This window comes from Stenotrophomonas chelatiphaga (assembly GCF_001431535.1).
Classification (GTDB): Bacteria; Pseudomonadota; Gammaproteobacteria; order Xanthomonadales; family Xanthomonadaceae; genus Stenotrophomonas; species Stenotrophomonas chelatiphaga.
In genome coordinates, this window is the sequence record NZ_LDJK01000062.1 from 1 (window position 1) to 50,156 (window position 50,156).

50 protein-coding genes, 2 tRNA genes and 1 pseudogene are annotated in these 50,156 nt (G+C 66.8%); 29 read left to right on the top strand and 24 right to left on the bottom strand.

Annotation, left to right across the window (positions count from 1 at the left end; translation table 11 throughout):
* Positions 1–146: 146 nt before the first annotated feature.
* Both ABB28_RS13275 and ABB28_RS13280 read right to left on the bottom strand, forming a co-directional pair.
* Positions 147–2,249, bottom strand: coding sequence for a phosphoglycerol transferase I (locus ABB28_RS13275; protein ID WP_057509075.1), 2,103 nt, complete (start codon positions 2,247–2,249; stop codon positions 147–149).
* A 210-nt stretch (positions 2,250–2,459) separates the two neighbouring features.
* Positions 2,460–4,109, bottom strand: a pseudogene (locus tag ABB28_RS13280) (ABC1 kinase family protein); the annotation flags it as partial.
* Positions 4,110–4,287: 178 nt separating this feature from the next.
* Between ABB28_RS13280 and ABB28_RS13285 the strand changes: the two are divergent.
* Positions 4,288–5,229: a DUF808 domain-containing protein gene (locus ABB28_RS13285; RefSeq protein ID WP_057509076.1), complete on the top strand. Its 942-nt coding sequence runs from the start codon at positions 4,288–4,290 to the stop codon at positions 5,227–5,229.
* A 285-nt stretch (positions 5,230–5,514) separates the two neighbouring features.
* Here the strand turns inward: ABB28_RS13285 and ABB28_RS13290 are convergent, their stop codons facing one another.
* Entirely contained in the window at positions 5,515–7,053 is a 1,539-nt protein-coding gene (locus ABB28_RS13290; protein ID WP_057509077.1) for a GGDEF domain-containing protein, read from the bottom strand.
* A 111-nt stretch (positions 7,054–7,164) separates the two neighbouring features.
* On the opposite strand from ABB28_RS13290, the gene ABB28_RS13295 reads away from it, so the two are divergent.
* Genes ABB28_RS13295 through ABB28_RS13305 form a run of 3 tightly spaced genes read left to right on the top strand, consistent with a single transcriptional unit; the run spans position 7,165 to position 8,962 of the window.
* Positions 7,165–7,797, top strand: coding sequence for a Rossmann-fold NAD(P)-binding domain-containing protein (locus ABB28_RS13295; RefSeq protein WP_057509078.1), 633 nt, complete (start codon positions 7,165–7,167; stop codon positions 7,795–7,797).
* 10 nt (positions 7,798–7,807) lie between these two features.
* On the top strand, positions 7,808–8,515 hold the full coding sequence (locus ABB28_RS13300; RefSeq protein WP_057509079.1) for a helix-turn-helix transcriptional regulator: 708 nt from the start codon (positions 7,808–7,810) through the stop codon (positions 8,513–8,515).
* Positions 8,516–8,572: 57 nt separating this feature from the next.
* Positions 8,573–8,962 (top strand): VOC family protein, encoded by a 390-nt coding sequence (locus ABB28_RS13305; protein WP_057509080.1) that lies wholly within the window; start codon positions 8,573–8,575, stop codon positions 8,960–8,962.
* Positions 8,963–9,066: 104 nt separating this feature from the next.
* On the opposite strand, the gene ABB28_RS13310 is transcribed toward ABB28_RS13305, so the two are convergent.
* The 4 genes from ABB28_RS13310 to pdhA form a co-directional block, all read right to left on the bottom strand.
* Positions 9,067–10,461, bottom strand: coding sequence for a dihydrolipoamide acetyltransferase family protein (locus ABB28_RS13310; RefSeq protein ID WP_057509081.1), 1,395 nt, complete (start codon positions 10,459–10,461; stop codon positions 9,067–9,069).
* Positions 10,458–10,811 carry an SH3 domain-containing protein gene (locus tag ABB28_RS13315; RefSeq protein ID WP_057509082.1) on the bottom strand — a complete coding sequence of 118 codons (354 nt, stop codon included), beginning with the start codon at positions 10,809–10,811 and terminating at the stop codon, positions 10,458–10,460. Before ABB28_RS13315 ends, ABB28_RS13310 begins: the two co-directional genes overlap by 4 nt.
* Position 10,812: 1 nt before the next feature.
* Positions 10,813–11,799 carry an alpha-ketoacid dehydrogenase subunit beta gene (locus ABB28_RS13320; protein WP_425479550.1) on the bottom strand — a complete coding sequence of 329 codons (987 nt, stop codon included), beginning with the start codon at positions 11,797–11,799 and terminating at the stop codon, positions 10,813–10,815.
* A gap of 73 nt (positions 11,800–11,872) precedes the next feature.
* A complete protein-coding gene (gene pdhA / locus ABB28_RS13325) occupies positions 11,873–12,955 on the bottom strand; it encodes a pyruvate dehydrogenase (acetyl-transferring) E1 component subunit alpha (protein ID WP_057509084.1) in 1,083 nt (360 codons plus the stop codon).
* Positions 12,956–13,326: 371 nt separating this feature from the next.
* Here pdhA and ABB28_RS13330 point away from each other — a divergent pair, with 371 nt between their 5' ends.
* The 4 genes from ABB28_RS13330 (at position 13,327) to ABB28_RS13345 (ending at position 17,658) form a co-directional block, all read left to right on the top strand.
* Positions 13,327–14,181, top strand: coding sequence for a tryptophan 2,3-dioxygenase (locus ABB28_RS13330; protein ID WP_057509085.1), 855 nt, complete (start codon positions 13,327–13,329; stop codon positions 14,179–14,181).
* Between the two features lie 166 nt (positions 14,182–14,347).
* The gene (locus ABB28_RS13335; RefSeq protein WP_057509086.1) at positions 14,348–15,847 is read left to right on the top strand and encodes a peptide MFS transporter; all 1,500 of its coding nucleotides are present in this window, start codon (positions 14,348–14,350) and stop codon (positions 15,845–15,847) included.
* Positions 15,848–15,859: 12 nt separating this feature from the next.
* Positions 15,860–16,453 (top strand): thioredoxin family protein, encoded by a 594-nt coding sequence (locus ABB28_RS13340; RefSeq protein ID WP_057509087.1) that lies wholly within the window; start codon positions 15,860–15,862, stop codon positions 16,451–16,453.
* 101 nt (positions 16,454–16,554) lie between these two features.
* On the top strand, positions 16,555–17,658 hold the full coding sequence (locus tag ABB28_RS13345; RefSeq protein WP_057509088.1) for a hypothetical protein: 1,104 nt from the start codon (positions 16,555–16,557) through the stop codon (positions 17,656–17,658).
* A gap of 8 nt (positions 17,659–17,666) precedes the next feature.
* Here the strand turns inward: ABB28_RS13345 and ABB28_RS13350 are convergent, their stop codons facing one another.
* A complete protein-coding gene (locus ABB28_RS13350; protein WP_057509089.1) occupies positions 17,667–18,158 on the bottom strand; it encodes a MarR family winged helix-turn-helix transcriptional regulator in 492 nt (163 codons plus the stop codon).
* Positions 18,159–18,285: 127 nt separating this feature from the next.
* On the opposite strand from ABB28_RS13350, the gene hppD reads away from it, so the two are divergent.
* On the top strand, positions 18,286–19,398 hold the full coding sequence (gene hppD / locus ABB28_RS13355) for a 4-hydroxyphenylpyruvate dioxygenase (protein WP_057509090.1): 1,113 nt from the start codon (positions 18,286–18,288) through the stop codon (positions 19,396–19,398).
* Between the two features lie 63 nt (positions 19,399–19,461).
* Positions 19,462–20,760: a homogentisate 1,2-dioxygenase gene (hmgA, locus tag ABB28_RS13360; protein WP_057509091.1), complete on the top strand. Its 1,299-nt coding sequence runs from the start codon at positions 19,462–19,464 to the stop codon at positions 20,758–20,760.
* 19 nt (positions 20,761–20,779) lie between these two features.
* On the opposite strand, the gene ABB28_RS13365 is transcribed toward hmgA, so the two are convergent.
* Positions 20,780–21,361, bottom strand: a complete 582-nt coding sequence (locus ABB28_RS13365; protein WP_057509092.1) for a hypothetical protein — start codon at positions 21,359–21,361, stop codon at positions 20,780–20,782.
* Positions 21,362–21,485: 124 nt separating this feature from the next.
* On the opposite strand from ABB28_RS13365, the gene ABB28_RS13370 reads away from it, so the two are divergent.
* The gene (locus tag ABB28_RS13370) at positions 21,486–22,109 is read left to right on the top strand and encodes a hypothetical protein (RefSeq protein ID WP_057509093.1); all 624 of its coding nucleotides are present in this window, start codon (positions 21,486–21,488) and stop codon (positions 22,107–22,109) included.
* A gap of 113 nt (positions 22,110–22,222) precedes the next feature.
* Entirely contained in the window at positions 22,223–23,179 is a 957-nt protein-coding gene (locus ABB28_RS13375; RefSeq protein WP_057509094.1) for a sodium:calcium antiporter, read from the top strand.
* Between the two features lie 37 nt (positions 23,180–23,216).
* Here ABB28_RS13375 and ABB28_RS13380 read toward each other — a convergent pair whose 3' ends face one another.
* From ABB28_RS13380 to ABB28_RS13415, 8 genes are all read right to left on the bottom strand, one after another.
* Complete coding sequence (locus ABB28_RS13380; RefSeq protein ID WP_057509095.1) at positions 23,217–23,636, bottom strand: Na+/H+ antiporter subunit G; 420 nt, start codon at positions 23,634–23,636, stop codon at positions 23,217–23,219.
* Positions 23,633–23,917 (bottom strand): K+/H+ antiporter subunit F, encoded by a 285-nt coding sequence (locus tag ABB28_RS13385; protein WP_057509096.1) that lies wholly within the window; start codon positions 23,915–23,917, stop codon positions 23,633–23,635. Before ABB28_RS13385 ends, ABB28_RS13380 begins: the two co-directional genes overlap by 4 nt.
* Entirely contained in the window at positions 23,914–24,420 is a 507-nt protein-coding gene (locus ABB28_RS13390; protein ID WP_057509097.1) for a Na+/H+ antiporter subunit E, read from the bottom strand. The genes ABB28_RS13385 and ABB28_RS13390 overlap by 4 nt, the downstream gene beginning before the upstream one ends.
* Complete coding sequence (locus ABB28_RS13395) at positions 24,417–25,952, bottom strand: monovalent cation/H+ antiporter subunit D (RefSeq protein ID WP_057509098.1); 1,536 nt, start codon at positions 25,950–25,952, stop codon at positions 24,417–24,419. Before ABB28_RS13395 ends, ABB28_RS13390 begins: the two co-directional genes overlap by 4 nt.
* Positions 25,949–26,326, bottom strand: coding sequence for a Na+/H+ antiporter subunit C (locus tag ABB28_RS13400; protein ID WP_057509099.1), 378 nt, complete (start codon positions 26,324–26,326; stop codon positions 25,949–25,951). Before ABB28_RS13400 ends, ABB28_RS13395 begins: the two co-directional genes overlap by 4 nt.
* Positions 26,326–29,154 (bottom strand): monovalent cation/H+ antiporter subunit A, encoded by a 2,829-nt coding sequence (locus ABB28_RS13405; RefSeq protein WP_057509100.1) that lies wholly within the window; start codon positions 29,152–29,154, stop codon positions 26,326–26,328. The genes ABB28_RS13400 and ABB28_RS13405 overlap by 1 nt, the downstream gene beginning before the upstream one ends.
* A gap of 340 nt (positions 29,155–29,494) precedes the next feature.
* Positions 29,495–29,977, bottom strand: a complete 483-nt coding sequence (locus ABB28_RS13410; RefSeq protein ID WP_057509101.1) for an Mpo1 family 2-hydroxy fatty acid dioxygenase — start codon at positions 29,975–29,977, stop codon at positions 29,495–29,497.
* A 71-nt stretch (positions 29,978–30,048) separates the two neighbouring features.
* On the bottom strand, positions 30,049–30,975 hold the full coding sequence (locus ABB28_RS13415) for a phosphoribosylaminoimidazolesuccinocarboxamide synthase (protein ID WP_057509102.1): 927 nt from the start codon (positions 30,973–30,975) through the stop codon (positions 30,049–30,051).
* Between the two features lie 142 nt (positions 30,976–31,117).
* Here ABB28_RS13415 and ABB28_RS13420 point away from each other — a divergent pair, with 142 nt between their 5' ends.
* The 10 genes from ABB28_RS13420 to ABB28_RS13465 all read left to right on the top strand — a co-directional run bounded on the left by ABB28_RS13420 (position 31,118) and on the right by ABB28_RS13465 (position 39,352).
* Positions 31,118–31,447, top strand: coding sequence for a J domain-containing protein (locus ABB28_RS13420; protein WP_057509103.1), 330 nt, complete (start codon positions 31,118–31,120; stop codon positions 31,445–31,447).
* Between the two features lie 39 nt (positions 31,448–31,486).
* Positions 31,487–32,158, top strand: a complete 672-nt coding sequence (gene rpe / locus ABB28_RS13425; protein WP_057509104.1) for a ribulose-phosphate 3-epimerase — start codon at positions 31,487–31,489, stop codon at positions 32,156–32,158.
* 59 nt (positions 32,159–32,217) lie between these two features.
* On the top strand, positions 32,218–32,691 hold the full coding sequence (locus ABB28_RS13430) for a GNAT family N-acetyltransferase (RefSeq protein ID WP_057509105.1): 474 nt from the start codon (positions 32,218–32,220) through the stop codon (positions 32,689–32,691).
* 181 nt (positions 32,692–32,872) lie between these two features.
* Positions 32,873–33,802, top strand: a complete 930-nt coding sequence (yegS, locus tag ABB28_RS13435) for a lipid kinase YegS (RefSeq protein WP_057509106.1) — start codon at positions 32,873–32,875, stop codon at positions 33,800–33,802.
* 195 nt (positions 33,803–33,997) lie between these two features.
* Complete coding sequence (locus tag ABB28_RS13440) at positions 33,998–34,318, top strand: hypothetical protein (protein WP_057509107.1); 321 nt, start codon at positions 33,998–34,000, stop codon at positions 34,316–34,318.
* A 196-nt stretch (positions 34,319–34,514) separates the two neighbouring features.
* Entirely contained in the window at positions 34,515–36,005 is a 1,491-nt protein-coding gene (trpE, locus tag ABB28_RS13445) for an anthranilate synthase component I (RefSeq protein WP_057509108.1), read from the top strand.
* A 146-nt stretch (positions 36,006–36,151) separates the two neighbouring features.
* Positions 36,152–36,730: an anthranilate synthase component II gene (locus tag ABB28_RS13450; RefSeq protein ID WP_057509109.1), complete on the top strand. Its 579-nt coding sequence runs from the start codon at positions 36,152–36,154 to the stop codon at positions 36,728–36,730.
* Between the two features lie 28 nt (positions 36,731–36,758).
* Positions 36,759–37,790 (top strand): anthranilate phosphoribosyltransferase, encoded by a 1,032-nt coding sequence (trpD, locus tag ABB28_RS13455; RefSeq protein WP_057509110.1) that lies wholly within the window; start codon positions 36,759–36,761, stop codon positions 37,788–37,790.
* A gap of 54 nt (positions 37,791–37,844) precedes the next feature.
* Positions 37,845–38,639, top strand: a complete 795-nt coding sequence (trpC, locus tag ABB28_RS13460) for an indole-3-glycerol phosphate synthase TrpC (RefSeq protein ID WP_057509111.1) — start codon at positions 37,845–37,847, stop codon at positions 38,637–38,639.
* Positions 38,636–39,352 carry a haloacid dehalogenase-like hydrolase gene (locus ABB28_RS13465; RefSeq protein WP_057509112.1) on the top strand — a complete coding sequence of 239 codons (717 nt, stop codon included), beginning with the start codon at positions 38,636–38,638 and terminating at the stop codon, positions 39,350–39,352. Before trpC ends, ABB28_RS13465 begins: the two co-directional genes overlap by 4 nt.
* A 196-nt stretch (positions 39,353–39,548) precedes the next feature.
* Here the strand turns inward: ABB28_RS13465 and ABB28_RS13470 are convergent, their stop codons facing one another.
* The gene (locus tag ABB28_RS13470) at positions 39,549–40,310 is read right to left on the bottom strand and encodes a sulfite exporter TauE/SafE family protein (protein WP_057509113.1); all 762 of its coding nucleotides are present in this window, start codon (positions 40,308–40,310) and stop codon (positions 39,549–39,551) included.
* Between the two features lie 254 nt (positions 40,311–40,564).
* On the bottom strand, positions 40,565–41,254 hold the full coding sequence (gene crp / locus ABB28_RS13475; protein WP_057509119.1) for a cAMP-activated global transcriptional regulator CRP: 690 nt from the start codon (positions 41,252–41,254) through the stop codon (positions 40,565–40,567).
* Between the two features lie 149 nt (positions 41,255–41,403).
* Here crp and speD point away from each other — a divergent pair, with 149 nt between their 5' ends.
* Together speD and ABB28_RS13485 are read left to right on the top strand one after the other, a co-directional pair.
* Positions 41,404–42,198, top strand: coding sequence for an adenosylmethionine decarboxylase (gene speD, locus ABB28_RS13480; protein ID WP_042614283.1), 795 nt, complete (start codon positions 41,404–41,406; stop codon positions 42,196–42,198).
* A 163-nt stretch (positions 42,199–42,361) separates the two neighbouring features.
* On the top strand, positions 42,362–42,682 hold the full coding sequence (locus ABB28_RS13485; protein ID WP_057509114.1) for a DMT family transporter: 321 nt from the start codon (positions 42,362–42,364) through the stop codon (positions 42,680–42,682).
* Between the two features lie 26 nt (positions 42,683–42,708).
* Here ABB28_RS13485 and coq7 read toward each other — a convergent pair whose 3' ends face one another.
* Positions 42,709–43,353 carry a 2-polyprenyl-3-methyl-6-methoxy-1,4-benzoquinone monooxygenase gene (gene coq7, locus ABB28_RS13490; protein WP_057509115.1) on the bottom strand — a complete coding sequence of 215 codons (645 nt, stop codon included), beginning with the start codon at positions 43,351–43,353 and terminating at the stop codon, positions 42,709–42,711.
* Positions 43,354–43,548: 195 nt separating this feature from the next.
* Between coq7 and rplM the strand changes: the two genes are divergently transcribed.
* Together rplM and rpsI are read left to right on the top strand one after the other, a co-directional pair.
* Positions 43,549–43,977, top strand: coding sequence for a 50S ribosomal protein L13 (gene rplM, locus ABB28_RS13495; protein ID WP_042614286.1), 429 nt, complete (start codon positions 43,549–43,551; stop codon positions 43,975–43,977).
* Between the two features lie 2 nt (positions 43,978–43,979).
* Positions 43,980–44,372, top strand: a complete 393-nt coding sequence (gene rpsI, locus ABB28_RS13500) for a 30S ribosomal protein S9 (protein WP_042614287.1) — start codon at positions 43,980–43,982, stop codon at positions 44,370–44,372.
* 289 nt (positions 44,373–44,661) lie between these two features.
* Here rpsI and ABB28_RS13505 read toward each other — a convergent pair.
* A tRNA-Gln gene (locus ABB28_RS13505) sits at positions 44,662–44,736 on the bottom strand.
* Between the two features lie 51 nt (positions 44,737–44,787).
* Positions 44,788–44,864 (bottom strand) — tRNA-Met (locus ABB28_RS13510).
* Positions 44,865–44,984: 120 nt separating this feature from the next.
* Here ABB28_RS13510 and ABB28_RS13515 point away from each other — a divergent pair.
* The 3 genes from ABB28_RS13515 (at position 44,985) to bfr (ending at position 46,498) form a co-directional block, all read left to right on the top strand.
* Complete coding sequence (locus ABB28_RS13515) at positions 44,985–45,599, top strand: RNA pyrophosphohydrolase (RefSeq protein ID WP_057509116.1); 615 nt, start codon at positions 44,985–44,987, stop codon at positions 45,597–45,599.
* 116 nt (positions 45,600–45,715) lie between these two features.
* Positions 45,716–45,925 carry a (2Fe-2S)-binding protein gene (locus tag ABB28_RS13520; protein WP_057509120.1) on the top strand — a complete coding sequence of 70 codons (210 nt, stop codon included), beginning with the start codon at positions 45,716–45,718 and terminating at the stop codon, positions 45,923–45,925.
* Positions 45,926–46,027: 102 nt separating this feature from the next.
* Positions 46,028–46,498, top strand: coding sequence for a bacterioferritin (gene bfr, locus ABB28_RS13525; RefSeq protein WP_057509117.1), 471 nt, complete (start codon positions 46,028–46,030; stop codon positions 46,496–46,498).
* 45 nt (positions 46,499–46,543) lie between these two features.
* Here the strand turns inward: bfr and ABB28_RS13530 are convergent, their stop codons facing one another.
* Positions 46,544–48,724, bottom strand: coding sequence for an ATP-binding protein (locus ABB28_RS13530; RefSeq protein ID WP_245625341.1), 2,181 nt, complete (start codon positions 48,722–48,724; stop codon positions 46,544–46,546).
* A 64-nt stretch (positions 48,725–48,788) separates the two neighbouring features.
* A partial coding sequence (locus tag ABB28_RS13535; protein ID WP_083492032.1) for a bifunctional diguanylate cyclase/phosphodiesterase occupies positions 48,789–50,156 on the bottom strand: 1,368 nt, incomplete at its 5' end.

The window sequence follows — 50,156 nt, forward strand, 5'->3', positions numbered from 1 at the left end:
GGGGCGTTGAGCGCCATGGATGGCGCGAAACGAGGCCCGCAGGATGCGGTCTTTGCCGTCCCCCGACCAGCCCCACCGCCCGGCCTGCCCCCAGCTGCGGCTTCAAACAACAGCCACCCGCGAAGGGGTCCAACCCGTTTGCCCAACTACCCGCGCGGACGCCGCGAAGGAACCAGCGCGAACGTATCCACCGCCAGCTTCTCGGCATGGTTCAACCACGCCCGGATCTCCAGGTCATCCACCTCGTGGTCCAGCCCGAAGCTCAGGTTGATCCGTCCGCTGGCATCGGGTTGCACCCACTGCTGGGCCAGCACCACCTGCCGCTGCGAGGACACCGCTTCGATCCAGAAACCGCGCTGCGGCTGCGTGCTCGCCACCAGCTCCAGCATGTACTGGCCGGCCCGCGTACGGCGGCCCTTGTCGGTGATCATGTGGGCCTGGCGCACGCTCGGGCGCGGGCCATCGAAGGCATCCAGCGCGGCATCCACCTGCACGCCGCCGCGCAGTTCGTCATCGCGGTACAACTTGATGCCGTTCTCGCGGTTGACCAGCAGCGCGCACCAGTCACCATCGGCGGAACCGTCTTCAAAGGCGGTGCAACGATCCACGTAGGCCAGCGTGCTGTCCTTGTCGGCTTCGTCGAACTGGCGCGAGGTGTTTTCCAGATACACCGTCTTCAGCGCCCAGTCCTTGTCGTACTCCAGCAGCACCGGCGGCTGCACGTGCTGCACGCCGACGATCACATGGTTGCCCTCGTCGATGCGCAGCTCGCGGGTGGGCTCGCCCAGCCACAGCGAACGGGCGAACGCCAGGTACTTCGGATACTCGCGGCCGTTGTCCTTGCGCGCAGCAACGCTGGCACTGGCGGGACGCTGCGGATCCAGCAGCGAACGGCCGAAGCCAATGCGCTGGATCGCCGGATCCAGCAGGCTCAGCAGGGTGGCGCCACTGTCCAGCGTGGTGGCGTCGTCCACCTGCAGCTGGCGCGGTTCGATGCCATTGCCCACGAACAGCAGCAGGTTCTCGCGCTCCTGCCTGGCCAGCACGTGGCTGAGGTCGTTGGGCATGGCCAGGTGATCGGACGACACCACGATCAGCGTGTCCTTGCCGTACGGGCTGGCCTGGATGCGCGCGACCAGCTGGGAGATCAGGCGGTCGGTGCATTTCAGGGCGTTGAGCAGGCCGATATTGCCGTGCTCGCTTTCATAGCGCTCATTCCGGCACGACACCGGCAGGTGCCCCGCAGGATGATGGGTGTCCATGGTCAGCGTGGTCAGCATGAACGGCTCTTTGCCGCGCGAGAGCTGTTCGAAGCGACGATACGCGGTGTCCAGCAGCACGTCGTCATGCACGCCCCAGGCCGAGTAGTGGATGCGACCGACCTTCTTCTGCTGCTTGAACCACGCCAGGTCATGCACTTCATCGAAACCGTGACTGGCCAGGAACTGGCCTTTGCCGGCGAACTGCCCATTGGCGCCGCCCAGGTAATGGTTGGTGTAACCCTGCTGCTTCAGGTAGTCGCCCAGGCACACCGCCTTGGGCAGGAAGCTGCCCATGCGGTCCATGCTGTTTTCATCGCCCTGGGCGGTGGTGAGCGGTACGCCGCACATCGACGCCACCAGCCCGGCGATGGTCCAGCCGCTGCCTTCCGGCGAGTCCAGCCCGCGCACGTCGAGCGAGCGCGCCGCCAGTTTGGTGAGGTTGGGCATCAGGCCGGGGAAGACCTTCTCATCCAGGTAGGTGCGTTCCAGGCTTTCGCCGTAGATCCACACGATGTTGCGCGGACGTTGCAGCGGCTGCGTCGGCACCTGGTACTCCGGTGCGATCCCGGCGAAATCGACCGGGCGCAGCTGGTAATACAGGCGCTGGCCATCGGCGAACAGTGGGCTGATGAATATCGCCAGCAGCCAGACACCGGCAAAGCCGACGAACAATTTCCGGCCGTTGCGCGGCCGTTGCCAACGCTTGATGCGCACCAGCGCGAACGGCAGCAGCGAGACCAGCAGCAGGGCGATGTAGCCGGCGATGACACGCTTGAAATCGGAAACACCTGCGCCTTCCATGTCGGCGCCGAGGTGATACAACGTGGCCGCATTCAGGCCATCGCCGGACAACTGGTCGATCAACCACCAACTGCTCAGTGCGACCAGCAGGACCGAAAGCAGGCCGGCCTTCCACCACAACCACTTGCTGGAAACCAGCAACAGCCAGGCAAGCACGAACAGCGTAAGCAACAGAATCCAGAGCATGGGCGTATTCGGCAGTGACGGAGGTGGTGATGGACGTCGTACCGACGCGTGTCCATCCGACCGGAACTGCCAACCACATCTGCATGACAGCCCGATGACTGGATCATGCCTGCACGAACCTGACTGAAATGTTTGTTGATGACGACGAAAACGGCGATGCCGTCAGCTTTGTGCAGCGTGCGTGAAGCGCGCTGCATTGCCAGGTTGGATCTAGCGGTGCCCGCGCTCTTCGCGTGCGCGTGCACGCCGATCGAACAGCAATGCACTGGTGATGATGCCGAGGCCGAGGAACACACCGATCAACATCAACACCATCGCAATGGCGGGATAACCGAACAGGTGCACGCCGTTGTCCACCTTCATCATCAAGGCCGATGCCAGGATCAGTGCGGCGGTGACGATGCCGGCAGACACGCGGTTGGCGATCTTCTGCAGGTTCTCCATCAGCCGCGATTCTTCCAGGCCGGTCACCTTCATCTGCAGCCGGTTTTCTGCCAGAAGCGCGAGGATGTCGGTCATCTTGCGCGGACCCACGCGCAGCAGCTCCTGTACTTCCATCGCTTCGCTGGCCAGGTTGGCCGCCGACAGCGATTTCTTCAGCCGCGCGCGCATCACGTGCTGCAGCTGCTTTTCCACGATGCGCCGCGTGTCCAGCGTGGGCGACAGCAGCCGGCACACGGTTTCCAGGTTCAGCAGCGCCTTGCCGATCAGGCTCAGCTCCGGCGGCGTGCGCAGTCCGCTGGCGGTGGCGATGCGCACCATGTCCAGCACCACGCGGCCTTCGGAATAATGGTTGCTGGCGGCGTAGCGGGCGATCATCTGGCCCGTCTCGCGCAGGTAACGTTCTTCTTCGAACGATTCCAGCCGCGTGCTGATGGCGATGATCTCATCGGCCACTTCCTCGCCGCGTCCGTCGACGGCGGCGAACAGGACCTTCAACAGGCGCTCGCGCAGTCGCGGTGGCATGTGCGCGACCATGCCCAGATCGAAGATCGCCAGCCGTCCGTCATGGGTGACGCGCAGGTTGCCCGGGTGGGGATCGGCATGGATTTCGCCGTGCACGAAGATCTGGTCCAGGTAGCCGCGGATCAACGCGGCCGCCAGCGGATCCATCGATTGTTCGGTGCGGCGGATGTCCGGGATCATGTCCACGCGCACGCCGTCGGCCAGCTGCATGGTCAGCACGCGATGGCTGCAGTAGTCCCATACCGGCTGCGGTACCCACAACGGCTTGAACGGTCGCAGGTGCTGCCCGAAGCGCTGCAGGTTCTCCGCTTCGGCCTGGTAATCCAGCTCCTGCACCAGGGTCTTGGCGAACTCGTTGAGCCAGTCGCGCAGGCGGACACGGCGGCCGACCTGGGTCAGGTGGTCGGCGGCCAGCGCGAAGCTGCGCAGCGCTTCCAGATCCGAACGCAGCTGGGCGGCGACTTCCGGCTTCTGCACTTTCACCGCCACTTCGCGGCCATCGCGCAGCGTCGCGCGGTGGACCTGGGCGATCGAAGCACAGCCCAGCGGCACTGGATCGAAGCTGGCAAACAGGGTCGACACCGGAGCGCCGAGTTCCTTTTCGATGATGGTGTGGATGCGTTCGACCGGGATCGGGGCGACGCTTTCCTGCATCCGCTCCAGCGCCGTGGCGAACTCCACCGGCACCATGTCCGGACGGGTGGACAGCATCTGGCCCAGCTTGACGAAGGTCGGGCCGAGCGATTCCAGGTCGGTGACGAACTGTTCCGGATTGCCGTCCGGCGGCACGTCGGGGGCGCCGGCGGCTTCCAGGTTCATGCCGGAGAACACGCCGGAATTGCGGTAGCGCATCAGCAACCGCAGGATCTGGCTGCGGCGGTTCATGCCGGTGATCAACGGCGGGTTGGTGGGCGCGGCAGACGGGTTGTTCAAGCAGGACTCCGCGACGGTACAGGAGGCCCAGTGTGGCCGCGGCCAGGTGGTGGAGCGGTGAATCCGTGGGTGTGTTTCGGGATTCACGCCTTTTCAGTCAGAATCCAGCCTCGACCCTCCCCTACAACATGGACCCTTCATGGCCGGCGCCAGCCTGTTCACCCTGCTCGACGACATCGCCACCCTGCTGGACGATGTGGCGGTCCTGACCAAGGTCGCGGCAAAGAAGACCGCCGGCGTGCTCGGCGATGACCTGGCGCTCAACGCGCAGCAGGTCACCGGCATGAGCGCCAACCGCGAGCTGCCGGTGATCTGGGCGGTGGCCAAGGGATCGCTGGTCAACAAGGTCATCCTGGTGCCGGCGGCGCTGGCGATCAGCGCGCTGGAGGCCTGGCTGAAATCGCGCGGCTACAACGTGCCGCTGATCGTGCCGCTGATGATGCTCGGTGGTGCTTTCCTCTGCTACGAAGGCGTGGAGAAGCTGGCCCATCGCTTCCTGCACCCCGCCGAAGAAGACCAGGCCAAGCAGGCGGAGCGGCGCCAGGCGCTGGCCAACGAGCAGGTGGACATGGTCGCCTTCGAGAAGGACAAGATCAAAGGCGCGATCCGCACCGATTTCATCCTGTCGGCCGAGGTGATCGTGCTGACCCTGGGCGTGGTGGTCACCTCCGGCGCGGCGTTCACCCAGCAGCTGCTGACCTTGAGCGTGGTCGCGCTGGCGATGACCGTGTTCGTCTACGGGCTGGTGGCGGGCATCGTCAAGATCGACGACGCCGGCCTGTACCTGGCCAAGAAGGGCGGGGCGGTGGCGGCGTTCGGGCGCGGCATGGTGGCGAGTGCGCCGTGGCTGATGAAATTCCTGTCCATCGCCGGTACCGCGGCGATGTTCCTGGTCGGTGGCGGGATCCTGGTGCACAACGTGCCGGCGCTGCACCACTGGGTGCTGGAGCATGGTGGTGAAGGGCAGTGGGCGTGGCTGGTCAACGCGCTGGTGAACGTGGGCGTGGGCCTGGTGATCGGCGCGCTGGTGCTCGGTGCGGTGATGCTGGTGCAGAAGCTGCGCGGCAAGCAGGCGCACTGACAGGTAGTGACGGCCGCTGGCCGTCAACGTCGTTGACCGCAGCCTCGGTGGGGGACGATGCCCGTGTTGGGGGACTATGCCTGCGTTGGTGGGTGACGACCGTTGGTCGTCATGACGCTGCAGGTGAAAAGCGGTGACGACCAACGGTCGTCACCCACCGTGGGGGCGAGGTCTGACGGCCAACGGCCGTCACTACCGTGGGGGCGAGGTCTGACGGCCAGCGGCCGTCACTACCGTGGGGGCAAGGTGTGACGGCCAGCGGCCGTCACTACCGGGCCAGACGCCTCAGCCGGCCTGCACGCGATTGCGGCCCAGCCGCTTGGCCGCGTACAGCGCTTCGTCGGCACGGCGCAGCAAGGACTCGGCGCTATCGCCGGCGCTCCATTGCGCCAGACCGGCACTGAAATGCACCGGCACGCGCTGGTCCTGCACGTTCAACACGCGCTGGGCCAGTGAGCGCTGCAGGCGCTGCAGGGTGGACATGCTGTCCGCCCCCGGGGTGTCCGGCATGACCAGCACGAACTCGTCGCCGCCCAGCCGCGCAACGCTGTCGCTGGCGCGCAGCAGCAGCTGGCAGACACTGACGAAATGCTTGAGCACGGCATCGCCACCGGCGTGGCCGAACTGCGAGTTGGTCTGGCCGAACTCGTCCAGGTCGATCACCGCGACCGCCAGCGCGCTGCCGCCGCGTGCGGACCGGGCGAGCTCGGACTGCAGCAGCTCATCCAGTCCGCGCCGGTTGAGCGCACCGGTCAGCGGATCGGTGCGGACCAGGTCGGTCACTTCGCGCAGGTCCTGTTCCAGCTGGGCGATGCGCTGCTCGGCCACTTCCACCTCCAGGCGGGCATTGGCCAGATGGTCGCGTGCCTGCGCGGCCTGTTGCTGCACCCGCCCGGTGTCCTGCAGCACCGCCTGCAGCAGCTGGTTGAGGTCGGCGATGCTGCGTGCTTCGCGCAGCCCCAGGGCGTAGCTGCTGATGCGGTCGTGGTACTCGCCGGTGCTGTTGGCCATGCCGTCCAGCTGCTGCACGAAGTCGCCCATCAGCCCGCGCATGGCGGCCTTGGATTCGCTGATGCCCTGCTTGAGCAGGCCTTGCTTGTAGATCACCTGGCGCAGTTCGCTGCGGGTTCGTTCGACCGCCGCGGTGTCCAACGGACCGGACAGCAGCTGGCGCACGGCATCGATCTGCCCGTGCAGCCAGGCACCGTCGTCGAGCAGCTCGCTGATGTTCTCCAGCAGCAGGTCGAACAGGCCCAGCAGCAGTTCATCGCGTTCCTGCCAGGCCTCGCTCCGCACGCCGATCTGGTGGCCCAGTTCGCGCTGGCCCTGTTCCAGCGCATCCAGCGGCTGGCCGGGCTGCCATTGCTTCCAGGCGGCGGCCTGCGCCACGGCCTGCTCGCGCAGCTGCGGGTCGTGCTGCAGCAGGCCCGCCACGGTGATGCCGAGCACCTGGCGCAGCTGTTCGCGCAGGCGGTCACCGTCGGGCGGCGCATCCGGGGCATGCAGTTCGATGGTGCGGATGTACTTGTCGATCAGCTGGCGCATCGCGCGGCCGTAGCGCGGCCAGTCCGCATCGGCCTGGGCTGACTGCAGGCGATCACCCATGTCGCCCAGCTCGCCGGGCAGGGTCGCCATGCCATCGGCAAAGGCCGCCAACAGGGATTCGGGGTGTGCGGCGTGCGCGAACAGCTGCTGCAGGCTGAGCCCATTGCCCCCGCGGGTGACCGCGCGCGGGCCGTCGCTGCCCGCGGCGCCCGCACGGACCAGCGCCAGCGATCCAAGCTGGGTGCCGGGGGCGGGGCGGGAATCGCGGCGGTCCGTCATGCGGGGTGTCCGGGAGAGGCAAGGGCTGGTGACAGCATATCGGCGCGGCCGACGTTGGCTTTATACCCGTGCAGCGTTCACGATGGGGAAAATGAACCAGGGGAGAAGGCGATGCGGGTGATGTTGCTGGGCGCGACCGGACTGGTAGGGGGGCAGGCACTGGGGCTGTTGCTGGACGATCCGCGCTGCACGGCGCTGGTCGCGCCGAGCCGGCGGCCGCTGCCGTTGACCGCGCCCAAGCTGGACAATCCGGTGCTGGATTTCGAACACCTGCCCGGCACCGCGCCGTGGTGGGCGGTGGATGCGGTGATCTGCGCGCTGGGCAGCACCATGGCCCAGGCCGGCAGCCGCGATGCCTTCAAGCGCATCGACCACGACTACCCGTTGACCTTCGCCGGGCAGGCCCACGCGCATGGCGCCGGCACCTTCGTGCTGAACTCCGCGACCGGCGCGGACGCGGGTTCGCGGTTCTTCTACAACCAGGTGAAGGGCGCGCTGGAAGAGGACCTGCGCGGGCTGGAATTCGATTCGTTGACGCTGGTGCGGCCCGGGCTGATCGGCGGCCAGCGTGCGCACAAACGCACCGGCGAACATCTGGCACTGCAGGTGCTGGGCGTGCTGGGTCCGCTGCTGCCGCGCGGCTGGCGGATCAATCCGGCGGACAACATCGCCGCTGCGCTGGTGGATGCCGCGCTGGCGCCCCGGCCCGGTGAACACGTGGTCAGCGCGGCCGAGCTGGCCTGAGCACGCCGCGATGTCCCGCTCGCTGCGCCTGAACCGGCTGCTTCAGTTGTTGCGTCGCCATCGGCGACCGGTCCGCGGCCAGCTGCTCGCCGATACGTTGGGCATCAGCCTGCGCACGCTGTACCGCGACATCGCCACGCTGCAGCAGCAGGGCGCGGACCTGCGCGGTGAGGCTGGCATCGGCTATCTGCTGCAGCCTGCTGACACCCTGCCGCCGCTGACCCTGCCGCCGGCGGAGATCGATGCACTGGTGCTTGGGTTGCGCTGGGTGGCGTCGCGTGCCGATCCCGGGCTGGCCGAGGCGGCGCGTGATGCACTGGCCCGCATCGGCCACGCACTGCCCACCGAGCGCCGGCAGCAGCTGCAGACCAGTGGCCTGCGGGTCGGCCCTGCGCGGCCGATGGAGGCAGTCGTTGCGACCTCGCTGCAGGTCGTCCGCGAGGCCATCGGTTCGCAGCAGCGCGTGGACATCGGCTACCGCGACCTGGCGGGATGCCTCAGCCAGCGGACGGTGTGGCCGTTCGCGCTGGCCTACTTCGACGAAGTTCCGATGCTGGCGGCGTGGTGCGAACTACGCGGCGGCTTCCGCCATTTCCGGCTGGACCGCATCGAGTCCGCGCAGGCGCAGGACTCACGCTATCCCACGCCACGCAGCGCGCTGCTCACGCGCTGGCAGCGCGAGCAGGGCATCACGCCGGACTGGCTGGATCGCTGCTGACCGGAACTGTCAGCAGGGTGGCAGCAGGATGGACGCTCTTCCCAAGCGAGTGATCCCATGTTCAAGCCCGACGCCGTCATGCACTACGTACGCGATGTTTCTCTCAGCGCCGCTTTCTATGCCGGCATCATGGGCCGGCCGGCGAGCCAGCTCGCGCCTGGATTTGCCTTGTTCGTCGTTCCGGATGGCCCCGCGCTGGGGCTTTGGGACCGCGAGGACGTGCAGCCCACCGCCTTGGGCGCACCCGGCGCGTGTGAGCTGACCATGGTGGTGGCCAGCGCTGCGGACGTTGAACGGATGCACGCGGCGTGGCTGGCGCTGGGGGTGGAGATCGCGCAGGCACCGGTAACGCTGGCGTTCGGCCATACCTTCGTTGGCCTGGACCCGGATGGGCATCGGTTGCGCGTGCACAGCCGGGCCGAAGGCTTGCCGCCGCGCGAGGCCTGAACGGAAAAGGGTCGGATCGACTGGCCTTGGCCAGGGATCCGACCCTTCCTTGACGGCCAGCGGCCGTCACTACCGTCTGGCGGCCAGCGGCCGTCACTACCGCATCAGTTGGCCAGGGCCAGGTCGTCCATCATCGCGCGCAGGAAGCGTGCGGCTTCACCGCCGGTGGCCACGCGGTGGTCGAAGGTGACCGACAGCGGGATCACCTTGTGCGCTTCCACGCCGCCCATCACCGGGGTCATCTGGTGGCGGGCACGGCCGGCGCCGACGATGGCCACGCACGGCGGTACCACCACCGGGGTGGCATAGCGACCGGCGAACATGCCGAAGTTGGACAGCGAGATCGTGTAGCCGCTCAGTTCCGAGGCAGCGATCGAACGCGCCTCCACCTGCTCACGCAGGCGGTTGACGCCTTCGCGGATGCCGCGTGCATCGAGCATGTCGGCATTGCGCAGGGCCGGCACGAACAGTCCTTCCTCGGTATCCACCGCGATGCCCACGTCGACATGCGCGTGCAGGGTGCGGGTCAGCGCCTCACCATCGAACCAGGCGTTCATCGCCGGGACCTTCTGGCAGGCCACCACGATCGCGCGCACCAGGCGCGCGGTGACATCGTTGCCCGGCAACCAGGCATGCAGGTCGGCGTCATCGTTCAGCGTGGTCGGAACGACCTTGCTGTGTGCATCGGCCATCACCCGCGCCATGTTGCGACGCACGCCCTTCAACTGTTCCGGCTGGCCCTTGGCGACCACGCCCGGCGGCTGGGTCCGCATCGGCTTGCCGGCGGCCGACATCGGCGCGCGCTGGCTTTCCACGCGTGCCGGTGCCGGTGCGGACACCGGCGCGGACTGCGCTGCAGCCGCTGCGGCCGGCGCGGCGCCGACCTTGGCGCTGCCATCGGCGGCAGCCTGCTTGACGTCGGCCATGGTCACCGCACCCTCGGTACCGCTGGCGCGCACGCGCGACAGGTCCACGCCCAGCTTGCGCGCCATCGCACGCACCGCGGGCACGGCCTTGACCCCGCCGACAGCGACCGCCTGTTCGGCATGCACGGCGTTGGAGCTCTGCATCGCGCCGACCACGGTGCCGGCGTCATCGCGCTCACCACCGTCCTTGATCTCACCGCCCTCATCCGAGGCCACCACGGCATCGGCCTGTGCCGGCGCAGGCTGCCCGGTACTCGGGGCGGCGGCCGGTGCGGCGTGGCCGTGGCTGTGGCCGGTGTCCTGGCCGTCCGCGCGCTGCGGCAGGTTCGGGTCCAGTTCGAAACTGGCCAGCACCGCGCCGGTCGGGATGATGTCACCGGCCGCGCCGGACAGCTTCAGTATCTTGCCGGACACCGGCGAAGGCACTTCGACCACGGCCTTGGCGGTCTCCATCGACACCAGCGGCTCATCCAGGCGGATGGTGTCGCCTTCCTTGACGAACCATTCCACGATGGTGGCGTCCGGCAGGCCTTCGCCGAGGTCGGGCAGGTTGAAATTCTTGGTCTGGCTCATGTGCAGTTCTCTTCCAGCAGTTCCAGTTCGTGGGCCGGCAGCCAGCCCGTCGCGCCATTCGCGCGCTCGGACCACCACCACCCCCCATGTTCATGATGCAGCCGTACCAGCTCGCCGTTTTCCACGTCCAGTTCGCTGGCGTCATAGTCACGCAGGGCTTCTGCGTGGCCATCGTCCAGCACCTGCAACCAGGCGACCGGCGCCCAGCCTGCGCCACCGTCGCGGGTGCGCACCCAGGCAAACGCCGGCCATTCCTCATCGCGCACACCGACCTCGACGATCTGGCCGGTGCGCAGGCGGAGCGGGTTGGGGTACTGGCTGCGGTACGGGCCGAGCAGACGGGCCCGCATCTCAGCCTGCCGCAACGGCGCGCTTGGCCGCCGCCACGATCCGCTCCACGCTGGGCAGGTACTTCATTTCCAGGCGGAACAGCGGAATGTGGGTGTCATAGCCGGTCACGCGCTCGACCGGTGCCAGCAGGTCGTAGAGCGATTCCTCGGCCAGCCGTGCGGCGATTTCCGCACCGAAGCCCGCGGTCTTCGGGGCCTCCTGCACGATCACGCAGCGGCCGGTCTTGGCCACCGATTCGGCAATGGTGGCGAAGTCCAGCGGGCGCAGCGTGGCCACGTCGATGACTTCGGCACTGATGCCTTCGCCGGCCAGTTTGTCGGCTGCTTCCAAGGCTTCCTTGACCTGCGCACCCCAGGTCACCAGGGTCACGTCGGTGCCGTCGCGCAGCACGAAGCAGACATCCAGCGGCAGCGCTTCGCCATCGTTGACCACCACTTCCTTGTACTGGCGGTAGATGCGCTTGGGCTCCATGTAGATGACCGGATCCGGTTCACGGATCGCCGCCAGCAGCAGGCCGTAGGCGCGCTGCGGCGAGGACGGCAGCACCACGCGCAGGCCCGGCACGTTGGTGAAGATCGATTCGTTGGCTTCGCTGTGGTGTTCCGGGGCACGGATGCCACCGCCCCACGGCACGCGCAGCACCATCGGGCAGTGCAGGCGGCCACGGGTACGGGTACGCAGGCGCGCGGCATGGCAGATGATGTGGTCGACCATCGGGTACATGAAGCCGTCGAACTGGGCTTCGGCGATCGGCTTCATGCCCTGCGCCGCCAGGCCGATGGTCAGGCCGGCGATGGTGGTTTCATCCAGCGGGGTGTCGAGGATGCGGTTGGCGCCGAAGCGCTGCTGCAGGCCGGCGGTGGCGCGGAACACGCCGCCGTTGACGCCCACGTCCTCGCCCAGCACCAGCACCGAGCTGTCGTGCTCCAGCTCCCAGGCCAGCGCCTGGGTGATGGCTTCGATCAGGGTGATGGGGGTGGTGGTCATGACGGTGTCTCCACCGGCGACAGCGGCGCTGTCGGCGGCATTGGTGCGGGAAGCAGGAGCGCCGTGCTTGATGTCATCCATGACGCTGCTCCAGGGCAATGGCGGCAGCGCGCTGGGCCAACAGGTCCGGCGGCGGATCGGCATACAGGAAATCGAACATCGCTTCGACCGGCTGCACCGGGGTGTTGAGGTACTGGTTCACGTCCTCGTCCACGCGCGCGCCGCACTGCTCGATCCAGGCCTTCTCTTCGGCTTCGCTCCACACGCCCTGGTCGGTCAGGTACTTGCGCAGGCGCAGCATCGGTTCCAGCAGCCAGGCATCCTTCACTTCGGCGTCGTCGCGGTAGCGGCGCGCGTCGTCGGCGGTGGTGTGGTCGGACAGGCGGTAGGTCATCAGTTCCAGTACCGTGCCGCCGTTGCCGGACAGGCCGCGTTCGCGCGCCTGCTCCATCGCCGCCAGCACCGCGATCAGGTCGTTGCCATCCACCTGCAGGCAGTGCAGGCCACCGGCCAGGCCCTTCTGCGCCAGCGTTTCGGCACCGGTCTGGGCCGAACGGGGCACCGAAATCGCCCAGCCGTTGTTGACGATGCACAGGATCAGCGGCAGCTTGTAGGCGCCGGCCGAATTCAGTGCCGCGTAGAAGTCGGTCTTGGAACTGCCACCGTCGCCGCACACCGCCACGGCGATCTGCTTCTCATCGTTGAGCTTGAACTTCAGCGCCGCGCCGGCCGCATGCAGGCACTGGGTGGAGATCGGCACGCAGAACGGGAAGTCCTTGGCCGCATTGCCGCCGTAGTCGTTGCCGCGCTCGTCGCCGCCCCAGTACATCAGCACGTCGTACGGGCGCACGCCACGCATGAACATCGCACCGTATTCGCGGTAGCTCGGCGCGAACACGTCGCTGGGATGCATGGCCGCACCGATGCCGACGTGGGCCGCTTCGTGGCCCAGGCAGGCCGCGTACGTACCCAGCTTGCCGGTGCGCTGCAGCGCGATGGACTTGCTGTCGAAGACGCGCACGTAGAGCATCTGCTTGAACAGCGGGACCAGCACCTTGGGATCCCGCAGGGACGCGGGCAGGTCGTCGCGGACGAGCTTGCCGTCCGCGTCCAGGTATTGGAGATATTCGATCTTGAACTCAGCAGCAACTGTCATTGCGGACTGCACCTTCGACAGGAAGTTACAAATGATATGAATCGCCATGTTAAGGACGGTGTATGAAAAAGCCGTCCTGCGGCGCAGCAAGGGTTTCCCCGATGAGGCCCCTGCCGGCGGGTAGGCGGCCCGTTGCAGCAACGTATTCAGCCGTTGCTGCAGAGCACCAGAATACGCCCGTGAAGGCGGGGATGGGACCCTCGGGAACCGGTTCCACGCGCCGGGATGCGGGTTTGTGCGTTCCACGAGGGCCTGTGACGACCAACGGTCGTCACCCACCGCAGCCGGTGAGGCACCAAGGTCGTCACCCAGCGCAGCCGGTAACCGACTGTCGTCCTGCTACGCTTTCTCTTTTCATCGGTCCCGCCCCCATGTCCGTCGACAACAACCAACGCGATCTCGAAGCCGGCATCCTGACCGACCTGCAGGACCGGCTGACCTACGGCGGCTACCTGCGGCTGGACCAGCTGCTCAGCGCGCAGCAGCCGCTGTCCAGCCCGGCCCACCATGACGAGATGCTGTTCATCATCCAGCACCAGACGTCCGAGCTGTGGTTGAAGCTGCTGGCGCATGAGCTGGGCGCGGCGATCGGTTTCCTGCAGCGCGACCAGGTCTGGCAGTGCCAGAAGGTCCTGGCACGCAGCAAGCTGGTGCTGCGCCAGCTGACAGAGCAGTGGTCGGTGCTGGAAACGCTGACCCCGTCCGAATACATGGGCTTCCGCGACGTGCTGGGCCCGTCCTCGGGCTTCCAGTCGCTGCAGTACCGCTACATCGAGTTCCTGCTGGGCAACAAGAACGCGCAGATGCTCAAGGTGTTCGAACACGACGAAGCAGGCCAGCAGCGGCTGCGCCAGGCGCTCGAGGCGCCGAGCCTGTACGAGGAGTTCCTCCAGTACCTGTCGCGCTTCGGCCACGACATCCCGGCGCAGTACCTGGACCGCGACTGGACGCAGCCGCACGTGGCCGACGATGCGCTGCATCCGGTGTTCGAGCGCATCTACCAGAACACCGACCGCTACTGGCGCGAGTACGCCCTGTGCGAGGACCTGGTCGACCTGGAGACTGCCTTCCAGCTGTGGCGGTTCCGCCACATGCGCACGGTGATGCGGGTGATCGGCTTCAAGCGTGGCACCGGCGGTTCGTCCGGGGTGGGCTTCCTGGCCAAGGCGCTGGAACTGACCTTCTTCCCCGAACTGTTCCAGGTGCGCACCACGCTGGAAGGCTGAGCGGCCGGCGTCCCCCATTCAGATTGTTGCGTTTGCAAGTTCCGCGACCCGGCGGTGACCTGCTTCGATCGGTGTGTATTTGACGTGAACGCCAGAAGTCGGTGATCCTCGCGCGTTAGCTCGGCACAGCGGACGTGCCTGTCATCCACCGAACCAGGAATCCCGCATGAGCCTGAACGCCACTGCGAATACCCCCGAACCGGCCGTGCCGGAATTCAAGACCACACTGGGCCATCCACGCCCGCTGTGGATGCTGTTCATGACCGAGTTCTGGGAACGTTTCGCGTTCTACGGCATCCGCTGGGCACTGGTGCTGTACATCGTGTCGCAGTTCTACAACGGCGACGCCGGCGGTGAAGCCGCGGCCAGCCGCACTTACGGCGCCTACCTGGCGCTGGTCTACGCAGCGGCCATCTTCGGCGGCTACATCGCCGACCGGGTGCTGGGCTATCAGCGGTCGATCCTGACCGGTGCGGTGATCATGGCCGCGGGCCTGTTCATGATCTCCCTGCCCAACCACCAGGTGTTCGAACTGGGCCTGGCCACGATCATCGTGGGCAACGGCCTGTTCAAGCCGAACATCTCGACCATGGTCGGCAAGCTGTATCGGCTGGACGATCCGCGGCGCGATTCGGGCTTCACCATCTTCTACATGGGCATCAACATCGGCGCGATGATCGCCCCGGTACTGACCGAATACCTGGCACGCAAGGTGTTCGGCACCAGCGCCATGCCGTCCTACAAGGTGGTGTTCATCGCCTCCGGCGTGGGCATGCTGATCAGCCTGGTGTGGTTCTACATCGGCCGCAAGGGCCTGCAGGGCATCGGCGCACCGCCGGTCGGCGCCGAAGGCTACGGCCGCATCGTGATGGTCGCGGTGGGTTCGCTGGTGGCCATCCCGGTCGCCTTCTTCCTGCTGTCCACCGGCGCCACCGCGCTGGCCTGGATCCTGCTGGTGCTGTTCATCGCGCTGGCGGTCCTGCTGCTGGTGGAAGGCATCCGCAACGGCAAGGTGGCGCGCGACCGCGTGATCGCCATGCTGATCATCTTCGCCTTCAACGTGATGTTCTGGATGTTCTTCGAACAGGCCGGCAGCTCGTTCACCTTCCTGGCCGACAACATCGTCAACCGCAACCTCGGCGGCTGGGAATTCCCGACCGCCTGGTTCCAGTCGGTGAACTCGGTGGCGATCATCACCCTGGCGCCGATCATCGCCTGGATCTGGGTGGCGATGGGCCGTGCCAACCCGTCCATCCCGCGCAAGTTCGGCCTGGGCCTGCTGTTCAACGGCGCCGCGTTCGCGCTGCTGATGTTCGCGCTGTCGCAGCTGGTCGTGGACGGCAAGATCCCGTTCTGGACCCTGTTCATGGTCTACGTGATCCAGTCCATCGGTGAGCTGTGCCTGTCGCCGATCGGCCTGTCGATGGTGACCAAGCTGGCGCCGGTGCGTCTGGTCGGCTTCGGCATGGGGGGCTGGTTCCTGTCCACCGGCATCGGCAACAACCTGTCGGGCATCTTCGCCGGCGTGGTCAGCGGTGAAGGCGGCATGACCGTGGAATCGGCCCTGAAAGGGTATACCTTCGGTTTCTGGGCGTTGATCGGTTCGGGTGTGATCCTGTTCCTGCTGGCGCCGCTGATCAACAAGCTGATGCACGGCGTCAAGTAAGAGGAAGAGTGAATGCGCAAGACCGCAGGTTGGATGTCCATGGGGGTTCTGGCCGCTGCACTGGCAGCGTGCTCGCAACCCGGTCCCGATACCGCCAAGGCGCCTGCGCAGCCGCTTGATACGCGACCCACCGAGGCACCGGCCGCTGATCCCAGCGTGCCGGTGGCCTCCGGCAACACCCCGGCGGCCGCGGACATCGCGGCCATCGCGGCCCTCAACGCCTCCTTCGATCCGGCCCGAGACCCGGCCGCCGACCTGGAAACGGCCAAGGTGGAAGCGCAGCGTGGCAACAAGCGCATCATCCTGGACGTGGGCGGTGAGTGGTGCCCGTGGTGCCACATCCTGGACACATTCGTCGAAGGCGATGCCGAAGTGCGCCGGCTGCGCGATGCCAACTACGTGTGGATGAAGGTCAACTACAGCGAAGACAACGAGAACAAAGCGTTCCTGTCGCAGTTTCCGGAAGTGAAGGGCTACCCGCACCTGTTCGTGCTGGATGCCGAAGGTGGCCTGCTGCATTCGCAGTTCACCGGTGAACTGGAACAGGGCAAGAGCTACGACCGCGCGAAGTTCCTGGCCTTCATGAAGGAGTGGGCGCCGCGCTGAGGCGCGATGCCAAGCGGCGGCACTCAATTCAGCCGCGCTGCGGCCGCTAACGCCAAGGTACCGACGCCACGCTGACCGTGGCGCACGACCTGGAGCGTCCGATGCACAGCGAGCTGATCGACCATCCCCCTGCCGACACCGTGGCACTGCCTGCGGTGGATGTGCTGATGGACGATGGCGCTGCGGTTGCTGCGGCGGCGATACCGCCTGGCACGCACAAGCTGCCCGTGGTGGCCCTGCCGGACAACGCCGCGCTGGCCGCTGCGGTGCAGAAACTGGTCGAACAGAAAGAACGCCTGGACTTGCTGGCCCGTGACCCGCGGCTGGCCGGCCTGCTGCCGCCGGAATGGCTGGGGCAGGGCGGACGGGCGGTGGATGTGGCGGCCTTCGTGCAGGGCGTGCTGCCGTTCCTGCAGGTGGCCGAACGGGGCGAGACCGCGCCGATGCGCCTGCCGCTGCGGCATGTACTGGGCGACAGCGGTCGCTGGTCGGTGGCCGACGTCGCCGAGCCGCAGTCGCTGGCCTGGCTGCTGGCCAGCGACGAGCGGGCGACGGTCGGCAGCCGCGACCATGCCGATGCCGTGTTGATCGGTGCCCTGGGGCTGGCGTGGATGCAGGAAGGACGCAGCCGTCCGGGCTTCCTGCGTGCGATGGGGGTGGATACGCTGGCCGCGCGCACCACCATGCTCGGCTACCCGCCGGCCGAAGAACTGGCCCTGTACGAAGTAACCGCGCATGGCCAGCGCGAGGTCTGGTGCGTACACGGCCGGCGCCGTCTGCGGCCGCTGCCGGCGCCCTGGCTGAGCGTGCCGCTGCTGGTCGCCTACGGCGTGAAACCGCCGCAGCCGTGGCCGTCCAGCTATCCCGCCATCGAATCGGTGGCGCGCGAACTGGCCACGGCACGGCAGGGCCGCGCGCTGCCGGAGATCAGCCTGCCGGTGGTGGTGCGGAAGATCGCCGAGGATGCCAATGGGGACATCTGGCAGCCGGTGAGCCTGCTGCAGCTGGGAACCTGGGTGCCGCGCTGGCCGTTCTTCCTGGCCATCTTCGTCGGCCTGCCGTCACTGCTGCTGGTCACCGCCGCACTGGCGCTGCCGGGGGCGATCGAAGCGGCCACGGTGGCGGCTTCGCTCGGCTTCGCTGCCGGTGCCATCGGCGCGCTTGCGGCGCCCTGGGTCTACGCCCGCCGCAAGCACCTGAGCTGAGCCTGCAGTCAGGCTTCGCCCATCCGCTGCAGGCCTTCACCGGCCAGCCGCAGGATCAGCTTTTCCAGCAGCTGTTCTTCATCTTCGCTGAGCACGGACATCAGCTTGCGGGTGGTTTCGATGACCAGCGGGGCGATCGTTTCGTAGACCTCGAAGCCGGCCGCCGACAGCGCCAGCACCGAGCGGCGACGGTCGTCGCCGTGGGTTTCACGCTTGATGAAGCCGCGTTCCAGCAACCGCGCCACCGCGCGGCTGACCGCGACCTTGTCCATCGCCGTGCGCTCGGACACTTCGCTGGCCGACGAGCCCGGATACAGCGCCAGGATGGTGATCACCCGCCATTCCGGAATCGCCAGGCCGTAGCGATCGCCGTACAGTTTGGCGATGTTGCCGCTGACCCGGTTGGAGAGCACGCTCAGCCGGTAGGGCAGGAACTGTTCCAGGTCGAGCAGGACGTGCGAGGCACGCACGCTGGTGGAGGCGGGATCGGGTGGGCTCATGCTGCGGTGCACCTTGCTGGTGGTTTCAGGTGTAACTATAAAGGGGGATGTACTAGCCCTGCATTGTCGCGGGTCCCTCTGTCGCCCGCACCTGGTTTGATGCGGAAAAGATTCGGAGCCTTATGCCATGAATACCACCGTCCAGACCGCCTCGCACCCCAATCTGGGCATGCAGGTGACCACGTTTGAAAACCCGATGGGCATCGACGGCTTCGAGTTCGTCGAATTCGCCGCCCCCGCCGGCCGCGGCCAGGAGCTGCATGCCTACTTCCGCAGCATGGGCTTTTCCGCCGTGCTCAAGCACGCCACCCGCCCGATCACCGTGTATCGGCAGGGCGGAGTGAACTTCCTGGTCAACGAAGATCCGGACTCGTTCGCCGCCGACTTCGCTGAAAAGCACGGGCCGTGCGCCTGCGGTTTCGCCATCCGCTTCCAGAAGCCCGGTGCCGAGGTCTACCAGACCGCGCTGGGCAATGGCGCCGAGCCGGTCGACTTCAAGCCCGACTCCAGGGCGGTGGATGCGCCGGTCATCAAGGGCATCGGCGACTGCATGCTGTACCTGGTGGACCGCTACGGCGATGCCGGCAGCATCTACGGCGATGACTATGTCGCGGTGGAAGGCGCCGACCCGGCACCGAAGGGCTTCGGCCTGACCTTCATCGACCACCTGACCCACAACCTGTACTTCGGCAACATGCAGCAGTGGTCGGACTACTACGAGCGGCTGTTCAACTTCCGCGAGATCCGCTACTTCGACATCAAGGGCCTGAAGACCGGCCTGGTGTCCAAGGCGATGACCGCACCGGATGGCATCGTGCGCATCCCGCTCAATGAATCGTCCGATCCGAAGAGCCAGATCAACGAATACCTGGACGCCTACAAGGGCGAAGGCATCCAGCACATCGCCTGCTTCACCGATGACATCTACGCGACCGTGGAAGCCATGCGCGAGCAGGGCGTGCAGTTCCTGGACACGCCGGACACCTACTTCGACGTGATCGACCAGCGCGTGCCGGGGCATGGAGAAGACGTGGCGCGGCTGGCCCGCAACAAGATCCTGATCGATGCCGATCCGGAGACCCACCAGCGCAAGCTGCTGCAGATCTTCACCCTGAACTGCATCGGCCCGATCTTCTTCGAGATCATTCAGCGCAAGGGCAATGAAGGCTTCGGCGAAGGCAACTTCACCGCGCTGTTCGAAAGCATCGAACGCGACCAGATGCGCCGCGGCGTACTGTAAGCGGCAGATCGCTCGGGTAAGGTAGGTGCCGGCCACGCGCCGGCACATGACGGGATGCCAGACATGACCAGCACCATCGAAGCACGCGGCTACCAGACCGGGTTCGGCAACGAATTCGCCAGCGAGGCGCGGGCCGGCGCGCTGCCGATCGGGCAGAACGCGCCGCAGACCGTGGCCCACGGGTTGTATGCCGAGCAGTTGTCCGGCACCGCATTCACCGCCCCGCGCGGCAGCAACCGCCGCAGCTGGCTGTACCGGATCCGCCCGGCGGTGACCCATGGCGAGTTCACTGCGTTCGCGCAGGATCGCCTGCAGGGCAGCTTCCACGGGCTGCCGGCGTCGCCGAACCAGCTGCGCTGGAGCCCGCTGCCGCTGCCCGAGGCGCCGACCGATTTCATCGAAGGCCTGTACACGATGGGCGGCAACGGCGGCCCGGAAGCGCATGCCGGCGTGGCCATCCACCTGTACGCCGCCAACCGTGACATGCAGGGGCGTTATTTCTACAACGCCGATGGCGAGCTGTTGATCGTCCCGCAACTGGGACGCCTGCGCCTGCTGACTGAAATGGGCGTGGTCGAGGTCGAGCCGCAGCAGATCGCGGTGATCCCGCGCGGCGTGCGGTTCCGCGTGGAACTGCCGGACGGGCAGGCGCGGGGTTACGTCTGCGAGAACTTCGGTGCGCTGCTCAAGCTGCCCGACCTGGGGCCGATCGGTTCGAACGGACTGGCCAATCCGCGCGACTTCGAAACCCCGCAGGCCGCGTTCGAAGACCTGGACGGCGAGTTCGAGCTGGTGGCGAAATTCGAAGGCCAGCTGTGGCGTGCGCGCATCGACCACTCGCCGCTGGACGTGGTGGCGTGGCACGGCAACTATGCGCCGTACCGCTACGACCTGCGCCGTTTCAACACGATCGGATCGATCAGCTTCGACCACCCGGATCCGTCGATCTTCCTGGTGCTGCATTCGCCGAGCGATACCGCCGGCACCAGCAACATGGATTTCGCGATCTTCCCGCCGCGTTGGCTGGTGGCCCAGCACACCTTCCGGCCGCCGTGGTTCCACCGCAACATCGCCAGCGAGTTCATGGGCCTGGTGCACGGTGCCTACGACGCGAAAGCCGAAGGCTTCGTGCCCGGGGGGGCATCGCTGCACAACTGCATGAGCGGCCACGGCCCGGATGCGCCGACCTTCGACAAGGCATCGGCGGCCGACCTGTCGCGGCCGGACGTGATCAAGGACACCATGGCCTTCATGTTCGAGACCCGCGGGGTGATCCGCCCGACCGCACAGGCGCTGTCCGCCGCCCACCGCCAGGGCGACTACCAGCAGTGCTGGAACGGCCTGCGCAACAACTTCCGCTGAAAAAAGGGGACGGAGGGAGTTAAGTCGTTTCTGGCATTGCCGGAAGGGACTTAACTCCCTCCGTCCCCTTTTTGAAGGCGTCGAGGTGGTCCCGCGGGAGGACTTCCAGCAGGCGGTCGTGGACACGCTCGGCGTAGCCGGCGGAGGTCAGCTGGGTTAGTGCGTCGAGGGCGGCCTGCATGGTGTCCACCACGTCGCCTTCCAGGCGGGCCTGCTGCAGTTCGCGGAACAGCGCGGCGGCCTGCGGGTGGCGCTGCATTTCCAGGATGCCCAGCAGGTAGATGCGCGCAGCCGCCATGGAACGCCGGCGTTCGTTGGGTGCTGACGAGGCGAGGGCGGAACCCGCGCCGGGGGGCGTGGCCGGGGCGACTGGCAGCGCTGCGGAAGCTGACGGTTCCGGCCGTTCCGGTGTGGTCACCAGATACCCGGCCTGGACCAGCTGGATCACCATCGCCGGGGCATCCGCACCGATCATCGTGGTCAGCGCGGCGAGGTCGCGCTGGCCATCGCAGAGGATCAACAGGCGGCGCTGGCGCATGTCCAGCGGGGCGCGGTGGGCCTGCAGCGCGGTTCGGGCTTGGTCGGTCTTGCGCGGGAGCATGGGCGGCTACAGAGAAGGCGGTGCAGGCCGAGCCTGAATGCCTGCCGTGAAACGCTGATGACAATGCGGCGCGTGCACACCCGCCGCGGTAGCGTTCGCGCACTGCCTTCCAAGAGATGTCACGATGAAAGCCTTCCCCGTTGCCGGCCTGCTGGCCCTGTCCCTTGCCGCCTGCAGCCAGGGTCCGGAAGCGAGTCCGGAGGCGACCTCGCCGATGACCGAAGCCGCCACCAACCCCGCCAAGGACGCCAATGTCGCCGCCGATGCGGACATGGCCACCGCCTCGCCGGTGGACCCGCGCAGCGACAGCCCGGCGCGCCTGGATGGCTTCGGCGCGGTGGACCTGGGCGCGAGCCTGGACGATGTCCGCGGCCGATTCGGTGCGCCGCTGCAGGGCGAAGTGCCGAACGATGAATGCCATTACATCCGCCCGCAGAAGGAGTCAGCCGAAGGCCCGTTCCTGATGATCGAAGGCAACCGGCTGGTGCGCTACGACGTGCGCGGTCCGGCCATCGTCGCCCCGGGCGGCGGCCGCGTGGGGATGAGCCTGGGCGAACTGCAGCAGTTGTATCCCGAACGCGCCGACCTGGGCCCGGACAAATACGATCCGCAGGCCCAGCACCTGCGCGTGCGTCCGGCGCAGGAAGGACACGGCATCATCGATTTCGCGCTCGGCGCCGATGGCAAGGTCAGTGCCTGGCGGGTGGGGCTGCCGCCGCAGGTCGATTATGTGGAAGGGTGTGGCTGAGGATGCGGTGAGGAGGTGACGACGAAACTGTCGTCACCCACCAGTGGCAGTGAGCCACCGGGACGCGGGGATCCACCGTAGAATCGCCGTGACTCCCGCTAAAGGATTGCCTGATGATCGCCCTCGCCATCGCCTGGTTCGTGCTCGGCATCATCCTGCTGGGCCTTGGCGGCGACACCGTCGTCAAGGCCGCTTCGGGATTGGCCCAGCGCTTCGGTGCATCGCCCTTCACCGCCGGTCTGTTGCTGCTGGGCGTGGCGACCTCAGTGCCGGAGCTGGCGGTGAATGCGCGTGCGCTGGCGGTCGGACAGCCTGAACTGGCGCTCGGCAACGTGGTGGGCAGCACGCTGGCCAACCTCGGCCTGACCCTCGCCCTGGCCGCACTGGCCGTGCCCCTGCTGCTGCGCGCGCGGGTAGTCGTGGTGGCCTGGTTCGGCGTACTGGCGGCGGCGCTGCTGCTGATCGTGTTCGGCCTGGATGGGCAGCTGCTGCGCTGGGAAGGCGGCGTGCTGTTGGCGGCCTTCGTGTTGTTCTTCGTGCTGCTGCTGCGCCGTGGCCGCCACGAGGCACCGGAGGTAAGGGCGCTGATTGCCGATGCCGCCGTGTCACGGCCGGGACTGACCTTGAACCTGGTGCGCATGGCGATCGCCGCGCTGACCTTGTACTGGGGCGCCCGGCTGGTCGTGGGGGCTGCTGCGGACCTCGGCGCTGCGCTCGGCTGGACGCCGCTGCTGGTCGGTCTGCTGCCGGTGGCCATCGGCACCGCGCTGCCTGAAATCGCCGCTGCGGTGATGGCGGCACGACGCGGTCAGGGCGACATGGTGGTCGGCCACGTGCTGGGCTCCAGCGTGGTCAACCTGCTGCTGGTGATCGGCGTGATGGCGGTCGTGCAGCCACTGGCCCTGCCGGCGTCGTTTGTGCGCCTGGAGCTGCCGGCGGTGCTGGCCTTCGCGCTGGTGCTGTACCCGATGCTGCGCGGCGACCTGCGCATCAGCCGCGCCGAAGGCGGCGTGCTGCTCGGCGCCTTCGTGGCGTGGGTGGGCCTGGAGCTGGCGTTGCTGGTGGCCTGAAGCCGATGGCCGACCGACGTCGGCCCTGAACGGCCTGCTACTGCTTGCTGTCGTTGGCGGTAAAGGTTTCGTCGGTGCCTTCCAGCTGCTGTTCGCGTACCGGCTCCGGCGGCGGCAGCTGCTCTTCTTCGGCGCGTTCGTTGCCGGGCAGGCTGGGGCGGGTTTCCATCAGCAGCGACAGCGCTGCCTTCGCCATCAGGTGGGCGCTGATCGGCGCGGTGATGAACAGGAAGATGGTGATCAGCAGTTCGCGCGGCTGCGGGTCCTGGCCCAGGAAGATGTGGTACGCCACCGATGACACAAGCACGCAGCCCACGCCCAGCGTGCTGGCCTTGGTCGGGGCGTGCAGGCGCTTGAAGAACGTGGACAGCTTCACCAGGCCCAAGGCACCGACCAGGATGAAGAAGCAGCCGAACAGCAGCACCACCGACAGCACGATCTGGATGACGGTGATCATTCGACGATATCCCGGCGCAGCACGAACTTGCTCAGCACCACGGTGCTGCCAAACCCGAGCATGGCGATGATCAGCGCGGCTTCGAAGTAGATCGCCGAATTGAGGTACATGCCGAACAGCATCAGCTGCGCGATGGCGGTCACCGACAGCGTGTCCAGAGCGAGGATGCGGTCGGGCACGGTGGGTCCGCGCAGCAGGCGCCAGGTCGCCAGCAGCATGGCAAGCCCGACCACGTGCATGCACACCACCAGGGTGTTCTGGATGACATCGAATCCGGTCATGGGAAGATCTCCATCAGCGGGGCCTCGTAACGGCGTTTGATCTCGGTGATCAGGTGCTGCTCATCGTCCAGGTTCAGCACGTGCACCAGCAGGTATTTTCGGTCGTCGCTCAGCGCAGCCGACACGGTGCCGGGGGTCAGTGTGATCATGCTGGTCAGCGCGGCGATGCCATGCACGTTGGCGATGTCCAGCGGAATCCAGACGAAGCCCGGATGGATCCTGCTTTCCTTGCCCAGCACCTGGCCGGCCACTTCGATGTTGGACACCAGGATGTCCCACAGCGTGGTCACCAGCAGTTTCGGCACCGGCCGCAGCGTCCCGATGCGGGCGAACTCGCGGTCCAGCCGCGCGGCGAACAGCGGCACCACCAGGCCCAGCAGCAGGCCCAGCGCGAGCAGGCCCACGCTGAAGCTGTCCGACATCAGCAGCCAGAACACGATGACCATGATGGTGAGCGGCAGCGACGGGAAGATCCGGCGCAGCAGGGGGCGTTTGTGGTTCATGGGTGACGGATCTCCGGCTGCTCGCCCCGCACCTGGTCGACATAACCGGAGGGCTGCAGCAGATCACTGGCGATGGCATCGGCGTGGCGCATCAGCGGGGCTGCGAACACCGTCATGCCGATGCCGTAGAGCAGCAGCAGGCAGGCGGCAAGCAGTTCGATGCGGCGGGTCGGCGCCTTGCGCGGCTTGGGCGCGTCCGGGTCGACCGGCGGTACGCGCCAGAACAGGCGGATGCCGGCACGGGCCAGCCCCATGATGACCAGCAGGCTGCTGCCCAGCACGGCGGCCCACACCGGCGCGGTCAGCCATGGCGGCATGCCCTGCAGCAGTGCGGCCTTGGCCAGGAACCCGGACAGCGGCGGCAGGCCGGCGATGGAAATGGCGGCGATCAGGAACAGCACTGCCGGCGTTTCCTTGCCGGGCATCGGCGCGATGATTTCCTTGCGGTCGCTGGCGCCGCCACGGCGACGGCGGATCAGGTCGGCGATCAGGAACAGTGCCGCGGCGACGAAGGTGCTGTGCGGCAGGTAGTACAGGCCGGCGGCCAGCACCTGCTGGTTGCCCACCGAAAACGCGATGAACAGCGTGGCAGCCGAGACCACCACCAGGTAGGAGATCAGCACGCGCAGGCGTACCGCGGCGAGCACGCCGAGTCCGCCCAGCACCAGGGTGGCGATGCCGGCCCACAGCAGCCAGTCGCGGCCGTAGCCGGCCATGGCGCCGGCCTCGTCGCCGAACCACAGGGTCTGCACGCGCAGTACCGCGTACAGGCCGACCTTGGTCATGATCGCGAACAGCGCGGCCACCGCGGCCGGCGCGCGCGCATACGACTCGGGCAGCCACAGGTACAGCGGCATCAGCGCCGCCTTGGCGCAGAACACCAGCAGCAGCAGGCCCATGGTGGCCTTCACCAGCACCAGGTGCGAGGGCGGCACTTCGGCGATGCGCTGCGACAGCTCGGCCATGTTCAACGACCCCAGCGAGGCGTACAGCAGGCCCAGCGCGATCAGGAACAGGGTCGAGGCGGTTACGTTGAACACCACGTAATGCAGGCCGATGCGCATGCGCAGGCCGCGCCCACCGCTGAGCAGCAGGCCATACGAAGCGATCAGCATCACTTCGAAGAACACGAACAGGTTGAAGATGTCGCCGGTCAGGAACGCGCCGTTGAGGCCGACCAGCTGGAACTGGAACAACGCATGGAAATGCGGGGCGCGCCGGTCCCAGCCCGAGCAGGCGTGCATCAGGCAGCCGATCGCCAGCAGTACGGTGGTCAGCAGCATCCATGCCGACAGCCGGTCGGCCACCAGCGCGATGCCCAGCCGCGCCGGCCAGTCGCCCAGCAGGTACACCATCGCCGCGCCATCGGCGGTGCGCGCGAACAGCAGGACGACCGATGCCAACAGCGCGGCCAGCGCCGTCCAGGCCACCGCGCGCTGCACGCGCGGACCGTAACGGCGGTGTTCCACGAACAGCGACAGCGATGCGCCGAGCAGCGGGACCAGGATCGGCAGGATCACCAGGTGGTTCATGCGTGGTCCTCGTCACGACGCGGCGGGGCATCCTCGTCCGGCTCGTGCGCGTCGACGTGGTCACTGTGGTTGTCGCTGCGGCTGCGGATGGCCAGCACGATGGTGACCGCGGTCATCGCGAAGGCGATCACGATGGCGGTCAGCACCAGCGCCTGCGGCAGCGGATCGGTGTAGTTGCCGAGGTTCGCATCCAGGCCTTCCTTCAGCACCGGCGGGCGGCCGGCGACCAGTCGCCCACCGGCAAAGATGAGCAGGTTGGTGGCATAGGACAGGAAGGTCATGCCGAGGATGACGTCGAAGCTGCGTGCGCGCAGCAGCAGGTACACGCCGAGCATGGTCAGCACGCCGATGGCGCTTGCAATGGCCAGTTCCATCAGTGCATCTCCCCGGTCAGTGCCGAACGCTTCTGCGGATCGATCTCGCCGCGGCGCGCGGTGCGGGTCCGCGACGGCTTGATCGTGCCCATCATCGACAGCATCAGCATCGCCCCGCCGAACACCACCAGGTAGACGCCGGTATCGAAGCCGATCGCACTGGCCAGCGGCACATCGCCGATGACCGGCAGGTGCAGGTCCAGGTGGCCGCTGGTCAGGAACGGCACGCCGAACAGCATCGACGCCGAGCCACTGGCCACCGCGATCAGCAGGCCGATGCCGATGCAGCGGACGTAATCGAACCCGAAGCGCGACTCGACCGACGCGGTGCCCTGGATCACGTACTGGATCAGCAGCGGCACGGCCAGGATCAGGCCGGCGATGAAGCCACCGCCGGGCGAGTTATGGCCGCGCAGGAACATGAAGATCGACACGGTCAGGGTCAGCGGGAACATGATCTGGGCCAGGTCGGCCGGAACCGGCAGCTTGATCGGCGGGCCCGGCATGATCTGCTCCGGCGCCATCCGCGAACGCCGCAGCATGGCATGCACCACCAGGGCGGCAATGCCGAACACGGTGATCTCGCCGAAGGTGTCGAAGCCACGGAAGTCGACCAGGATGACGTTGACCACATTGCTGCCATAAGCCTCCGGCAGGGAGCGGGCAAGCATCTCGCCGGCCATCGTGTTCGGGGGCAGGGTCATCGCGGTATAGGCCAATGCGGCCAGGCCCACGCCGGCCACCAGCGCGATGCCGGCATCACGGTATTTGCGCAGCGTGGAACGCTCGGTCACCGACTGGGCGGGCAGATAGTTCATGCCCAGCAGCATCAGCACCAGGGTGACCATTTCCACCAGCAGCTGGGTCAGCGCCAGGTCCGGCGCGGACAGGAACACGAAGGTCATCGCGACCATCAGGCCGACCCCGCCCACCAGCAGCACCGCCAGCAGGCGCTGTTTGTACATGCGCAGGGTGGCCATGGCACAGGCCATCATCACCGCCCACAACGCCCAGCCCAGCAGCGGCATCGGCTGCGGTGAGGGCCAGTTCGGCCAGCTCGGCGCGGCCAGCCAGGGCGCCGCACCGGCCACCACGGCCACCACCACCAGCCCCAGCAGCATGCGCTGCAGGCTGCCGTTGGCGATCGCGGCGGTCAGCCGGTTGGCGAGCGCCGACAGCAGGTCGAGCTGGCGATGGAACGCATCGCGGCCCGGCGTGGTGTTGCGCACGGCATACAGGTCGATCAGCCGGCGCAGGCCGAAGTACAGCGCGATGCCGCCGAGCACGCCGGCCGCGCTCATCGCCAGCGGCAGGTTGAAGCCGTGCCAGATCGACAGGCTGTATTCGGGCATCTGCGCACCGAGGATGGACGCCGCACCGGCATGCAGCACCGGGGCGATGGTCAGCGCCGGGGCGATGCCCACCGCCACGCAGATCACCACCAGGATCTCCACCGGCACCTTCATCCAGCGCGGGGGTTCATGCGGTACCCGGTCCAGGTCATGCGGCCCCTTGCCGAAGAAGGTGTCGTGCACGAAGCGCAGGCTGTAGGCCACGCCGAAGACACCGGCCAGCAATGCGGCGATCGACATCGCCATCTGCATCAGCGCGGGACCGCCCGCATCGAGCGCCTCGGCGAACAGCATTTCCTTGGACAGGAAGCCATTGAGCAGCGGGATGCCGGCCATCGCCAGCGAGGCGATGATCGCCAGCGCACTGGTGAACGGCATCAGCCGGCGCAGGCCGCCCAGCTTGCGCATGTCACGCGTGCCGGTTTCATGATCGATGATGCCCGCCGCCATGAACAACGAGGCCTTGAACGTGGCGTGGTTGAGGATATGGAACACACCGGCCACCACCGCCATCGGCTTGGACAGCCCGAACAGCATGGTGATCAGGCCCAGGTGGGAGATCGTGGAGTACGCCAGCAGGCCTTTCAGGTCGTGCTGGAAGATCGCGTTCCAGGCGCCGATCAGCAGGGTCAGCGCACCGATGCCGCTGACCGTATAGAAGAACAGGTCGGTACCTGCAAGCGCCGGGTGCAGGCGTGCCAGCAGGAAGACACCGGCCTTCACCATGGTCGCCGAATGCAGGTAGGCCGACACCGGGGTGGGCGCGGCCATGGCCTGTGGCAGCCAGAAGTGGAACGGGAACTGCGCGCTCTTGGTGAAGATGCCGGCCAGCACCAGGAACAGCGCATACGGATACAGCGCGCTGGCGCGGATCTGGTCGCCGGCGGCCAGCACCACGTCCAGGTCGAAGCTGCCGACGATGCGGCCGATCAGCAGCACCCCGCCGAGCAGTGCCAGGCCACCACCGCCGGTGATGACCAGCGCCATGCGGGCGCCTTCGCGCGCGTCCTGGCGGTGCGACCAGAAGCCGATCAGCAGGAACGAGCTGATGCTGGTCAGCTCCCAGAAAATCATCAGCAACAGCAGGTTGCCGGACAGCACCATGCCGAGCATGGCCCCCATGAACAGCAGCAGGTAGCAGAAGAAGCGGTGCGCTTTGTCCTGCGGGCTCAGGTAATAGTGGGCGTACAGCACCACCAGCGCGCCGATGCCCAGCACCATGCCGGCAAACATCCAGGCCAGCCCGTCCAGGCGCAGGGTGAAGTCCAGGCCGATCTGCGGCAGCCATTGGCCACTGCTGCGCAGCACCTCGCCCTCCAGTACGGCGGGGGTGAGCGTGGCGAGGATGGCGAGGCCGGCCAACGGCGCGGCCGCGGCCAACCAGGCGGCCGTGCTGCGGGAACTTCGGGAGAAAGCGGCAACCGCCACGGCCAGGATGAAGGGCAGGGCGAGCAGCAGGATCAGGCTTGGGATCATGCAGGGAATACGCGATTCACGAGCAGGTCATGCAGTCTAACAGGCCGGCATTTGCCGCCGATACCCACGAATACGCCTCCAACTGCAGGGAACGTGTGCTGATTCATTTTTTTCCCTTTGGAGGTCGTGCCGCTGGTGCTTGACCAGGACCGGCCACGACACTTTGCCGTATCTGTCGCGAATGACATGTGCAGCCCCAAGGTGCCCGTACGGCAGGGGCTGCAAAGGGATGGTGCGGTAGGATCGGCGCCCCCGCTGGCGCCTGGATCGGAATTCCGCGCCCCGACAGGGCCGCGACGGCCGGCGCGAACAGCCCGGCGGCCCGTTCAGGTAAAACAGGTCAGTAACGCCACTCGAGGCGACGATAGACCTTGGCCAGCACCCAGGCCGGGCCGATCAGCAGGTAAGTGAGGTCGGTGAGGAAGCTGGGCTTGCGGCCTTCGAGCTTGTGGCCCAAGAACTGTGCGATCCACGCCAGCACGAACACCGCGCCGGCCAGCCGGGCCAGGTTGCCCAGGCCGATCTCCGCTTCCAGCAGGCGGCAGGTGCAGCCGATCACGAACAGCACGGCCAGCATGCCCAGCCCCAGCGGGCGCGACAGGCGGTTGTAGAAGCACCACGCGCCGAACATCGCCAGGCCCGCCCAGATACCGTTCTGGAACCAGGTGATCAGCGGCGGCAGGCACCACAGCAGGGCCACCACCGACCACAGGATGGCCGGCACCGCGACCACGTGGATGCGCTGGTTGGTGACGTTGCGGTGGTCGTCGGAGTAGCTGGCGAAATAGCGGTCTACGGGGCGGGCAAGCGACGTGCTGGACATGGTGCCTCCGATCGGGCCGGCACGTGGCCGGCGAGCTTTCCAGAGGAGGGCGGGCAGCGCCCGCCGCCCCCTCAATCGACGCTGATGCCGGCCAGTCGCTGCAGGGCCTCGGCGTACTTGGCACGCGTGCGCTCGATCACTTCGGCCGGAATGGACGGGCCCGGTGCGGTCTTGCCCCAGTCCAGCGTTTCCAGGTAATCGCGGACGAACTGCTTGTCGTAGCTCGGCGGGCTGGTGCCCACTTCGTACTCGTCGGCCGGCCAGTAGCGCGAAGAATCCGGGGTCAGCATCTCATCCATGATGTACAGGCGGCCGTCTTCATCGGTGCCGAACTCGAACTTGGTGTCGGCCAGGATGATGCCGCGCTCACGCGCGTAATCGGCGGCGAAGGCGTAGATGCGCAGGGTCGCATCGCGCACGCGCTCGGCCAGGTCCACGCCGACCGCCTTGACCATCGCATCGAAGTCGATGTTCTCGTCGTGGTCGCCGACGGCGGCCTTGGTGGACGGGGTGAAGATCGGCTCGGGCAGCTTTTCGGCCTGGCGCAGGCCGTCGGGCAGTTCAATGCCGCTGACCTTGCCGGTGCGCTGGTAGTCCTTCCAGCCGCTGCCGATCAGGTAGCCGCGGGCGATCGCTTCCACCGGCACCGGCTTGAGTTTCCGGGTGACCACCGCGCGCTTGGCGTACAACGCCGCGTCCACGCCTTCGGGCAGCACGCTGGCCACGTCGATGCCGGTCAGGTGGTTGGGCATCAGGTGCGCGGTCTTGGCGAACCAGAAATTGGACACCTGGCAGAGCATTTCGCCCTTGCCCGGGATCGGGTCGGGCAGCACCACGTCGAAGGCCGACAGGCGATCGGTGGCTACCATCAGCAGGTAGTCCCCCGGCGGCGTGCCTTCGGGCAGGCGCTCGCGCGGAATATCGAAAACGTCACGCACCTTGCCGCGATGGCGCAAGGGCAGGCCGGGAAGATCGGATTGCAACAACGTGGTCGGCACGGGCACTCCTGGGGGCTTCGTCGATACGAGCTGCCCAGGGACCCGGAGGGCCCGCCGGCCAGCGGGCGGCCTAGTGTAAAGCCGTCCGGGGCGGCTGTGACGTAAAATGGAAAGCCAATTGGCCAAATCTGCCCGGAGCGCCATGCGCTGGTACGGAAAACTGCTGGGTTTCATCGCCGGGGCCCTGCTGTTCCGGCCCAATCCCTTGTTCGGCGCGGTGCTGGGCCTGCTGATCGGCCACGCGTTCGACGCCGACTGGTTCCGCCTGAACAAGGAAAACCCGTATCGCGAGCTGGGACTGACGTCTTCAGCAACGGAGGCGGAAATCGACCTGGCCTACCGCCGGCTGATGTCGCAGTACCACCCCGACAAGCTGGTCGGCGCCGCGCCGGAACTGCTCAAGCAGGCCGAGGCCAAGAGCCGCCGCGTGAATGCCGCCTACGACCGCATCAAGACCCTGCGCAAGCGCTGAGTCCTGACCCTTTTTCTTCCTGCTCCGAAGGCCCTGGCCATGTCCAACTGCATCATTGCCCCGTCCATCCTGTCGGCCGACTTCGCCCGCCTCGGTGAAGAAGTCGACAACGTCCTCGCCGCCGGCGCGGACTGGGTCCACTTCGATGTGATGGACAACCATTACGTGCCCAACCTGACCATCGGCCCGCTGGTCTGCCAGGCGCTGCGCAAGCACGGCGTCACCGCACCGATCGACGTGCACCTGATGGTGGAGCCGGTGGACCGGATCATCCCGGACTTCGCCGAGGCCGGCGCGACCTACATCAGCTTCCACCCCGAGGCCAGCCGCCACCCGCACCGCACCATCCAGCTGATCCGCTCGCTGGGCTGCAAGCCGGGCCTGGTGCTCAATCCCGGCACGCCGGTGGATATCCTGGACTGGGTGCTGGACGACCTGGACCTGGTGCTGCTGATGTCGGTGAACCCGGGCTTCGGCGGCCAAGCGTTCATTCCGTCGGCGCTGGACAAGCTGAAAGTGGTGCGGCAGAAGATCGATGCCAGCGGCAAGGACATCCGCCTGGAGATCGACGGCGGGGTGAAGGCCGACAACATCGGTGCGATCGCCGCGGCCGGTGCCGATGCCTTCGTGGCCGGCTCGGCGATCTTCAACGCACCGGATTACCAGCAGGTGATCAGCGCGATGCGTGCCAACGTCGCCGCCGCCCGCTGAGAAAAAAGGGGACGGAGGGAATTAAACTCGTTTAATTCCCTCCGTCCCCTTTTTTGCCCATGAACATCCGTCCGGCCACTGTTGCTGATGCAGGTCTGATCCTGCGCTTCATCCGCGAACTGGCGATCTATGAGAAGGCCGAATCGTCGGTGCAGACGAACGAGGCGGGAATCGCGGCCAGCCTGTTCGGGCCTGACGCCAGCGCGCAGGCGCTGGTCTGCGAGGCCGACGGCGAAGCGATCGGCTTCGCGGTTTACTTCTACAACTACTCCACCTGGCTGGGCCGCAAGGGCATCTACCTGGAAGACCTGTACATCCGCCCGGAAAAGCGCGGATCCGGTGCCGGCAAGGCGTTGCTTAAGCACATCGCCCGGCAGGCCGTGGCCGAGGGCTGCGGGCGTTTCGAATGGTCGGTGCTGGACTGGAACCAGCCTGCGATCGATTTCTACGTCGCCGCCGGCGCCAGGCCGCAGGACGAATGGACCGTCTACCGCCTGCAGGGCGAGGCCCTGGCCGACTTCGCCGCGTCCTGAAAAAAAGGCCACGCCGCTGCCGGCGTGGCCCTGCTGAAAAAATCGGAGGCTGATCCTGCCTCCATCCGTCTTCCCTGCTATGGCCTTCCATGTTCCGGGGCATCGGTGACAGGCCGATGACATTCACCGGCAAAGAACGCGCGACTGCTAGCCTGTGCCGCCCCCACCCCCGGAATCCCCCATGAGCCTTGCCCGCTGGCGCCTGATCCTGAACGGAAAATCGGCCGGGGACGTGGATGTGCGCGAGGCGGTCAAGGTCTGGCGCGAGCGCGGGATCGATCTGGAAGTGCGGGTCACTTGGGAAAGCGGGGATGCCGAGCGCTATGTCGCCGAGGCCATCGACAATGGCGTGGAGGTGATCATCGCCGGTGGTGGGGATGGCACCTTGAGCGCGGTCGCCGAGACCCTGGCGCATAGGGAAGAACCGGCCGATGCGCTGCCTTCGCTGGCCCTGCTGCCACTGGGCACGGCCAACGATTTCGCCACCGCCGCCGGTTTCCCGGAAAGCCCCGCCGAGGTGCTGGCCTTGATCACCGCGCAGGCACCCCGCGCCATCGACCTGCTGCGCATCGACGCCGATGGCAAGGTCTGGTGGTGCGCCAACGTCGCCAGCGGTGGCTTCGGCACGCAGGTGACGGTGGAAACCGATGAAGGCCTGAAGAAGGTGCTCGGTGGCCTGGCCTACGTGCTGACCGGCATCTCCAAGCTGGGCCGGATCGAGCCGATCCTGGCGCGCGTGCACGGCCCCGGCTTCGACTGGGAAGGCGGCTTCATCGCGCTGGGCATCGGCAACGGCCGCCAGGCCGGTGGTGGCCAGGCGCTTTGCCCGCAGGCGGTCATCGATGACGGCCAGCTGGACGTCACCATCATTCCGGAACTGACCGGCGAAGTCGGCGCGATGCTCGGCCAGCTGGTGACCGGGGGCAAGGAAGCCGCGCTTGAGCGCGTTGCCACCCGCACCCGCTTGACCCGCGTGGAGATCCGCGCCGAAAAGCCGCTGACCCTCAACCTGGACGGTGAGCCGGTGGAAGCACGGCACTTCCGCATCGAATGCGTGCCACGCCGCGTGCGCATGCATCTGCCTGCGGCGTGCCCGCTGCTGTCCCACTGAGCCTGCGCGGGCGTCGTTACCGGCCCGCGTGGCGCCACCGTGGGCGAGGTCCAACGCGCGCAGACGGGCGCGAAGTGAGACGGCCAGCCCAGTAGGGCGCGACGGCGATGGCGTCCTGCCTGCGTGCGGCCCAGCATCCTTGGCCCGACGCCGTCGTGCGTCAGGGAGCTGTTCCGCCCACCAGGAGATACCTCAATGAAAATCGCCGCCACCATCGCCGTGTCATGTGCGCTGGGCCTCGCCGGTTGCTCCGCCATCGCCGCCAAGACCAACGTGCTCAGCGATGCGAAGATCATCTCGTCTTCGGCCGGCGTGCTGGGCCTGGAGCCCTCGCAGCTGACGCTGGTCAGCAAGCGCGTGGACGGCACCAACACCTATGCGAACCTGAAGGCGGCCGGGGGTAAGGAGTACACCTGCGTCATCAACGGCGGCAACCTGCTGAGCATGGGAATGACCAATGCGCCCATGTGCAGCAGGAAGGGTGAGCCGGTGAATGCGCACCCCTTCCAGCGCTGATCAGGGGCTGAAGCGCCCGGGGCTGCATCGAGCAGTCCGGGCATCAGGCTTTCGCCTGGCCGGAACCTGCGCTAAAGTCGCCGGGTGTCCATCCTGACGACCCCGCGATCCGTTTCTTCCGCACGCCGTAGCTGGCGATGGTGGCCCGTAGCCGTCGTCCGCCCAGAAAACGCCGTATCCCGGAAGGAAAGTCGTGTTGAACACCCCCGCTCAGTTCCAGCAGCAGGCCGCTGAAGGCCACACCCGCATCCCCGTCGTCCGTGAAGTGCTGTCCGACCTGGACACCCCGCTTTCGGTCTACCTGAAGCTGGCCGACGGGCCGCACACCTATCTGTTCGAATCGGTCGAAGGCGGTGAGCGCTTCGGGCGCTATTCCATCATCGGCCTGCCGGCGCGCCGCGTGTACACCTTCCGTGGCCACACCCTGACCATCGCCGAGCACGGCCAGGTCGTGGAAACCCGAGACGTGGCCGACCCCTTCGCCGAAGTCGAGGCCCTGCGCAGCGCGCATTCGGTGCCCAAGCTGGACGGACTGCCCGGCTTCACCGGCGGCCTGGTCGGCTGGTTCGGCTTCGAGTGCATCGGCTACATCGAACCGCGCCTGGCGCCGCCGGCCGGGCGCGATGAGCTGGGTACGCCGGACATCCTGCTGATGCATTCCGAAGAGCTGGCGGTGTTCGACAACCTGAAGGGCCGGCTGTACCTGATCGTGCATGCCGACCCGCGCCAGCCCGGTGCCTGGGACGAGGCGCAGGCACGGCTGGACGCGCTGGCCGGCAAGCTGCGCGCCCCCGGCGCCGGCTATCCCGCGCCGCTGCACAGCGACGTGCTGGACGAGGGCGACTTCATCTCCGGCTTCACCCGCGAAGGCTTCATCGACGCGGTGGAGCGCAGCAAGGACTACATCCGTTCCGGCGACATCTTCCAGGTGGTGCTGAGCCAGCGCCTGAGCGTGCCGTTCAAGGCGCGGCCGGTGGATGTGTACCGCGCGCTGCGGGCGCTCAATCCTTCGCCGTACATGTATTTCCTGGATGTCGGTGACATGCAGGTGGTGGGCTCGTCGCCGGAGATCCTGGTGCGCCTGCAGCATGATGCCGAGGGCGTGGGCCATGTCACCGTGCGGCCGATCGCCGGCACCCGTCCGCGTGGCGCCACGGTGGAAGAGGACAACGCGCTGGAAGCCGAACTGCTGGCCGATCCGAAGGAGCGCGCCGAACACCTGATGCTGATCGACCTGGGCCGCAACGATGCCGGCCGGGTCTCCCGCGCGGGCACGGTGGAGGTCGGCGAGCAGTTCGTGATCGAGCGCTACAGCCACGTGATGCACATCGTCAGCGAGGTGACCGGGCAGCTGCAGCCGGGCCTGAGCTACGCCGACGTGCTGCGCGCCACGTTCCCGGCCGGCACGGTCAGTGGCGCGCCGAAGATCCGCGCGCTGGAAGTGATCCGCGAGCTGGAGCCGATCAAGCGCAACGTCTACGCCGGCAGCATCGGCTACATCGGCTGGCACGGCGATGCGGACACCGCCATCGCGATCCGCACCGCGGTGATCAAGGACGGTCGCCTGCACGTACAGGCCGGCGCCGGCATCGTCTACGACTCGGACCCGCAGAAGGAATGGGACGAGACGATGAACAAGGGCCGCGCGCTGTTCCGCGCGGTCGCCCAGGCGGCCAAGGGCCTGTGAGTTCCCGTGCCGTGGCCATCGCCGCGGCAGGTGCCGTGCCCGCCTGGCCGCAGGCCTCGTACACGCGCGGATCGATCAACGCCGGACCCATCACGTACACCAAAAACGTGTACGCCACTTTCCTGAAAAGCGACGGAACCTGATCCATGTTGTGGATGATCGACAACTACGACAGCTTCACCTACAACCTCGTGCAGTACCTGCAGACGCTGGGTGCCGAGGTCAAGGTGGTGCGCAACGATGCGATGACGGTCGATGAGATCGCCGCGCAGAAGCCCGGACGCATCGTGATTTCGCCCGGTCCTTGCACGCCGAACGAGGCGGGCATTTCGCTGGAGCTGATCCAGCGGCTCGGCCCGACCACGCCGATCCTAGGGGTCTGCCTGGGCCACCAGGGCATCGGCCAGGTGTACGGTGGCACGGTGATCCGCGCGGGCAACATCATGCATGGCAAGACCTCGCCGATCCGCCATGAAGGCAAGGGCGTGTTCGCCGGCCTGCCCGATCGCTACCAGGCCACGCGCTACCACTCGCTGGTGGTGGACAAGACGCGCCTGCCGGCGTGCCTGGAAGTCACCGCCTGGACCGAGAACGAGGACGGTTCGGTGGAAGAGATCATGGGCCTGCGCCATCGTGAGCATCCGGTCGAAGGCGTGCAGTTCCATCCCGAATCCATCCTTACCGAGCACGGCCACGCGCTGCTGCGCAACTTCCTGCAGCGCTGAGCTGCACGCCGAACCCAGGAGTCCATCGATGCGCTTCTCCCCCCAGGAAGCCCTGCAACGCACCATCGAACACCGCGAAATCTTCTTCGAGGAGATGGTCGACCTGATGCGGCAGATCATGCGCGGCGATGTGTCGCCGATGATGACCGCCGCGATCCTGACCGGGCTGCGGGTCAAGAAGGAAACCGTCGACGAGATCGCCGCCGCCGCGACCGTGATGCGTGAGTTCGCGCTGCCGGTGCCGGTGGCCGATACCCGCCACATGGTCGACATCGTCGGCACCGGCGGCGATGGCTCGCATACCTTCAACATCTCCACCTGTTCGATGTTCGTGGCCGCCGCTGCCGGTGCGCGCGTGGCCAAGCATGGCAACCGCAGCGTGTCCTCCAAGTCCGGCAGTGCCGATGCGGTAGAGGCGCTCGGCGCGGTGATCGAACTGCAGCCGGCGCAGGTGGCGCAGGCCATCGAACAGACCGGCGTGGGCTTCATGTTCGCCCCGATCCACCACCCGGCGATGAAGGTCGTGGCGCCGGTGCGGCGCGAGATGGGGGTACGCACCATCTTCAACATCCTCGGCCCGCTGACCAACCCGGCCAGTGCACCGTCGGTGCTGATGGGCGTGTTCCATCCGGACCTGGTCGGCATCCAGGCGCGCGTGCTGCGCGAGCTGGACACCCGGCGCGCGATGGTGGTGTGGGGCCGCGACAACATGGACGAGATCTCGCTCGGCGCCGGCACGCTGGTTGGCGAGCTGCGCGATGGCAAGGTCCGCGAGTACGAGATCCATCCGGAAGACTTCGGCATCGCCATGTCGGCCAGCCGCAACCTGCGCGTGGACGGGCCCGAACAGTCCATCGCCATGCTGCGCGCCGTGCTCGACAACGAGCCGGGCCCGGCGCTGGATATCGTGGCGCTGAATGCGGGCGCCGCCCTGTACGTGGCCGACGTGGCCAGCGACATCGGCGATGGCCTGGCGCGTGCGCGCGCGGCGATTGCCGATGGCAGTGCCCGCGCCCGCCTGCAACAGTACGTGGACATCACCCATGTGCTGGCAGGCTAGGCGCGCGGCGGTGCACGACCTGACCCCCTCCATTTCCTTTTTTCTGTGAGCACCATGAGCGACATCCTGCAGACCATCCTGGCCCGCAAGGCCGAAGAAGTGGCCCAGCGCCGCGCCGCCGTGCCGCTGGAACAGCTGCAGGCCCGGCTGGCCGATGCGCCGCCGGTGCGCGGGTTCGTGCGTGCGCTGCAGGCGGCGATCGCCAACGGCGACCCGGCGGTCATCGCCGAGGTCAAGAAGGCCAGTCCGTCCAAGGGCGTGATCCGTCCGGACTTCCATCCGGCCGATATCGCGGTCAGCTATGAGTTCGGCGGCGCCAGCTGCCTGTCCGTGCTGACCGACGTGGACTTCTTCCAGGGCAGCGATGCCTACCTGCAGCAGGCACGCGAGGCCTGCACGCTGCCGGTGCTGCGCAAGGACTTCGTGGTCGATCCGTACCAGGTGGTCGAAGCGCGCGTGCTGGGGGCGGACTGCATCCTGCTGATCGTGGCCGCGCTGGAAGATGCCCAGCTGGCCGCGCTGTCCGAGCTGGCGATCAGCCTGGGCATGGACGTGCTGGTGGAAGTGCACGACATCGATGAGCTGGAGCGCGCGCTGCAGGTGCCGGCGCCGATGATCGGCATCAACAACCGCAACCTGCGTACCTTCGAGGTATCGCTGCAGACCACGCTGGACATGCGCAGCGCGGTGCCGAAGGACCGCCTGCTGGTGACCGAAAGCGGCATCCTGGGACCGCAGGACGTCGGCCTGATGCGTGATGCGGGGATCAACGCCTTCCTGGTGGGTGAAGCCTTCATGCGCGTGGAGGAACCAGGCGAGGGCCTGCGTCAGCTATTCTTCGCTGCATGAGCACGATCTATCCAACCCCTCAGGACAGTGCGCCGCTGGTGGTGTTCGATTTCGACCACACCCTGTATGACGGCGATTCCGGCAGCCATCTGTTTGCCACCCTGATCAAGCGCAATCCGCTGCGGCTGCTGGCCGCGCTGCTGGCGACGCCGATCGCGGGCCCGCTGGTGGCGATGCTGCCGACACGGCGCGCCGGCATCTCGATCTACGTGTGGATCGCCACCTTCGGCATGCACCGCGCGCGCGAGTTCAACCGCGTCATCGATGCCTATGTGCTGAAGCACGAACCGACACTGCGCGCGAAACTGCTGCCGCAGGCGCTGGAGGTGTTCGCTGCGCACCGTGCCAACGGCGACCGCGTGGTGGTGGCCACCGGTGCGCCGCCGGAGCTCGCAAGGGCGATCCTGGCCTTTGTCGCGCACGTGGACGTGCCGGTGATCGGCAGCGAAGTGGGGCCGCGTTTCGGTGCTGTTGGCGCCACCCGCCACTGCCACAACGAAGAGAAGATGCGCATGCTGCGCGAGCGCGGCTACGGCAACATCGACGTGGCCTACTCCGACAGCACCGCCGACCTGCCGCTGCTGGTCGCGGCCAAGGCACCGGTGGTGGTCAATCCCAAGCGCGGCAGCGTGGACTTCTTCCGTCGCGTACTGCCCGAAGGCACGCGCATCCTCAACTGGGGCTGCGTGGACCGCGGTGGCGACACGCCCTGAGGGTAGTGAGGGCCCCCGCACCCGGTAGTGACGGCCGCTGGCCGTCATGCCTCTGCCGGGGTGGGGATACGACCTGGTGTGTGGCGACCTGGTGGGTGACGACCCGGTGGGTGACGACCGTTGGTCGTCACGCCGTTGCCGTTGCCGTTGCCGCACCCGGTAGTGACGGCCGCTGGCCGTCAGCCCCTTCCGGCCGCTACCGGCCCAGCAGGCCGAACACCGTGTGACCGATCTGGTACAGGCTGATCGCCAGCACCAGCACGCCTACCGCTACCAGCACCCAGCGTTCCTTGACCCGCTTCACCAGCACCGCTGCCAACGGTGCGGCCATCATGCCGCCGATCAGCAGGCCGGCGACGATCTGCAGGTGGTGCAGCCCCATCGACAGCAGGAACGTCGCCGAGACCGTCAGCGTCACCACGAACTCTGCCGCATTGACCGTGCCGATGGTGGTCCGCGCCTGGCCGCCACGCGCCAGCAGCGTGGAGGTGGCCACGGGACCCCAGCCACCGCCCCCGGTGGCATCCAGGAAGCCGGCAACGGCGCCCAGCAGCGGCACGCGCTTGATGTCGCCCTTGGGCACCAGCCGCCCTGCCGCACGCAACAGGATGACGATGGCAAGCACCAGCAGGTACAAATAGATCAATGGCCGGATGACGTCCCCGGGCAGCTGGGTAAGGCCGTACGCGCCGATCGCCCCGCCGATCGCGCCAGGGATGGCCAGGCGCACGAACAGGCGACGGTCCACGTTGCCCGCCACCAGATGGGACACGCCGGAGGCGCCGGTGGTGAATACCTCGGCGGTGTGCACGCTGGCGCTCACCTGTGCCGGCGGCAGGCCCATGCTGAGCATGACCGAGGACGACACCAGGCCGAACGCCATGCCCAGCGCGCCGTCGACCAGCTGCGCGCCCAGGCCGATCAGGATGAACCACCAGAATTCGCTGCTCAGCTCCATCACATCATCCTGCAGGGCTGCCGTGCACCGGCAGGTGATGGCGGGCGTGACGCAGTGACGACCAACGGTCGTCACCCACCAGGGGCATCGTCACCCGCCAGGTGAGCGGCACCCGCCAGGGGAGCGGCACCCACCAGGTGCAGCGGCACCCATCAGGTGCAGCGGCACCCACCAGGGCAGCAGCACCCATCAGGGCATCGTCACCCATCAGGGGAGCAGCACCCGCCAGGGCAGCGGCGCAGGTCGGGGGACCCTCAGCGCGTGCCGTACAGCACCACGGTCTTGCCCCGGGCATGCAGCAGGCCGTCCACCTGCAGCTTCTTCAGCACCCGGCCGGCCATCTCGCGCGAGCAGCCGACCAGCCGGGCCAGCTCCTGCCGGGATACCCGCAACTGGCTGCCCTGCGGATGGCTCATCGCTTCCGGCTCTGCGGCCAGGTCATGCAGGGTGCGCACGATCCGGTCGGTGACGTCCAGGAAGGCCAGGCGGCTGGCCTTGCGGCTGGTGTCCAGCAGGCGCTTGGAGATCTGCTGGCCCAGCGCATACAGCAGGCGCGGGGCGTCGCTGGACAGCGGCCCCAGGAACAGCTGGTGCAGGCGTTCGTAGCTGATTTCGGCCAGCTCGCAGGCGGTACGGGTGCGCAGGATGACCTCGCGGCGGTCCGACTCCACGAACAGGCCCATCTCTCCCACGAACTCGCCGGTGCCGAAGTAGCCGAGCACCAGCTCGCGCTCCTCGTCCTCTTCAGCAATTATGGAAACCGATCCACTGATCACGTAGTACAGGGTCCCGGCCGGGTCGCCGGGACGGAACACATCGGTTCGGGCAGGGTAGCGGCGCCGATGGCTGTGGGCCAGGAAGCGGTCGATGGTAGCGATGTCCAAAGCCAAAGGACTGGTAGCAAGGCGCACGGTTGACACGATGGTGGCGCTCCCTCTGCGCATGAACGGATTCACGGGGTGGCGAGCAGCTTAGCGGAGCTGAAATGTTAAGAGCAAACAATTAGCTGTTCACGGCAGCCCGTTCAGGTCCCCCCTCGGGGAACAATTGCCTCATAATTGATCCTTTCCCCGCTCTTACAGGATCGCCGCCCGTGGTCAAGCCGTTGCCTCGCCTGAGGTTGCAAGGTTTCAACAACCTCACCAAGGCGCTGAGCTTCAACATCTATGACGTCTGTTACGCCCGCACCGAAGAGGAGCGTCAGCGCTACATCGACTACATCGATGAAGAGTACAACGCCGACAGGCTGACTCAGATTCTCACGGACGTCGCCGAGATCATCGGTGCGAACATTCTCAACATCGCGCGCCAGGATTACGATCCGCAGGGTGCGTCGGTGACGATCCTGATCTCCGAAGAACCGGTGATCGACAAGAAGCAGGCCGGCAAGGAGCTGATCTCCGATGCCGTGGTCGCGCACATGGACAAGTCGCACATCACCGTGCACACCTATCCGGAAACGCACCCGCAGGAAGGCATCGCCACCTTCCGCGCCGATATCGACGTGGCTACCTGCGGCGTCATTTCGCCGCTGAAGGCGCTGAACTACCTGATCGAGAGTCTGGAATCGGACATCGTGATCATGGATTACCGCGTACGTGGCTTCACCCGCGACGTGAAGGGCAAGAAGCACTACATCGACCACAAGATCAACTCGATCCAGAACTTCCTGGCCAAGAACATCAAGTCGCGTTACGAGATGTTCGACGTCAACGTCTACCAGGAAAACATCTTCCACACGAAGATGCACCTGAAGGATTTCGATCTGGACCAGTACCTGTTCGAAGAGAAGGCCAAGAACCTTTCCTTCAAGGAACGCATGAAGATCGAGGCGCTGCTGCGTCGTGAGATCGAAGAGCTGTTCCACGGACGCAACCTGTCCGAGTAATACCGGCAGGGTCCTCCGGGGCCATGCTCATGAAGGCGGGACGTCCCGCCCCGTGGAACCTCGATCTGCGCAGATCATGGTTTCACGGCAGTTGACCGACCCACGGCCCGGTGTGAAGACACTGGGCCGTTTTGTTTTCGTTTAAAAAGTTGAGGAGTCCCCCATGCCTTGGATCTATCTGCTGCTGGCCGGCATTTTTGAAATCGGCTTTGCCATCGGCATGAAATATTCCGATGGCTTCAGCAAGCCGCTGCCGACCGCAGCCACGGTGGGAGCGGCCCTGATCAGCCTGTACCTGATGAGCCAGGCGATGAAGACCATCCCGGTGGGTACGGCCTACGCCATCTGGACCGGCATCGGCGCGCTGGGCGTAGCGGTGCTGGGCATCTTCCTGTTCAACGACAGCGCCTCGCCGGCCCGGCTGGGTTGCGTGGCACTGATCGTGGCCGGGGTGATCGGCCTGAAGCTGGTGTCCACGCCCTGACGGGCACAGCCACGCCCGGCGGTCCATCAGAACCGGTACGCGATGGTCTTCATCACCTTCGATGCCAGCGCCATCGCGCCGGGAATCGGGAACGGCAGGCGGCGCGCACCGGCCTGTTCGGCATGCTCGGCATGCCGCGCTTCGTCTTCCTTCATCACCTTGATCACCGCGCGGCTGCGCAGGTCGGCCGGCGGCAGCGTCTCGAGGTGCTCGTCAAGATGGGCTTCCACCTGGCGTTCGGTTTCCACCACGAAGCCGAGGTTCCAGCCGTCACCGCGCAGCCCGGCCAGCGTGCCGATCGCATAGCTGCCGGCGTACCAGACCGGATTGAACCGGCTGGGGCGGCTGTCCAGCTCTCCCAGCCGGATCGCGCACCAGGCCAGGTGGTCGGTTTCTTCCTGCGCCGCCTCCAGCAGGTGCGCGCGGGTGGCTGGATCCTGCGCCACCGCCGCCTGACCGAAGTACAGTCCCTGCGCGCAGACTTCGCCGACATGGTTGATCCGCATCAGGCCGGCGGCGTGCCGCCGTTCGCCCGGGCTCATGCCGGGTTCGGCGGCGTCGGTGGCGGGGTAGGGGCGTTCTGCCGGCGGATTGCCGAACACCGTGTCCAACGCACGCTGTGCCTCGGTCAGCAGGTGGTCCAGCGGGGTGGTCTGGCGGAGCGCGCTCATGATGGGGCCGGTGACGTCAGGGGAGCCCTGATTCTCGCCGCCCGTCGCGCGCCTGCCAACCCATGGCGGGGGTGAACTTGCGCTCCGGGGCGAAGCTCGGTAAAATCCCGCCTCTTGCGTTTCACCTTCACAACGCGTGGCAGAGTTCCGGCCCTCCTGGCCGCAATGAGCCCGACGACCTACATAGAGTTCTTCATGAGCACTTTCACCGCTAAGAACGAGACCGTCCAGCGCGACTGGTACCTCGTTGACGCCGAGGGCAAGACCCTGGGCCGTCTCTGCACCGAGCTGGCCCGCCGTCTGCGTGGCAAGCACAAGCCGGTCTACACCCCGCACGTTGATACCGGCGACTACCTGGTCGTCATCAATGCAGAAAAGATTGTCGTCACCGGCAAGAAGCTGCAGGACAAGATGTATCACCGTTTCACCGGTTACATCGGCAACCTGAAGACCGAATCCCTGGCCCAGGCGCTTGAGCGCCACCCGGAGCGCGTGATCGAGATCGCCGTGAAGGGCATGCTGCCGAAGGGTCCGCTGGGTCGCCAGATGTACCGCAAGCTCAAGGTCTACGCAGGCACTGAGCATCCGCACGCCGCACAGCAGCCGCAGGTTCTGGATATCTAATCATGGCTATCACTCAAAACTACGGCACTGGCCGCCGCAAGTCCTCCACTGCCCGCGTGTTCCTGCGCAAGGGCTCTGGCAAGATCACCGTCAATGGTCGTCCGCTGGACGAGTTCTTCGGTCGTGAGACTGCGCGCATGATCGTGCGCCAGCCGCTCGAGCTGACCAAGAACACCGAAAGCTTCGACATCCTGGTCACCGCCGCTGGCGGCGGCACCACCGGCCAGGCCGGTGCGATCCGCCTGGGCATCGCCCGCGCGCTGGTCGAGTACGACGAAACCCTGAAGTCCGAGCTGCGCAAGGCTGGCTTCATGACCCGTGACGCCCGTGAAGTCGAGCGTAAGAAGGTCGGTCTGCACAAGGCACGTCGCGCTACGCAGTTCTCCAAGCGCTGATCGACTGCGCCAGCAGAACAAGAAAAGCCCGGCTTTCGCCGGGCTTTTTTTTGTTCCGCTGGGCGCCGTTGGCGCGCCCCCGTCAACAAGAAGGGGGCTTTTCTCCAGATGTGCACTCGTGGCTGCAGGGCAGTGTGGGCCTGCTCTCCAAGGGCGCAGAATTTTCACTGGAGTGGAGCCCCCTTGTTGTTCAAGGGCGCGCGCCGACAGGCGGGGGGATAAGGTGACGTGCGCGACCAAACAAAAAGAAAAAGGCCTGATCTTTCGATCAGGCCTTTTTCTTTTTGTTTGGCTGCCCCGGATGGATTCGAACCACCGAATGCCTGAGTCAGAGTCAGGTGCCTTACCGCTTGGCGACGGGGCAAAATAGGTGAAGCAATTGTCTCACTTTCCAAGTCGAAAACCAACCTCGACATGGTGGCTATGGGTGGACTCGAACCACCGACCCCAGCATTATGAGTGCTGTGCTCTAACCGGCTGAGCTACATAGCCTTGGGTGAGCCGGCTATTCTGGGCATGTGTACGAAACATGTCAATAGTTTTGTGTGCTGCTTGTGGGCCGACAGACGGCATGGGATAGTCCCTGTCAGTAGATTTCTAGGAGTCCGCATCGTGATCGATCCGGACGGCTATCGACCGAACGTCGGCATCGTGTTGATGCGCCAGGACGGTCAGGTGTTCTGGGCACGTCGAGTGCGCCGGGACGGCTGGCAGTTCCCACAGGGCGGCATGAACACCGATGAGACGCCCGTCGAGGCCATGTATCGTGAACTGCAGGAAGAGACCGGCCTGCTGCCCGAACACGTTGAAGTGCTCGGTGCTACCCCCGGTTGGCTGCGTTACAAGCTCCCTGCGCGCGCGATCCGCCGCAATGAGCGACAGGTGTGCATCGGCCAGAAGCAGGTCTGGTTTCTGCTGCGCCTGACCGGTGATGAGTCGCATGTGCAGCTGGACGTGACCGACACGCCGGAGTTCGACAACTGGCGCTGGGTGGATTTCTGGTATCCGGTCGAGCACGTGGTGATGTTCAAGCGGGGCGTGTACGCGCGTGCGTTGCGCCACCTCGCACCGATGGCGCGGGGCGTCGCCGGCGCCAGCGTGACGCAGATGCCGACGGGGGCGCAGGAAGCTTGGATGCCAGGACACGCGGCCGGTCATGATCGGCCGCGCAAACGTCCGACCAAGCGGGGGTACTGGCCCAAGAAAGTGCAGGGCGATCCAACCTGACGATCGCTTGAGGCTGAACTTCATCGAGAATGATTCAGGTTGTTAATTGACAACCATTCGCGTTTGAAGTGGAATATCGGCAGGCCAGCATCGGCCTGCCAGACCTGACCGCCACCGTGTACGTCTGTATCTGCAACGGAGTCACCGACCACCAGATCCGCGAAGCCGCGGTGGATGGCTGCATGACGGTGGCCGAACTGACGATGCGCACCGGATGTGGCGCCACCTGCGGGTCCTGCCTGGACATGGCGGCCGACCTGCTGGCCAAGGCACGCAACACCCACGATCTGCCCCTGCCGGTTCTCGGCGGCCTGCAGGCGGCCTGACCATGCGCGCGGCAACGCGCAACTGAGCACGATTCGCGTTCCTTCATCGCCGGCGTAAAGCCGCTACAGTGCCTGCGTTTTCAGCGTGCAGGAGCACCCCCCATGAAAGGCGACGCCAAAGTCATCCAGTACCTCAACAAGGTGCTGTACAACGAACTGACTGCGATCAACCAGTACTTCCTGCACGCCAAGATGCTGAAGAACTGGGGCATCAAGGAACTCGCCGAGCACGAGTACAAGGAATCGATCGAAGAGATGAAGCATGCCGACATGCTGTCTGATCGCATCCTGTTCCTTGAAGGACTGCCGAACTTCCAGGCGCTGGGCAAGCTGCGCATCGGCGAGAATCCGACGGAAATCCTGCAGTGCGACCTGGCGCTCGAGAGCGAGGCCGTGGACGTGCTGCGCGAAGCGGTTGCCCATGCCGATTCGGTTGGCGACTACGTCAGCCGCCAGCTGTTCACGAAGATCCTGGATTCCGAAGAAGAACATATCGACTGGCTGGAAACCCAGCTGGAACTGATCGGGCGCCTCGGCGAGCCGAAGTACCTGCTGAGCAAGCTGGAAGACTGAGCGGGGGGCATGGGTGCCGACCCAGGTCGGTACCAGGGGCCGTTCTTACCGGGGCTGCCAGCCGGCCAGCGCCATGCGCGCGCGCGCGAACTCCGCCACCACCCGCGCGGCGGCGACCGTCGGCATCTCCAGCGTGCCATTGCGCGCTTCCAGTTCGATGCGCCGCGCGGCGGTCGACAAGGCCATCGCCCCGACATTCGCGCTGGATGACTTCAGGCTGTGTGCCAGCGCGCGCAGCCGGTCCTGGTCGCCTTCCTGCGCCGCCGCCTGCAGCTGCTGCACCGCGATCGGTGTGTCGTGCAGGAACGCATCGATGATCGCCTGCGTGCTTGCCCCGATCACCTCGTGCAGTTCATCCAGCACGGTCGGGTCCAGCGCGGACTGCGAAGACGCTGCATCCTCGTCCGCTGCCACCACCTGGTGGTGCGCCTGCGTGCTGCCGATGTCCTGCGCGCCCAGCGTCCAGCGCTTCAGCATGCTGCGCAGCACCGAAAGCTCCACCGGTTTGGACAGGTAGTCATCCATTCCGGCGTGCAGGCAGCGCTCGCGGTCACCGGCCATGGCGTTGGCGGTCATGGCGATGATCGGCACCCGGAGACGCGTGGAGACCGCTTCCTGCGCGCGCCACTGGCGGGTGGCCGCGTAGCCATCCAGCACCGGCATCTGGCAATCCATCAGCACCACGTCGATGCCGCCCGCCTGCAGCTCGCCCAGCGCCTGTTCGCCATCGTGGGCGGTGCGCACCGTGCAGCCCATGACTTCCAGAACGCGCTCGGCCACCATCAGGTTGACCATGTTGTCTTCCACCAGCAGCACGCGCAGGTCCAGCCTGTCCTGTGCCTTGGCTGCAGTGGGGGCCAAGGTCGCATCGCCCAGCAGCGCGGCAGGGCGCGCCGAGCGCGTGGCCAGCGGCACCAGCACCGCGTGCAGCGCCGCGTCGGCCGCCAGTTCGTCCACCCAGTGCTGGCCATTGCGCGCGGGCGCGTTGCCCAGGTGCAGCCAGAGCACCTGCGGGGCCTCCGCGCCGCGCTCGGCCAGGGCCCGCTGCACGGAGGCATCGCCGTTGCGCAGCAGGCGGCCATCGACCACCAGCCACGCCAGTGCCCGGCTGGTCGCGCGGACCGCTTCCAGCGCCACGGCCAGCGTCTGCACTGCCTGTACCTGCAGGCCATGCTGCGCACCGACGCGATGCACGCGCTGCTGGAGCAGCGGATCATTGCTGAGCAGCAGCAGGTTGCCGAGTTCCGGGCCGTGCCCGCTGCGGGTATCGCCCAGTGCCTTCAGCAGGGGAATCTCGAACCAGAACAGGGCGCCCTGGCCGGGCGTGGAATGCACGCCGATCTGACCCTGCATCAGCTCGATGATGCGGCGGCAGATCGCCAGCCCCAGGCCGGTGCCGCCGTAGACCCGCGTGGTCGAGGCGTCGGCCTGGCTGAAGGACTGGAACAGGCGTGACTGCTGTTCCTGGTCGATGCCGATGCCGGTGTCCAGCACCTCGAAACGCAGCTCGTGCCGGAACGGGCTTTCACCCAACCGGCGGACCTTCAACGTTACCTGGCCGCGGGCCGTGAACTTGATCGCATTGGCCAGCAGGTTGCTGAGTACCTGGCGCAGCCGTACCGGGTCGCCGCGCACCGACAGCCGCACCGCAGGATCCAGCTCCAGCACGATGCGCAGGCCCTTGGCTTCGGCCGCACGCTGCATCAGTTGCACCACGCCTTCCAGCAGTTCGCGCAGGTTGAAGGTGGTGGTCTCCAGCACCAGCGCGTTGGCTTCCAGCCGCGAGTGGTCGAGGATGTCATCGACGATACGCAGCAGTTGCTGCGAGCTGGTGACTGCCGTGCCGAGCATCTGCCGCTGGTCCGGTTCCAGGCTGCCACGCCCGATCAGGTCCAGCATCGGGATGATGCCGTTGAGCGGGGTGCGGATCTCGTGGCTCATGGTGGCCAGGAATTCGCCCTTGGCCAGCACCGCCGCTTCGGCGGCCTGTTTGGCCAGCAGCAGCTGCTGCTCCAGTTGTCCCTGCTGGTCGTGAAGGCGCTGCAGGCGGTCCAGCTCCTGCTGCAGCTGGCGCAGGCGCTGTTCGCCCTCGGCCTGGGCTGCCCGGTGCGCGCCGTGCAGCTGCGCCCGCAGCGGCCACAGCAACAGCGCCACGCAGGCCGCCGCCAGCCCCAGCCAGGGCCACGGGCCGCTCCAGTGCAGGGCCACCGCCAGCAGGCAGCCCACGCTGATGGCTGCCGCTGCGAGCCCCGCCCGGTGGATCCATCGGCCCCGTCCGTGGGTCACCGGGTCAGAGCACCGCGTTGAGGAAATCGAAATCCAGGTCGCTGCCGGCCGACTGCACCATGTTGCCCTGGATGAAATCCACGCCGCCGACCCACATCGCCGCGGCCGCCTGCGGATCCTCGATCTGCTGCCCGATGATCAGCAGGTTGGCACGGTGGGCGACGTCGATCGCCCCGCGCATCTCATCGCGCGTCTGCGGATTGGCGTGGCTGCTGCTGAAGCGTCCGGCCATGCGCACGAACGACAGCGGCAGCTGGGTCAGCAGGGCATTGGCTTCCGGACCGGGCTCGAACTGGCTCAGGCAGAAGCGCACGCCCAGCGCGCTCACCCGCATGCAGAACTGCTGCAGGGTGACGGTGTGGATCAGTGCATCGGGCAGGCGTACGTCGATCACCAGCGCACTGCCGTCCAGCCGCCGCTGCTGCAGCGATTCGATCAGCCAGTCGGCGAAGGCATCACGTGCCAGCGTGCGCAGCGACTGCGATACGAACAGGTGCAGTGGCGGCGTGGCATGCCGGTAGTGGTCGAGCAGGCCCAGTGCGTGGTCGATGACCTGCTGGTCGAGGTCGGCGATGCGGCCGGCCGCTTCGGCGGCGGGGATCACCTGCCCGGCGGTCAGCACGCTGCCATCGGCCTGGCGCAGCCGCAGCAGCACCTGGTACTGCGCGTTGCCGCCACCGGCCACCGCGACGATCGGCTGGTAGGCCAGTTCCAGCTGGCCGTCCAGCATCGCCAGGTGTTCATCGCTGCTGGTCTCTTCGTGCGGGACGAACCCGGCCACGCCGGCGCTCAGCAGGCGTGCCTGCAGCGTGGTGCGCTCGATCGCCTCCAGCGCGCTGCCCACGTCCGGGAAGCCCGGCGAAAGGGCCGCGAAACCGATCACCCCGCGCAGGTGCACCGACTCGTCATCGCGGATCACGAAGGCGCGGGCGGACAGCTGCTCGCGCAGCGACTGCGCGGTGGCGTCCAGCTGCTCTTCGTCCACGCCGCGGGCGAGGGCGAGGAAGCTGTTGTCGTTCAGGCGTGCCAGCAGGTGCGGCTGCGCCGCTTCGGCCAGGCGCTGGCCGGCCTGCACCATCAGGCGCTCGAAGGCGGCATAGCCGTAGCGTTCGCGCAGGCCCAGCGCGCTGGCGATTTCGATGAAGAACAGGCCGCCGCGGTCGCGGTGACCGAGTGCGGCAGACAGCTGCTGCAGCAGGTGGTGGCGGGTGGGCAGCCCGGTTTCCGGATTGTTGAGCAGCGGACCGCCGCGCTCACCGGTCTGCGCAGCGGCCTGCGCGCGCGCGCGCCGGCCGCTGCGCCTGCCTCCTATACACATCTCCGGGCCCACGAGACGGACCCCTCCCACGCATGCCGTCATCTGATTAGAAAA

Bases quoted from the DNA above. Each gene is read 5' to 3' on its own strand.
- ABB28_RS13275 (WP_057509075.1), bottom strand. From the start codon at position 2,249: ATGCTCTGGATTCTGTTGCTTACGCTGTTCGTGCTTGCCTGGCTGTTG.
- ABB28_RS13285 (WP_057509076.1), top strand. From the start codon at position 4,288: ATGGCCGGCGCCAGCCTGTTCACCCTGCTCGACGACATCGCCACCCTG.
- ABB28_RS13290 (WP_057509077.1), bottom strand. From the start codon at position 7,053: ATGACGGACCGCCGCGATTCCCGCCCCGCCCCCGGCACCCAGCTTGGA.
- ABB28_RS13295 (WP_057509078.1), top strand. From the start codon at position 7,165: ATGCGGGTGATGTTGCTGGGCGCGACCGGACTGGTAGGGGGGCAGGCA.
- ABB28_RS13300 (WP_057509079.1), top strand. From the start codon at position 7,808: ATGTCCCGCTCGCTGCGCCTGAACCGGCTGCTTCAGTTGTTGCGTCGC.
- ABB28_RS13305 (WP_057509080.1), top strand. From the start codon at position 8,573: ATGTTCAAGCCCGACGCCGTCATGCACTACGTACGCGATGTTTCTCTC.
- ABB28_RS13310 (WP_057509081.1), bottom strand. From the start codon at position 10,461: ATGAGCCAGACCAAGAATTTCAACCTGCCCGACCTCGGCGAAGGCCTG.
- ABB28_RS13315 (WP_057509082.1), bottom strand. From the start codon at position 10,811: ATGCGGGCCCGTCTGCTCGGCCCGTACCGCAGCCAGTACCCCAACCCG.
- ABB28_RS13320 (WP_425479550.1), bottom strand. From the start codon at position 11,799: ATGACCACCACCCCCATCACCCTGATCGAAGCCATCACCCAGGCGCTG.
- pdhA (WP_057509084.1), bottom strand. From the start codon at position 12,955: ATGACAGTTGCTGCTGAGTTCAAGATCGAATATCTCCAATACCTGGAC.
- ABB28_RS13330 (WP_057509085.1), top strand. From the start codon at position 13,327: ATGTCCGTCGACAACAACCAACGCGATCTCGAAGCCGGCATCCTGACC.
- ABB28_RS13335 (WP_057509086.1), top strand. From the start codon at position 14,348: ATGAGCCTGAACGCCACTGCGAATACCCCCGAACCGGCCGTGCCGGAA.
- ABB28_RS13340 (WP_057509087.1), top strand. From the start codon at position 15,860: ATGCGCAAGACCGCAGGTTGGATGTCCATGGGGGTTCTGGCCGCTGCA.
- ABB28_RS13345 (WP_057509088.1), top strand. From the start codon at position 16,555: ATGCACAGCGAGCTGATCGACCATCCCCCTGCCGACACCGTGGCACTG.
- ABB28_RS13350 (WP_057509089.1), bottom strand. From the start codon at position 18,158: ATGAGCCCACCCGATCCCGCCTCCACCAGCGTGCGTGCCTCGCACGTC.
- hppD (WP_057509090.1), top strand. From the start codon at position 18,286: ATGAATACCACCGTCCAGACCGCCTCGCACCCCAATCTGGGCATGCAG.
- hmgA (WP_057509091.1), top strand. From the start codon at position 19,462: ATGACCAGCACCATCGAAGCACGCGGCTACCAGACCGGGTTCGGCAAC.
- ABB28_RS13365 (WP_057509092.1), bottom strand. From the start codon at position 21,361: ATGCTCCCGCGCAAGACCGACCAAGCCCGAACCGCGCTGCAGGCCCAC.
- ABB28_RS13370 (WP_057509093.1), top strand. From the start codon at position 21,486: ATGAAAGCCTTCCCCGTTGCCGGCCTGCTGGCCCTGTCCCTTGCCGCC.
- ABB28_RS13375 (WP_057509094.1), top strand. From the start codon at position 22,223: ATGATCGCCCTCGCCATCGCCTGGTTCGTGCTCGGCATCATCCTGCTG.
- ABB28_RS13380 (WP_057509095.1), bottom strand. From the start codon at position 23,636: ATGATCACCGTCATCCAGATCGTGCTGTCGGTGGTGCTGCTGTTCGGC.
- ABB28_RS13385 (WP_057509096.1), bottom strand. From the start codon at position 23,917: ATGACCGGATTCGATGTCATCCAGAACACCCTGGTGGTGTGCATGCAC.
- ABB28_RS13390 (WP_057509097.1), bottom strand. From the start codon at position 24,420: ATGAACCACAAACGCCCCCTGCTGCGCCGGATCTTCCCGTCGCTGCCG.
- ABB28_RS13395 (WP_057509098.1), bottom strand. From the start codon at position 25,952: ATGAACCACCTGGTGATCCTGCCGATCCTGGTCCCGCTGCTCGGCGCA.
- ABB28_RS13400 (WP_057509099.1), bottom strand. From the start codon at position 26,326: ATGGAACTGGCCATTGCAAGCGCCATCGGCGTGCTGACCATGCTCGGC.
- ABB28_RS13405 (WP_057509100.1), bottom strand. From the start codon at position 29,154: ATGATCCCAAGCCTGATCCTGCTGCTCGCCCTGCCCTTCATCCTGGCC.
- ABB28_RS13410 (WP_057509101.1), bottom strand. From the start codon at position 29,977: ATGTCCAGCACGTCGCTTGCCCGCCCCGTAGACCGCTATTTCGCCAGC.
- ABB28_RS13420 (WP_057509103.1), top strand. From the start codon at position 31,118: ATGCGCTGGTACGGAAAACTGCTGGGTTTCATCGCCGGGGCCCTGCTG.
- rpe (WP_057509104.1), top strand. From the start codon at position 31,487: ATGTCCAACTGCATCATTGCCCCGTCCATCCTGTCGGCCGACTTCGCC.
- ABB28_RS13430 (WP_057509105.1), top strand. From the start codon at position 32,218: ATGAACATCCGTCCGGCCACTGTTGCTGATGCAGGTCTGATCCTGCGC.
- yegS (WP_057509106.1), top strand. From the start codon at position 32,873: ATGAGCCTTGCCCGCTGGCGCCTGATCCTGAACGGAAAATCGGCCGGG.
- ABB28_RS13440 (WP_057509107.1), top strand. From the start codon at position 33,998: ATGAAAATCGCCGCCACCATCGCCGTGTCATGTGCGCTGGGCCTCGCC.
- ABB28_RS13450 (WP_057509109.1), top strand. From the start codon at position 36,152: ATGTTGTGGATGATCGACAACTACGACAGCTTCACCTACAACCTCGTG.
- trpD (WP_057509110.1), top strand. From the start codon at position 36,759: ATGCGCTTCTCCCCCCAGGAAGCCCTGCAACGCACCATCGAACACCGC.
- trpC (WP_057509111.1), top strand. From the start codon at position 37,845: ATGAGCGACATCCTGCAGACCATCCTGGCCCGCAAGGCCGAAGAAGTG.
- ABB28_RS13465 (WP_057509112.1), top strand. From the start codon at position 38,636: ATGAGCACGATCTATCCAACCCCTCAGGACAGTGCGCCGCTGGTGGTG.
- ABB28_RS13470 (WP_057509113.1), bottom strand. From the start codon at position 40,310: ATGGAGCTGAGCAGCGAATTCTGGTGGTTCATCCTGATCGGCCTGGGC.
- crp (WP_057509119.1), bottom strand. From the start codon at position 41,254: ATGCGCAGAGGGAGCGCCACCATCGTGTCAACCGTGCGCCTTGCTACC.
- ABB28_RS13485 (WP_057509114.1), top strand. From the start codon at position 42,362: ATGCCTTGGATCTATCTGCTGCTGGCCGGCATTTTTGAAATCGGCTTT.
- coq7 (WP_057509115.1), bottom strand. From the start codon at position 43,353: ATGAGCGCGCTCCGCCAGACCACCCCGCTGGACCACCTGCTGACCGAG.
- rplM (WP_042614286.1), top strand. From the start codon at position 43,549: ATGAGCACTTTCACCGCTAAGAACGAGACCGTCCAGCGCGACTGGTAC.
- rpsI (WP_042614287.1), top strand. From the start codon at position 43,980: ATGGCTATCACTCAAAACTACGGCACTGGCCGCCGCAAGTCCTCCACT.
- bfr (WP_057509117.1), top strand. From the start codon at position 46,028: ATGAAAGGCGACGCCAAAGTCATCCAGTACCTCAACAAGGTGCTGTAC.